A 57671-nucleotide genomic window follows, 5' to 3' on the forward strand; every position below is an offset into this window, starting at 1 on the left:
ACGATCTGTCCGATCTCTTGGGAGCGGATTCCCAATTGATTGACCATCTGAGCGGATTCACTGACCGAGGTGCGGATCAAATCCATCTGGGACACTGCATTTTGGATCGATTTGTTGCCTTCTGCCGCTTCCTTGGAAGCTTCTGCGGACATCGCGGAAACGCTGCTGGAAAATTCGGCGATCCGGTTAATGCCTGTAGCCATTTCCTCCATAGCCCGAACGCTTTCCGTCGTACTTTGATATTGCTGGTCGGCGCCGCCGGCAATTTCTTGAATCGCCTGCACCACTTGGTTGGTCGATTGAGTGGATTGTTCGGAGCTGGCGAGCAATTGCTCCGAGCTGGCGGATAAATTTTGCGCTTCCATGCTGATCTTCACGATAAGAGTTCTCAAACCGGCGATCATCCCGTTAAAATCGTTGGTGAGCAGGCCGATTTCGTCTCGGGACCGATAGGTACCGCTAACCGTTAAATCCCCGTCTTGCGCTTGAGCCATCAATTGTTGAATATGGCGGATCGGGCGCGTGATCATGCTTGCTATGCCATAGCCGATCAACGAGCACAGCAGCACGGCCAATAAAGTAACGACCACGATAACCGTCGTAGCGAATTTGGAGCTTTGAATGCTTTTCTCGTAGAACACTTTGGCGTCTTCTTCGTTGTATTTGACGACATTTTCCAGATTCTTGATCATCTCGGCGCGGATCGGTTTGAAGGAGGTGACGTATTCTTTATACGCCTCTTCTTTATTGTTCGCGACCGCGAGCGCGTCGACTTTTTTCTTTGCTTCGTTATTTTTCGGAATCAAATTGATAAAGGCTTGGTACTGCTCCTGCGCCCGCTCCGATAACGGAAGCTGCTCCAGCTGCTTGCGCACCGCTTGGTTTTTGTCCCGCGTTTGGGTAATTTGCTGCTGGATTTGCTTGATGAACGCTTCGTCTTTGGTGAGCAGCATTTCTAGCTGCAGGGAATCCATCTGCGAGTTGCCGAACAGCAAAGCTTCGACAAGGGTGTTGGGAACCAGCTTCTCCTCGTACATGGCGCGCGCGTTGTTCCCCATCGTCTTCATGACCACGTAACCGGTAATGCCGATGACCAGCAGAAATACGATCGCGAGGCTGAGCAGCCCCAAGATTTTGGTGCGGATTTTTACATTTTGTAGAAACTGCATCTCCCAAGCATCCTCCATTGCGTTAAAGTGCAATAAAAAAACCATCCCGAAAAAAAGGATGGACGGATCCCAACCAAATTTCGGCGGCCCGGCTGCCGTAGATTGAATCTCTCCTTAGGCCCGTGGCTTTGCGTCCTTTTCTTTCGAAAAGTTTGCCATTGTCGTATTTTGTCGCATTATGGATGTATAGCTTTCCGCCAAAGTATAATATAGCCCTACGGAAAAGACAAGACTTTTTAACTAAATCCAAATACTTATATTCGGACGGGGCAGGAATCCGCAGATAGGTTTAATGTCACGTTGAAATGGTAATGTATTCCTGTTTTGGACCGGTTTCATAGACTTTCGACATAGAAAATTTATTTTTCGTCATCGTTTGACAAAAATCGAAGTCTGGTTTATTCTCGGTTGTGTCCGGACAAAACTAATTTTTGGAATGAGGGAAAGCATCTTGAGAAAACTTCTTTCAAAGCTGGCTTTGTCGAGTTTGGCCATCATGATCCTGATATTCTCATCCGGCTTCTCAAGTGCGGAGGCCAGCAACGAGCACGCGAAGAAACAGAAAAAGCTTAAAGTCGCTTTGCTGCTGCCCGGTCCTGCGAACGACGGCGGCTTCATGGAATCCGCTTACCGCGGACTGATGAAAGCGAAGGAAGACTTCCGCCTGAAAGCGACCTATGTGGATAATGTCCCGCACGATACGGCGAAAATTGCCGATGAGCTGCGCAAGCTGGCCAAGAAGAAGCCTGATATGATCATCGCTCATGCCGGGCAAAGCTCGGAAGCCGTAAAGTTGGTCTCCAAGGAATTCCCGAAAATTAAATTTGTAAATACGCAAACGAACCTGACCGGCGATAATTTGTCCAGCTACCAGGTGAAGCAGGAAGAATCCGCATGGCTTGCCGGCGCTGCCGCAGGGCTGCTGACCAAATCCAATGTCGTGTCGCATATTTCCGGCGCGCGGGTCACTCCCGGATTTCATGGGCGTGCCGCATTTGCCGGAGGCTTGAAATACACGAATCCGAATGCAACGTTCCTGACCACCTTCACCGGTAACCAGGACGATGCCGCTTTGGCTAAAAAAGTCGCGCAGGCACAAATCGCTGCCGGCTCGGATATGATCTTCACCATGTTGAACGTCGCCCGTTCGGGCGTGACGGAAGCGGCGCGCGAGAATGGCGTGTTCCAATTCGGCAACGTGCGCGATTACTATGCGGATGCGCCCGACGTCTTCATCGGCTCCGCGATTTCCGATGCCAGCTTCACGGTATACGGCGCAATCAAGGATCTGGCCGAAGGCAAATGGAAGCCGAACACGGTCGTGAAGATCGGACTCGAAAATCCGGATGCGGTCCGTCTGGCGCTTGCTCCAACCGTTCCGCAGGAAGTGAAGGACAAGATCGCCGTATTTACGGAGAAAATCAAATCCGATGAAATTGTAGTTCCTTCGCAATATACGGGGCCTGAATTTGAAGTGAAATAAACGTGTCACATGGAAACAAGCACTGCGGTAGTTTGCTGCCGGGTGCTTGTTTTTTTTGTCATGAAACTTACAATCCGTTCCTAAAACTAACATTTTACTGGGGAGCGGCCGATAAAAGGTAGAGTTCGTTTTTGGCGGGATTTCCGTACGGAGGAAAGCAAAAGGCTGCTGAAGGAATTGGAAGCGGTGCTGCCGAAACATTATTTTATGTAGGAGTGAGAGCATTGGAACACGCACATACCGAAGGAGAACACCGGTTTCCTTCGCCTGAGCAGGATTTCGAAATTTATAAGGCGGCCCGAAGCGAAGGGGATTTCCAGCACGCTTTATACCATCTGGCCTGCGCGTTGTCGACCGATCCGGCTAACGCCGAATGGCTCCAGCCCCTTAACGAGTGGATTGATGCGGGCGAGGACCTGCTGCCTTTTGTGCCGGTCGAGGACAACAATTATTTCGCCGTTCTGGCGGTAAGAGCTTATATTTACGCCCGGGTGAACAGCTTTAACGAAGCTTTCGGCCTCTTGGGACAGGTGATCAAAGTAAAGCCCGAGGTCCCTTATCTGGTGTGGGTATGCGAATGGGAAACGCGAATCGCCGGGGTGGATCATATCGAAGCGGATACGATCATTGGATTCGTCAGCGGAGTGATGAGATCCCTCGATCTATTGGAAGGAAATGTACGGCATAAGGTGCTTGCCGCTTTAGTGTCCGTGCTTCGAAAGATGTGCCAGGCGCATCCCAAAACTTATATGTTGTTCTGGCTGCTATCTTCGATGCACCGGAGACAGGAGGATGTTCTGGCCGCATTTGCGGCAGCCAAAACGGCCTACAAACTGAATAAATGCTGGAATACGGCTATTGGGATGGCGCTCTGCTTCAAAGCACAAGGCAACATCCGCAAGGCTGCCAGCTTCTACAAGAAAGCAGGCAGGCTCGACCCCGGGAAGGAGGCGGGCTATCTGGATCTGGGCGATCTGTATCTGGAAAACGGCTTATACAAAAAAGCACTGAAAGCTTACAACAAGGCTGCGGATATTCAGCCCGATCACGAATGGGCGATCCCGTCCATCCTTTATTGCGAATATATGATCAAAAAAGACGCCGAGCGCTTGGGAAAAATTGAAGCTTATTATAAGGCGAACACTGTGAACGGCAGAGCGAGAGAGCTGCTCAAGCCGTTATTGTCGATCGCCGAGCTGCCTTTTGTCGATTACATCCCGGAGCCGCAGGAAGCCACCATCAACGTGCTGCGTCAAGTGGCGGAGCAAAACCCGGATCTGGAAAGCGGCGGGACGATCAGCCTGACGATTAATCATCTGGAGGCGCCGAGCGCGATTCGTGCGATGGAGCTCTACTTGAACAAATTCGGCAGAAGCGCTAATCCGCCCAAGCTGAATTTGACCATCGACAACGTCTCGGAGCCGGACCCAAGGCAGCCAATCGCCGAGAAAGGTGCTATGTTATGGAGTTACGAAGGGTTCATGGCACAGCCGGCTATGCCCATGCCGTCGGGCCAAGTGGCCGATGCCGTACGCCGATTGGCGATGACTCCGTACCAAATCGAGGATTGGTACCGTACCGCCGGCGAACTTGCCCAAAGTCTCACCCCTGCGCACCTGCCGGACTTATTCGCCGTCCTGACTCATCCGCCGGAGCCGTCTGAATCGGTATCGAGCTGGCGCTGGCTCCAGCGCATTCAGTATGCGGCGGTATTCCTTATGGCGCAGCTTAGCCCGTCCAAGCCATCCGAACCCTTGCTGTCTCTATGCTATGGTCAATCGGACTGGCCGGTCAATGCGGCGGTGGCCGTATTGGCTTATGAGGCGCAAGGCGATCCCGAGCTGGAAAAAGCGGTATCCGAATTGTTTTTCCGGCTCATGGAGCGGATTCCGCAAGAAGGCTACTGCTTCTTTACTTATGCGCTGGTGTGCAGTTGGCTGCAGCTTTCGTTCATTGATGAGAAGCTGAGGGAACAGTTGGAGCAATGGAAGAACGATCTGGAGCAGCGGGAATAGGCACAGGCACGACCGATTCGGGAGGATCGGTCTTTTTTTCATCCGAAAAAACGAACCGAAAGCCCCGGTTATTTGTCTTATTGGCGTAACTCGAAAGGGGGGAGCAAGAGTTGACCGACCGGGAATTATTCGATACTTACCGCAGGGACGTGTACTATTTGTGCCACTATATGCTGCATAATGCCGCCGATGCGGAGGATATCTGCCAGGAGGTATTCCTGAAGGCGTTCCAGACGGATCGGCAAGGCGTCGAACGGATCAAGCCATGGCTATTGCGGATCGCCGTGAACATGTGCAAAAGCCATCTGGACCGCAGGAAGCGGGGCGTGCTGAAGGAGCTAAAACATTTCCTGCTGGAGCGCAGACGCGATACGGAAGCGGCGGACGAAGCGCTGGAGCGGAAGGAAAACGAGCTGGAGACGGAGCGGTGGCTCCGGTCATTGCCGGTCAAGAATCGGACGGTAATGACATTACGGTATATTCACGAGCTGAGCTTGCAGGAAATTGCAGAGACGCTGAATATCCCGCCGGGCACGGTAAAATCCAGATTGAACCGAGGGCTGCGGCAGATGAGAAAAGAGCTGGGAAAGAGCAATCCAAATTTGAAAGGAGCGGAATGTCTTGAATAAGCTGACGGAAGAGCAATTGCTGGAGCTGGCGCGCAAGGAACGTCCCAAGCTTCCGGATTTCGAAGCGATGTGGGAAAGAATTCAAACGAATACGAATCTGCAAAATGCTTCGGCAGCACCGAGAAGCAGAAGCTTGGCCCGCAGCCGGAAACGTCTCGTTCCGTTAGCCATTGCGGTATCCTCGGTCATCGTGGCCGCACCGGTCGTTGCGGGCGTATCGATGGGATGGCCCGTGCTGTTTGACCGGCTGGGCTTTACGACGGCAATGGAGTCCGGCTTGGGCAATCCGCTGGACATCACGGTAAAGTCGGCAGGTGCGACTTTGGCTCTCCATGGCGTTGTTACGGACGATCGCCGGACGGATGTTATGTTTACCTTAGACGTTCCTTCGTTGCCGGACTATCACATCATTGATTTTGAGTACAAGACGATGACGAATTCCCGAGGCGAAACGATGCCGCTGAACGTCCTCGCCCGCAAAGCCGACTCGCCGAACCGGATGGTCGGCCTGCTGGAAACGCAAAATGGACTGGGAAACAAGAAGGATCGGCTTAAGCTGTCGCTGAAAAATCTTGTTTTTTACAAATATAAAGATACGGAGCTTGACGCTGGCCCAATGTCGTTAAAGGATAACGACCGTGCGGATAGCCGGACTCGTTTCGGAACGCTGCAGATCGTTTCGGCTACAAGGGAAAACGACGTACTGACCCTGCGCTATGAAATTCCGATTAACGGACCGGAGGATGGAAAACTGAATCCGGGGCTGTTCCTTAAAGTAGGAGAAAAAAGGGTAGATTCGAGTTATTCCGCTACATTGCCGACGGAGAAATCGGGGATTTTGCTCCAGCAAAACACATGGCGTCTGTCGGATTCCGAGCTGAAGAGCGCCAAGCTGTACTTCACCTATTTGGACACGGTACAAACGCTCGAAGGGACGTGGGAGACGTCATTGGAAGCCGATGGAAGAAAAGCGAGCCAAGCGACGTTCCGCAAACCGCTTGATCCGACGACGGTTGCTAACGATTCGGATATGGATTTGAAGGAGCTTGTCGTGACTCCGCTGGAAGTTCGTCTGATGTACAATAATAAATTCGAGACCAAATCCCCGGATCTGGAGAGAGTAAATTACGATACCATACAGCTTGTGCTGAACGGTAAAACGATTGATGGAGGAAGATGGTCTACGGAGAAGAGCGGCTGGTATCTCCGCTTTCAGCTGCCGGAATGGTCCAAGGATTGGTCCCAAGCGCCGATGAAGCTGCTTTTGTCGGATGCAAGCATCCACAGACGCTCCAAAGCGTGGCTTCCGCTGGAGACTCCGTCCGAAACGAAGCGAACAATCGAAACGAAGCTCGACCAGTTTCCGGTCACGTTTACGTACTACAAGAAGGGAGAGGATCTGATCGTCGAATCGTACTCGACCGATCCGGACTTTATCGCCGTCGCCCAAACTGCCGTGAAGCAGGGCGGAAAGTTTGTTGTCCCTGAGATGAATTCTTCACCCCCGGGCGGCAACGGCACGAGCAAAGAAGTAGAGCGGTACCCCGGACTGCTGTCCAAGCCGGATAAACTGGAATTGAGCCCAGGTTTCTACGTCTTCAAGGACGGCAGCCGCAGGGTGGAATTGACCCTTAATTAAATGAAATGCGGGGAATGGACCCGCCAGATCAGGCTTTTGTAACGGCTGCTCCGAAATTATCGGGGCAGCCGTTGCCGTACTCGTGCTGAAGCAGCCCCATATGAATAATGTCGTGCCATGCGCCTTCTCTGAACAAGCTTTGCCGGGAGATTCCTTCCCGCCGGAAGCCTAGCTTCTCATAGAGCTTGATCGCTTTATCGTTGAAGGAAAATACTCTCAACGAGACCCGGTGCAGGTTCAGCTCCAGGAACGCATAGTCAAGCAGCAGCTTTAACGCCTCGGTTCCGTAGCCTTTCCCCCAATAAGCTTTGTTGCCGATATCGATGATGCATTCGGCATTCCGGTTTTTGGAATCGATGTTGATTAAAGAAGTAATCCCGAACGGCGTTTCCGAGGTTTTGTCAACCAGAATGTAGCTTTTGGAGGAGGGGGAGCCCAGGATGACTTGATGCACGAATTGCCGGGTCTCTTCGAGATCGTAAATATCGAGCCAAGGACTGGTCGAACGCATCACCTCCAGATCGTTTCTCCACGCATGATACAGCTCCGCATCGTCCGCCGTAGCTTTTCTAAAGACGATTCTGTCGGATACGAACAACATAGCAAGCACTCCTTTAGGGTAGGATGGATAGTGACATCTAAATCTGGTCAATCGGGCAGAGCATTTCTTTCAACGAAAAGAGGAAGACGGGCAACTGCTCCTCGACAAGGGTTGTTTCCGCTCCGAGTTGGAACGTATCCAGCATCAAGCCGTCCATAAACGAAACGAAATACAAGGCGATCGCTTCAGGCGACAGGCGGGGCCGGAATTCTCCCCGCTCCGTTCCTTTGACAATGACCGACTCGATAGCTTCCTTGATCCGCAAGTAACGCTGCGCGATGTACGGGAAGCTTTCTTTATTCCGCCTGTATCCGGGGGACAGAAAAAACTCCGCCTTGGCCAGCAGCAGCGTTTGTCCGACTGTCTTCAGGCTGTGCCGTTGACGGTTGACCCAGTCAGTTAGCTGGGGCCATAGCGGTGAGGAATCGGCCAACTCGAAGAAGAGGATGTCCTGCCGATCGTCAAATTGCAGCACTTCGATAAACGCGTGCTCGATATTGTCGAAGTAGGAATACAACGCGCCTCTGGATACTCCGGCTTCGTTCATAATCGATTGCATTGTCGCCTGCGTATAGCCCTCCCGGATAAACACGCGCCTTGCCGCTTGCAGCAGCTCGTGCTTTTTGTCCTTCTTATATTGATCGCTTACTTTAGGAGACAAGGGGCTCAGCTCCTCCTGTTAATAAAAGAGACATTAATGTCGTTTTTATGTGCAAGGCTATTATAAACGACATGACTGTCGTTTTTCAAGTCGCCAATGGTCGAAAGTGGAAATTTTTCATTTACAAACATACAGTATGTATGTTAATATGCAACTAGCATAATTATTCTTAATTCCAAAGAAAAGGGGATCACGGCGATGAAAACAAACAGCTTCTACCCGGTTATTTTGACGGAGCAGGTTGCGGTGAGCGCGGCTTTTTACAAAACACTTTTCGGTTTCGAAACGGTATACGAAGCGGATTGGTACGTGAGCTTGCGGGTGTCCCAGGCCAGCGCTTCCTACGAATTGGCAATCTTGGACGCTGCGCATCATACGATACCTGAGGCCTACCGCAGACCGGTGCAGGGCTTGATTCTTAATTTTGAAGTGGACGATGTCGATGCGGAATACCGGAGGCTCATTATCGGGGAGAAGCTGCCCTTGAAGCTTGAGCTGCGGGACGAAGAGTTCGGACAGCGGCACTTCATAACGTGCGATCCTAACGGCGTCTTAATTGACGTGATCAAAATTATCCCGCCTTCGCAAGCGGAAAGCACGCAATATGCCGAGAAAGTTTGGGCGGATGACGAAGACGGAGGAGAAGCATGAGCGAAACCGCAGCCTTGAAGCATTACTTCGGGGCCGAGCTGGCGCATCGGCTGTCCGGTCTGATCCAGCCTCATGCTTCGGGCTTTCCTGCGCAAGCTTTTGCCGATTCCGTGGCCGAGCAGGTGGGACCGCTGGAGCTGAAAGGCAGAGTCGCGGTCATAGCCGATGAGCTGCGGAAAGCATTGCCTCCGAATTATCCGGAGGCTTTGCGCATTCTGTTAAACATTCTCGGACCGGAAAATGAAACCGAGGAAGGCATGTTTAAGAACGGATATTTTTTAATGCCTGTTGCCTATTTCGTGGAAAAATACGGGCTGCCGCATTTCGGGCTTTCTATGGAGGCGCTCTACGAAATCACCAAACGACATACGTCGGAATACGCGATACGCCCTTATTTGGAGCACCATTTGGAGGATAGCTTGCGCCTGATGAACGGCTGGACTCATGATCCCAGCCTTCATGTGCGCCGCCTTGTCAGCGAGGGAACCCGTCCGCGTCTTCCTTGGGCCAAACGAATCGGAGTCCTCCGGGGAGACCCCGCGTGCAACCTGGCTCTGCTGGAGCCGCTGATAGACGATCCTACCTTATACGTCAGGAAATCGGTCGCCAATCATTTGAACGATTTGACGAAAGACCACCGGGAGATTACGATAAACTGGATTCGGGATCGATTGAACCGCGGAGGGAAGCACGTCGTTTGGATCGCCCGGCACGGGTTGCGTTCACTGGCGAAATCCGGAGACCAAGAAGTATTGGAGCTGCTGAGAAACTTCGACTAACCGGGCAGACGAACCGGAAGGAGGGAGCATTGTTTGTGAAAAAAAATAGAGAAGAAACCGACGAAACGATTCGCAAGCTGATCGCCATTGCCAGAAGGCACTTTACGGAAAAAGGGTATGCGGATTCCGCTCTGGAAGAGATTGTAAGCGAGGCGATGCTGACGCGGGGGGCACTCTACCATCATTTTGGGAATAAAAAAGGATTGTTTCACGTCGTTCTGGAAGCGGTGCAGAAGGAGGTCGCGGAGCAGGTTGAGGCGGAGGCATCCCAAAGCGACGATGTGTGGGAGCAGCTGTTGTTCGGGTGCCGCGCCTTCGTTAAGGCGGCGTTAGAACCCCGGAGCCAACGGATTCTGCTGATCGATGGCCCTGCCGTGTTAGGCTGGGACGTCTGGCGCAAAATGGATCAGCAGCATTCGATGCGGCTGCTGCGCGGGCAGCTTCAAATGATGAAAGAGCAAGGGTGCTTCCGGCCTGCATCCATCGAGGCCATGACGCATTTTGTATCGGGCGCACTGAACGAATCGGCGCTCTGGATTGCGCAGATGCCGGATCAGCGGCAAGCGCTGGAGGAGACCATGACGGTCATTGCCTTATTGGTGGAGGGGCTCAAGCGGTAAGCCAAAAGATCGTTCCGACAAAGGAAACGGTCTTTTGCGATGAACAGGCTACATCAGTTCTTGTTCGCCTTGTTCTCTGCGGTTCTTGTCAGCAGCATGTCCACAAAGAGGTCGATCTGGTCCGTGACGGCAATCGGATCGTACCGATAAAACGTATCGAAGTCATTCATGAACAGCGTATTGTTCTTAACCGCACTCAGACCTTGCCACACGGACGAAGCCTGCAGCTGCTTTAAAGCTTCGCCTTTTTTCTCGGGGTCGTAGGTCGTCAGAAACATGTAGTCGGCCGCATATTTAGGCAGCACCTCCATCGACAGCTGCACGGAACCGGTGTTGCCTTTAATCTCCGAACGGACCAAGTCCGGCATCTTCAGCCCCAGCGCGTTATACACCGTTTGGCCACCCCGTCCGGCGTTGTCTCCGAATACCCACAAGGTGCCTTTATCGGTCAGCTCGTAAAGCCCGACGGTGGCGTTCGGATCGATGACCCCTTTCAGCTTCTCGCGGCCTTGCGCCGCCTTTTGGTCGAATGCCTTGATAAATTGCTCCGCTTTTTGCGGTTCGCCGACAATATCGCCGAACAGTTTCACCGTTTCATAAATATTGGATGTCGTGCCGTAAGGGATATGTAGGGTAGGAGCGATTTTGGACAGCTCCTCATAGTTTTTGTCGTACATAACGACGATTAGGTCAGGAGCAAGCTCCAGCGTTTTCTCCACATTCACCGGCGTGCCTACGTCGACGGCGCCAGTGAGCCGCTTCTTCAGAAACGGATTGTCGAAGGTGGTAGGTTCGACGCCGACTACGTTAGCGCCTACGGACAGCAGCTCGCCGCCGTAAAAATCCGTGACGATCCGTTTAGGTTTTGCCGGGATGTTGATATTGCCTTTGACCGTGGAGAAGCTGCGGGTTGCAGCAGCAGGAGCTTCGGTGGACGACTCCTTGGCAGCCGGCTTGGCCGGGGCGGGATCGCCGGCAGTTGTTGCCGCACCGCCGCAAGCGGTGAGCAGCGTAACGAGAAGCAAATAAATGAGGCCTGCGGCCCAAAACGGTTTATTCTTAACCATGATTTCCCTCCGTGAGACCAATTATTGAAAATGAGAATCATTATCGGTAAAAATCATATCAAAAATGATTCTCAATCGTCAATACAAATCGGAGGGTCTGTCTCGTTGAGCGGGCCGACGTCCTGTAGAGTGGCAGAACAAAATGCAGCCCGCTCCCTGGGGAGAACGGACTGCATTAAGGCTTGCCAGTAAAATCAATGGGTCGGCATATCCCCGCATCCCCTTGTTAAGCGCGGAACGGATCGTCGCTGATGCCGGCTTGAAGTACGATTTTGGCATATTCCTGTGCACTGAATAACGAATGATCCTTATAATTGCCGCATTCCAAGGCGGAGACGGCAGGCACCGTTTCCGTTGCGACGACTTTCTTCAGCACGTTCGTCAACGCGGCGGCAACGTCCGCAGGCTCATGCTCATCCCATAGGATCAAATAAAATCCGGTTCGGCAGCCCATTGGAGAGACGTCGATGACACCCGTCAATTCGTCGCGCAAATAGGTGGCAAGCAAATGCTCCAGCGTATGTACGGCGGCCGTAGGCAGAGCCTCTTGATTCGGCTGCAGGAAACGCAGGTCATATTTCTGAATGGTGCTTCCTTTTTCGTTTTTCTCCGTACCGGCCAGACGGACGTATGGCGCTTTAACAATGGTATGATCCAATTCGAAGCTTTCGACTTTAGCCATGGGGTATTCTTCCTTTCGTGCATTTGTTATTCAAAGTATAACAATCGGAATTATAAGTAAATAGGCTGGGTACAAAAATAAAGACGGTGTCAACCCAGGCCATAGCTTCGGAATTGTCGAGCCTTAATCCAACTCCTCATCCATCGACGTGGTTCCCCTGCACAGCTCCGGGAACGAACGGGCAACTTGCTTGCAATCCTCATAGCCCAGATTGCCGGAATGCGCCGCCAAGATCGGATACTCGTCCTCGTTCATGTCTTCTCTCATATCCAGAATATAATGATTCCCGCAGCCGTCCATCCCGATCGAAACGGAGCCGGCCATATATTCGGAGAATTCGTACGCCAAGTTGTATTCTCTCAACTCGTTCGTAACAGCACATAGTTCCAGCTTGCGCCGTGCCAGAGCCCGGTCAGAAACCACACGGCAAACAGGTTGAACGCCGGATTTCGGCGGTTGCCCCCGAGCGGGATGTAGACGTAATCCCGGAAAAAGCGGCCGACCGAGATGTTCCAGCGCCTCCAGAACTCGCTTGCGCTACGGGAGACGTAAGGGTAGTTGAAATTTTCCTTGAAATGGAAGCCGAACATCCGACCGAGGCCGATCGCCATATCCGAATAGCCGGAGAAGTCGAAATAGATTTGCAGCGCGAACAAGACGATGCCAAGCCATGCCCCCAGCAGCGAAAGCTTGCCGAGATCCCCGTCCAGGAACACGGTGGAAATGTCGGCAAGCGTATTGGCCAGCACGACTTTTTTGCCCAAGCCGACGACGAAGCGCGCGATTCCGGTGCTGAACCCTTCCAGCGTAATTCTGCGACGGCTTAGCTGCTCTTGAACGTCCGCGTAGCGGATAATCGGACCGGCGACCAGCTGGGGAAACAGTGAAATATACAGCAGCAGCTTCGAATAGGAGCGCAGCGCCGGGGCATCTCCCCGATACACATCGACCAGGTAGGAGATGAGGTGAAAGGTGAAGAAGGAGATGCCGATAGGAAGACCGGGATCGCGGAACGGTACGGGAAAAGGAAGGACAGGCTGAAGCGTCTGTACAAGCAAACCGGTATATTTGAAATAAACGAGCACGCCGACTTGAAAAATAAGCGCTGCGATCAGCGCGGTCTTCGCCATACGGCGGCCCCGTTCGATGAGAAGTCCCCCCGCCCAACCGACAGCCACATTCAGAAGCAGAACCCCAATCCAGAGCGGCTCCCCCCAAGCGTAAAACAGCAAAGAAAACGCGAGAAGCACGGCATTTTTGGCCTTGTCCGGGGAGCAGAAATAGAGCAGAAGCACCAGGGGAAGAAAGGCAAAAAGAAAGACGAAGCTGGAAAAGACCACGGAAGGACATCCTCCTCGGATATGGTTGCGATAATAGTATTTTCCTATATTGCTCCGAAATCCCATTCGCCATGCACCGGAAGAACCGGTTACGCACGGGAGAACGCCCGGTCCGGAGACGTTATTCTTTGTCTATGGGCTGGCGTATCCGGTCATCGTACCGGTCGATATACAACTGCCCGTTTGTGCTTCTTACGGCATAGCAGATGTCCTCGATGGCGAGGCCCCTCGCTTTGGCTTGCGAAACAAGCCATTCTTCGCTGATATGGTTTTGATGCAGGTTGTTGGAAATAATCTGCCCGTCCATCATAAGCTCAACCGGAAACGACTGCTTGTTCATCTGCAGATTCATATCTCTGCGCGTCACGGGAAGGTATTCCGGTTTGCGCAGCACGGTGATCTTCCCGTTCAGCTCTAGCACGGCATATTGCACTTCTTCGATATTAAAAATATTTTTTTCCCTGAGCTCCTGATTTAAGGTATCCATCGTCATTTTCAGCTTGCGCATATTGCTTTTCAGAATTTTTCCGTCTTCCATCAGGACGGTCGGCTGACCGGAGACCCATTTGCGAATCGTCCGGCTCTTAAGCGCCAGAGCCATCACCAAATAGGCAATGCCGCTGAACGTGACGATGCCGATCAGCACCTGCCATCCGTTCATGGATGTATTAAGAGATAAATTCGCGGTCATAGCGCCCAAGGTAATCGTTGCGACAAAATCATGATACGTCATCCGGGAAATCGTCGATTTTCCAAGAATGCGGGTAATGATCATCATGACGATGAATGCCGCGGTAGACCTCATTAACGTATCGACAATATGGGCCATGCCCGACCTCCTTATCCTCAAGCTACGGATTCTCGACTGCTCCATAGTATCGCCATCGGCTGGCGGGTTAATTCCAGAATAGGGAAGACAAATCCAAATCAACCGGACGAATCAACCGTTCGGTTGATTTGCTTTTTAACCGCTCCTTCTAAGATAGAAGTAAGGAGTGAGGAATATGCAGGAAACAACGAAACCGATTCTCGAAGTCAGCGGTCTAACCAAGCGCTTCAAGGCGCATCAAGCGTTAAAAGGGATATCATTTGCCGTGTACCCGGGGGAAATTCTTTGCTTTCTCGGTCCGAACGGCGCAGGCAAAAGCACGACGATCCATATTCTTTCGACGGCGTTGCAAGCGGACGCGGGCGAAATCCGTTTTCGCGGAACGCCGGTAGCGCAGGAGACGAACGGCTTGAAGCGCAGTATCGGAATCGTGCCGCAGGATCTGGCGATTTACGAAGAAATCTCGGCCGAGCAGAACGTGCGCTTCTTCGCTTCGCTGTATGGGCTGAGGGGAAAGGAGCTGCAGGAGCGGACGGAAGAAGCGCTTGCTTTCGTCGGCTTGTCCGACCGCAAAGACGACAAGCCGAAGACATTCTCAGGCGGGATGAAGCGCCGGCTGAACATCGCCTGTGCGATCGCTCATCAACCGGAAGTGATTGTCATGGATGAGCCGACGGTCGGCATCGATCCGCAATCGCGCAACCATATTCTGGATTCGATCCGTCAGCTGCGCGAGCAAGGCGCGACGATCTTATACACGACGCATTATATGGAAGAGGTTGAGGAAATCTCCACCCGCATTATGATTATCGATCATGGCGAAATCATCGCATCCGGAACCAAGGAAGAGCTGAAGGACCGGTTGGCCAGCGAGAAGCTGTACGAAATTGTCGTCGACAGGACCGACGGCTTGAATCCGGACGATCTCTACGGAATCAGCGGGGTGAAGCAGGTAAGAACAGTTGACAACTTGCTGCGCATCATGACCGTAAGCGGAATCGACAATCTGGATCAGATCATCGTCCATCTGATGCAAAGCGGCATCAAAATCCAACACTTGACGAGTTCTGCGGCGAGCCTGGAGTCCGTGTTCCTGCAAATGACCGGACGCAAGCTGCGGGATTAGGAGGGGGTTGGGAGATGTATTCGTTTTATGTTATTTGGAAGCGGGACTTCATCAATCTGGCGCTCAATCCGGTTCTTCTGTTGATCAATACGGTATTTCCGCTGGTGCTTGTGCTTGTCCTCGGTTATTTGAGCAGCGGCGCATACAGCGGCGAAGCCATGAACGGCTACGATTATTACGGCGTGACGATCATGGTGTACACGGCCGTGAACGTATCGATGACGGCCGCGAACAGCTTTATGGAACGGACCCTCAAGTCGAGCAATCTGCGCATTTTGTACTCGCCGATCCCGCGTGCCTTCGTCTACCTCTCGAAAATGACGGCGACGCTCCTGTTTTGCGGCCTATCTATGCTCATCACGTTGGCCGTACTGAACTGGGGAATGGGCGTTCATCTGGGCGGTGCGGACATCGGGTATGTGGCCGTACTGTTGCTTTTGCTGATGCTCATGTCGGCTGCGCTCGGCGTTTGGCTGTGCTGTTTGTTTAAAAGCGAAGAGGCATCAAACAAATTATTAAGTATGGTCAACAATGTGCTTGCTCTTCTCGGCGGCTTGTTTTTCCAGTTGGACGGACTCGGCGAAACGGTAGCGAAGGCGTCCTGCTTCTCCCCGGTGAAATGGGTATCGGAAGCGATATTCCGTATCATCTACGATCATGATCCCGCATTGTTTGCGACGGCCGCCGCGGTGATGCTGGGTGTAACCGCGCTGCTGCTGCTTGGCTGCAAACTGACCTTCAAGACGGAGGATTACGTATGAGAACGCTCATCGATCTTTATATGAACAATTTTCGTCGGATGTGGAGCCGCAAAGGCGTGCTGCTGCTCGTTCTGGCGTTTTCGCTGCTGGCCTTGTCGCTGGCCGTCTACTTTACCGCGAAATTCGAGGTGCGGGGGCATTTGGGTTGGATCGGGAACGGGGCGTCGGAAGCCGTTCGGCCGCAAGGTTTCCAGGTGACCGAGCTGAAGGAGGTTCCCCGCAAGTCGGCTTTGGTACGCGGGCAGTATGACGCCATCGTCTTCGATGAGGGAAACGGGCAGTACCGGATCGAAACGTTCAAAAGCGAGGAATTTCGGCAGCTTGTGCTGCAAGCTATCCAGCATCCCAAGCAAGTGCCGCCGGACCCGTCGAAGCGGGGCGTCGGAACGAATGTCGCCGGCTTCCTCCTGATGTTTCTGATGCTGGAAGGGCTGATGTTTATGAATTTGTTCACGGAGGACAAGGAAAGCGGCACGTTCAAGCGGGTGATCGTATCGTCCGTCGGAATCGGGCGGTATATGGCCGCGCAAGCCCTCTTTACTTTTTCGTTTGTGTATGTGCCGACCTATGCGACGATTGCCGTGATCAAGCTGGCGTTCGGGTTGGACATCGGGTTCTCGCTAGCCGCGTACGCCGGACTCTTGGCCGTCCCTGTAGCTCTCGGAACTGCCTTTGCCTGGTTTCTTCTGACCTGTGTCGAAAAGCTGGATAACGCCATGCCGCTGGCGTCGACGATCATTTTGCTCACCTCGCTGTTATCGGGGAGCTTCGGCAGCAGAACGGGGGGATATGGGACCATGTATTGGATCACCGGCCTGCTTCCGCAAAAACGCTTCCTTGAACTGGTCAGCGGTCTTGAGCGGAACGAGGGGATATCCGCTTATGCGGTTCAGCTCGGGTACGTGCTCGCCTTGACGCTTATTCTGCTTCTGGCCGGACTCGCGGTCGTCCGGCGCCGTGTTCGCGAAGGCTGCTACTAAATATCAGGTCATTTATGTTATGATAATTTCGCGGAGCGGTGCGATGCTCCGACATGAAAGCCAGTTAGAACAGGTGGTGCGCCATGATCTCTAACCAAAGGCTGCTGACCGCCCGTTTGCGGCCTCCCTCGCCCCGGAGAAACTTCGTGCCGCGCACAGCGCTGGACGCCAAACTGGAGCGTTTGACGGAGGCGAAAGTAACTTTAATTCAAGGAGCGGCCGGGAGCGGTAAAACGTCGCTCCTTTCCGCGTTTCTAAATAAAAAGCCGGAGCTTCCAGCCCGTTGGATCTCGCTGAACGCCGATAACAACGAGGTAGAAATGTTCTGGTATTACGTTCTGGAGGCGCTCAAGCCGGACCTGGGAGAGGCCGGCGAATCGCTGTTAACGCTGTTCGTCTCGAAGCCTCACGGTCAAGATATCGAAAGCTTCCTCGTGCTGCTTGTGAATCAGTTGGAGAGCCATGGAGGAACGCTGGTGCTTGTCCTGGACGATTTTGAGGTGATCGACAGCACCGGAGTTCTCGCTTCGGTACAATTTTTTCTCCGCTACGCGCCGCAGAGCTTCCACCTCGTTCTCCTGAGCCGGAGCGCGCCCTGGATGTACTTGGGCGATCTGCGGATGGCCGGAGAATGCCTCGATATCGGAGAAGAGGAGCTGCGGTTCTCGCCGGAGGAAACGAAGCGATTTTTGCAGATGACCCTGCAAATGTCCGTAGCCGAGGGGGATGCGGAGCGTCTGCATCGCGTAACGGAAGGATGGATCGGCGGCCTGCAGCTGACGGCGCTGGCGTTGGAAGCGAACCGGCAGGTGGCCGTCGGTCAGGTGCGCGCGGTGAACAAGTATGTAGTGGATTACTTGTCCAACGAAATCGTCAGCGGCCTGAAAGAACAGGAAAAGCGGTTCCTTCTTCAGACCTCGAACCTCCGCTATTTCAATGCTGACATCTGTGACCGGCTGCTGGGAACGGGAGACTCCAAGGCTATGCTGCGGCAGCTTGCCGACCGGCACTTGTTTCTCGTCCCCATTGACGAGGAGGAGGGAATTTACCGGTACCATCATATGTTCGGGGAGTTTCTGCAGCGGCTTTGGCAGGAGGAGGAAGCCTCGAACAGCGCAGCCTGGCATGCCCGGGCATCCGCCGTATACGAAGATATCGGCGATGTCGAAGAGGCGATTCGCCACGCTTTGCTTGCCGGCCGAACGGACGAAGCGATTCGCATGATCGGTTTATTGGAAACGTCCGTGCAGGTGTGGGGGCATTTGCGCGAGCTTCCGATCGATGCGCTGCTGGAGCATCGGGACTTGCTGTTCCAGAGGCTCTTTTACCATCTGTGCAATCTGGAGATGGACCGCTGCCGCGACATGATGAATCACATCGGGCGCATTTCCCGGGAGGATCGCCTCTGGTCGATCTTATCGATGGCCCGATTGTTCATAGAGGATGACAGCAAGATGTCGAGATCGGACCCGCTGGATTGGATCGCGGAAATTGACGGGATGCATGTCAGCGACATCACCAAGGCTATTGCGTACATGACGGCCAGCATGATGTGCTCCTTCCGCGACAGGCATAAGGAAGCGTTAACCTGTCTCGACCAGGCAATTAAGCTTGAACGGAAGGCGCACAATCCGTACATTCACTTTTTTACGATTACGCTCAAATGCCAATTACTAGAAAAATGTGGAGAGTTGATCTTTGCGGAGCAGCTTTACCATGAAGTATTCCAGATGTTGGAAAAACATACGATCGTAGCGCCGCTAAAAGTGAATGCGCTCATCGGCATCGCCGGGATCTACTTGAAAACGATGCGGCTGAACGAAGCGGAGCAATCGCTGAGACAGGCGGAAGCCGAGCTGAAAATCGATTATTTGTCATTGGATATGGCCATCGTCTATAACCGGATGGAGCTTGAGCTGCTGCGCGGTAACCGGGAGGCGGCCCTGCAGCTTCTCCTCAGGCTTGAAGCGATGGGCATTTACGAAAGCGCCCACTATGTGCCGGCTATCCTGAAATACACGATCAAGCTCGACCAGATTCGGACGCATGCGCTGGAAACGTTCGAGAAGGAAGCGGAACGCGGGGGGCAGGCCGGAACGCTGCGCACGGAGGAGCAGCTTGTCTATGCGAAAGCTTTGGCTCACCGCGGCTTGCGGGAGAAGGCGCTGGTGCAGATCGACGACGTTTTGGCCGGAGCGAGAAAGCAGGCGGACTACTGGACGATTGTCGAAGCGGCGCTGCTGAAGCTTGAAATCATGGGCGTGGCAGGACGTGCCGATAAGCGGCAGCAGCTTCAACTGGCGCGGGAGGCGATTCACTACGCCTCGTCATACGGGATTAAGTCGCTTTTTGTGTTGGAGGAGCCTGCCATGCGGCCATATGCCGAGTTGCTGCGTCAAGATCAGGCGTCCGAGCTGTCTCTTACCGAGAAGCGCTTCTTACAGGAATTGTTCATGCTATGGGGGCCCGAGGCCCCCGACGGCCAATGCTTAACCGACAGGGAGCGGGAAGTGCTCGAAGTGCTGGCAACGGGAGCGTCGAACAAAGAGATTGGCGAACGGCTGTGTATTTCGCTGGCAACCGTCAAAACGCACATCATCAACATTTACTCGAAGCTGGGGATATCCGGACGGATTGAGGCGGCGGAGAAAGCGCGGCAGTTGGGGCTTCATTAGCGGTAAAAGTCAAAGACTCATACCGGCGCATGCCGGATATGAGTCTTTTGCTTGCAGGCCGTTGTACGGCTGAGCGGGCGAACCGTTTCTATTCTTCGTGGTTGAACTGCCACTGGATACCGAATTTATCGGTTAATTGACCGTAGCACTTGCTCCAGAACGTTTCTTGCAGCTCCATGCCTACCTTGCCGCCTTCTTTGAGCTTATTGAAATACGTTTTAATTTCATCGATGTTTTTGCTCATGACGGAAAGGCTGATGTTGTTTCCGGCGGTAAAAGGCATACCCGGGAAAACGTCGGAAAACATCATGTCGCTCCCGTTAACGGTAATGCGGGCATGCATGACCAAGTGCTTGGCTTCCTCCGGCAGCGTGTGCCCCGGATTAGGCGGCGCATCGCCGAAAGTCATAATTTGCGGTTTTTCCGTTCCGAAAGCTTCCGCGTAAAATTCGACCGCTTCACGACAATTTCCGTTGAAGTTCAGATACACATTGATAGCCATTAATTTCGCTCCTTCGTTCGAATGGGATGGTCTGCAAGCACCGGCTATGTTCACGCTTTCGTCGTATAGCCTTGCCTCTACCAGTATACCTCGAACCGGAGCCATTTTAAACAGCGTCATTCATGCTGTCAATCGGCACATGGAAAATTTCAGGGGGCCCCGAACATGACATTCAAGCAGGATATTCACGACATCCTTGAAGATCTTCGCCAAAAACGCATACTCGACAGCGAGATAAAAGCTGCGCATCGGATGAAAGGAACGACCGATGGACGGGTCTACACGCTTGCCATCAACGACGAACTGAAATATGTGTTGAAGCTCGATAGCCCGCAAAACATTTGTCTGGTTGAACGATGTGTTCAAGCTTATCCGGAAAGCCGTCTTTTGCCCATCGGGGATTATGATAAAGTTCAATCGTTGATTGAACGCATTTCGAAAGTGGAAACCAAATATTTATTACACGGGGATACCGGTGTCCATAATTTCGTATTTCATCATTTTGAGCTGATAGGCGTCATCGATCCGTCTCCCATGGCCGGCCCGGTTACCTATGACTTTACATACGCCTTTTGTTCCTCCCCGGATGATTTGAACCTGGATACCTTGTTTGCCGCCTTCGAGCTACTTCGTCATAAACCAATTGATCAATCAAGGCTGGTCGAAGAAACGATCTTTCAATTGTACTGCCGGATCGGCATCTGTGCGAAAGTCCATCCGAAAGATTTGGCGGGTTATTTAAAGGCGTGGGAGTACTGGAGAACTCTTCTTCCTTGATAGCAGTTCGGCATGTCCTTGTGGACTATGGTTTTCAGGAATTATAATAAAACAATCAAAATATTTCAGGTTGTATTTAAAAGAACAGGGGTAGTAGCTTTCATGGAAGCCAATGTGGTTCGTTATTACCGTTTCGGCGAGCCTGGCGAGGTGCTGCAGATCGAAACGAAGGCGCCGGTTGTGCCAGGACCGGGGGAAATCTCCGTCAAAATGCGGGCACGGACCATCAATCCGTCGGATGTGATCCCGATTCGGGGGGCGTATCCTCACCGGATTACGCTGCCCGCAGTCCCGGGTTACGAGGGGGTAGGGGTTGTAGAAGCCGTAGGGCCGGGAGTTCCGAAGCAAATGTTAGGAAAGCGCGTACTGCCTTTGCAAGGCGACGGTACGTGGCAGGACTATGTGACTATCTCTGCCAAGTACGCTGTTCCCGTCCCGGAAGACATTGACGACGATACGGCTTGTCAGCTTTACATTAACCCGGTGACCGCTTGGTTGATTTGCCGCGAGGCTCTCCGGTTAACGCACGGGGATGTGTTGGTTGTCAATGCGGCGGGCTCCGCCATCGGGAGAATTTTTGCCCAATTGTCATCTATTTTCGGATACCGGATGATTGCGCTGACGCGCAGCGACCGCCATACCTCCGAGCTGCTGCGTCTTGGGGCAGCCTATGTGTTTAATGGGGCGGAAGACTCCGTCCGGGAGCGAATTCTAGAAGCTACGGCAGGCCAAGGCGCCACGGCGGCCATCGACAGTATCGGGGGACCCGAAGGCGAAAAGCTGGTGCGCTGTGTGAAAACAGACGGAACGATCTTGAGCATCGGGCTGCTTTCAGGTATTCCGGCCCTGTGGCATGAAGCGGCTCGGGGAACGCAGGTCCGTGTCAAGCCGTTCTATCTCCGGCAATGGGTGCGGAATTCATCGCAGGAGGAATGGGCGGCGGTTTTTGAACACGTGCTGCGTCTCGTGCAGGAGAAAAAGCTGGCGATGATGCAGATCGGCGCCAAATTTGAATTGACGGACGTCAAAAGGGCGATCCTTGCCGCGGAATCGGGGATCCAAGGAAAAGTTCTATTATTGAGCTAATAAAACCTTCTGCACCGGATGCGGCAGGAGATGAACGCGGAATGGAGAAAATGGTAAGAAAGAAGTTGATTCGCTAGGAGGCAAGGCAATGAACTCGATAGGGGATAAAACGAGAGAAATCGTGCGGGGCGTCTGCTCATTGGATTGTCCCGATCAGTGCGGCTTGCTGCTGCACAAAGAAGCGGGACGAATCGTGAAGGTGGAGGGAGATCCGTCGCATCCGATGACGCAGGGCGCCATATGCAATAAAGTGCGCCATATGGCCGAGCGGCTGTATGACCCGGCCCGTCTTCGCTATCCAATGAAACGAACGGGAAAGAAGGGAGATGGCGCATTCGAGCGTATCTCGTGGGAGGAAGCGATCGAGACGATCGTATCCAAGTGGAAGACGCTTAGCGCGACGGAAGGGGCGGAAAGCATCCTGCCGTACAGCTTTTACGGGAATATGGGGAGAATCGGAGCGGAAGGCATGGACCGGCGCTTCTTTCACCGGATGGGAGCCAGCCGGCTTGAGCAGACGATATGCGAAGCCGCGGGAACGGAAGGATACCGCTATACGATGGGCGGCAGCTACGGAACGTCCCCGGAGGATACGGTTCACGCCAAGCTGATTGTGATGTGGGGCATCAATGCGGTAAGCACCAACCTGCACCAAATCGTGCTTGCGGAGAAGGCGCGCAAGAACGGGGCCCGTATCGTGGCGATCGACGTTCACCGCAACCGGACGGCCAAATGGGCGGACTGGTTCATTCCGGTTCGCCCGGGAACGGATGCCGCTCTTGCGCTTGGCCTGATGCATATTTTGTTCGAAGAGGGCTTGACGGACGAAACGTTCTTACAAACGTATACGGTCGGACACGAAAAGCTCCGTCAGCATGTGAAGTCGTATGACCCGGAATTCGTATCCTCCGTTACGGGCGTGTCTGTGGAAGACATTTATGAGCTTGCCCGGTTATACGGTCGTACGACTCCGTCCTTCATTCGGATCGGCAACGGGATTCAGCACCATGACAACGGAGGGATGTGCGTTCGCACGATCGCCTGTCTTCCGGCGCTGACAGGCCAATGGATGCATCGCGGCGGCGGGGCGATCAAAGGTAACGGCAGCTATTTGGAATTCAATAAAGCGGCCCTGCAGCGTCCGCAATTGCGCAAGCAGCCGGTCCGCTCCGTCAATATGAATCTGCTGGGGAATGCGCTGCTGGAGCTTGATCCGCCGATCCGTTCACTGTACGTGTACAATTCGAATCCGGCGGTCGTTGCTCCGCATGCCGGCAAAGTACGGCAAGGGCTGATGCGCGAAGATTTGTTCACGGTGGTACACGACTTGTTTCTTACGGAGACGGCGCGGTACGCCGATCTGGTGCTTCCGGCGACGTCTTCCTTTGAGAACCATGATATTTACCGTTCCTACTGGCATCATTACGTCCAGATTCAACAGCCGGCCATTGAGCCTTACGGCGAAAGCAAGTCCAATCCGGACGTCTTCCGGCTGCTGGCCCAAGGCATGGGCTTCGAGGAAGAAGCTTTGCGCGATTCGGACGAGGACATGATCCGGCAGGCGCTGAACAATCCGGTCAATCCGAATCTGGAAGGCATTACGTATGAGCGCCTTTTGGAGGAACAGTACGTGAGAGCCAACGTCCGGCCGCTATTTCCGGGCAAGCTGCCTACGCCGAGCGGAAAGATCGAGCTCTATTCCAGGGCGATGGAGCTGAAAGGCCTTCCGCCCCTGCCTACGTACACGCCGCTACCGACGGACGAGGATGAAGAGTTACCGTTCCAATTTATCCCGGCGCCCAATCATAATTACTTAAACTCGACGTTCTCGCATAATGCAAAGCATGTCCGGCTGGAAGGCGGCGAGCCGAAGCTCTACATGCATGCGGAAGACGCCGAGAGCTTGGGAATCCGGAGCGGCGAACGTGTCCGGGTATGGAACTCGCGCGGCTCGTGCGAACTGACCGCGTCGGTGGGCGACGACGTCGTTCCCGGCACCGTCGTCAGCCAGGGCTTATGGGCGGATGCGGAAGGAAGCAGCCGTCTGGTGAATGCTCTGACCCCGGACCGGCTGGCGGATATGGGCGGCGGGGCCGTCTTTTTCTCGGGACGGGTACAGGTGGAGAAGCTGGAGAGCGCCAGCTAATCGAGAAACTCAGATATCCCTGGAAGAAGCCATAGTGCTTCCTCCGGGGATATTTTTTTAATCTCAATAGACAATGATAATCATTATCAATTAAAATAAAGGCAGCTGCGTTTGTTATCCGGTTGCAGTTGATAGTTTGGTAAAGTGCGGAGGGGAGAAATAGAAGATGTCAGAGCCTGGATTGACAAGTCAGGACGAGATGGATTCCTTCGTAATTGAGAGGTCCTCGATTCGCGAAGGATTTAAGCGCATAGAAGAATCCGGGAAATGCGAATATGTGCTTTCCGAAGGGACAGGCCAAGGCTACGCCAGATTAATCTCTTCCGTGAACAGGGTGCATATCACGGATTTCGAAATGACGTTCCACCGGAAGATGGAGATCGAATCGGTATCCAACGCCGCCTTTGTCGATCTGTTTTTTTGTTTGGGCGAGGGCGCCGAGTGGAATGTGCAGGGGAGGATAGAGCGGTTTGATTTCGAAACGGACGAGAGCTTTTTGCTGAGCAATGCCAAAGGCAAGGAACGATGCGAGATTGAACCCGGAAAAAAATACCGGTTCATGGGGGTCAAGCTTCATCCAATGACGTTTCAGACCATCCTGAAAAACATTTTTAAAGAAGAGGATTATGCCCCGAAGGGAAACCTCCGTGAGATTTTCGGGAAATATCCGATGACTCCGGCGGTCAAGGTCATTCTCCAGCAGATCCGGAACTGCCCGTACGAGAAATCACTGAGAAACGTCTATATGGAAGGGAAGATTCTTGAGCTTATGGCTACCTATGTTGGGGAGGCTGTCTTGCAAAACGGGATAACGCATGGCTCTGTGAATCTTTCCAAGCAGGATATGATCAGCATCGGCAAAGCGAAGGAAATATTGGATCACAATATTGCCGCTTCCGTATCGTTGAACGAGCTGTCGAAGCTGGTGTGTTTGAACGAATACAAGCTGAAGAAGGGCTTTAAAGAAATGTTCGGACAATCGGTTCATGCGTACGTGATCGATCAACGGTTGGAGAAAGCCCGCCTCCTGTTTGAAGAAAAAGGGATGTCGGTTAGCGATGCCGCATTTCAGGTCGGCTATGGAAATTTGAGCTTTTTTACGTTATCGTTCCGCAAGAAATTCGGGGTGAATCCGGGAGACTATTTGCGTCATGTCGTTAAGTACAGCATGAACTGAATAGGGTGAGTGTGACTGTCGGCAAATGCCGGCAGTTTTTTTTAATTCTGGCTGTTAGAACGTTGTTTAGTTTTTGAACGATAACCCATTTTCCTGCAAAGCCGTTCTAAGTTTAGGTAAAGATGCCGGTCCCATCCCGTGAAATTGCAAAATCTCTTTTTCGCTATATTGTGAGAGCTGCTGCAACGAAGTAATTCCATGGTGTTCCAATGCTCGTCTCGCCGGTGCCGAGAGTAGCGAAAGAAATCCGTTGTCGGGTTTGCGTTCTTGATCACAGATCGGGCAGGAAGGACAATCGCTGCTTTTATAGTATTGGTGGCCATTGCTGCAAGTTCTTAAAGTTTTTTTCGAAGCTGCCATTTTGCATCTCTCCCTATTCCTAAGGATTATTCCCTCTAATTATAGAACGAATGTTCGTGAATATCAAATATAAAAAATCCGGTTTCTGTTGATTTTGCTCCGAAAAGTGTTAGCCGTGCCCGCAAGATTTCTGCATACTTTGCTAAGAGAGAATGATTCTCAATTAGCTTATCGTACAATCGGGAGGAGACTACAAAGTATGCAAGAGTCAACTGTTCAAAAACGAGGTGCGGCGGAGTATCGTTGGAGCATTAAGGACGTCGTCACCTGCGTGATTTTTAACATCGTCATTATGATCGTCATGACGGCTGTGTCCATGAGCGCTTCGATGTTTTTCACACCGGCGTTTGCCCATCTCGCAGGCCCGGGCATCATGGCTCTGCTATGCGGCCCTCTTTATATGGTGATGGCAGGGAAAATCTCCAAACGCGGGGTGCTCATAGGGACTTCGGTCATTTCCGTCCTGCTGTTTCTGGCGATGGGGCTTATCAATATGCTTTTTTTGCTCGGTTTCGGGATCATCGCCGAACTTGTCATGGCCGGCAGGAACAGCTATCGCGATTGGAAGCGCAATGCCGCCGGGTACAGCATCTTTTTTGCAGGCTTTGCGTTGTGCGCCGTGATTCCCCTGTTCTTGTTCAAGCAGAAAATGATCGAGATTTATTCGGCGAGCTATTCGCAGGAAGCGATGGATACGATGTTTTATTACTACGAAACTCCCAGCATGATAGCTGTGATGGTCACGCTCGCCATAGCAGGTTCGGTGCTTGGCTGCTATTTCGGGAATAAATTCCTGAACCGGCATGTCAAGAAAGCGAAGCTGGTCTAGCGGCAGGAGGGTCGAACTTGAGCATCAAGGTAAGGCTGGACCCGCGTACGCATTTGCTTATTTTGCCGTTAATGAGCATATTGACCCTGGTTGCGGGCTCTTCCGCTCAAACCATGGCGATCATTGTGCTCGGTATGCTCTATTTGCTGGCTCTCGGGCTGCCGAAAAAGGCTTTGCAATACGGGCTCCTGTTTGTTTGCTGCAAAGTTGCCATCTTTGCTCTAAGCGGCATCGTGTTCGGAACTTTCGTTATTGTTTTTTATACGTTAAGTCGGATGATCCCTTTGATGATGATCGCTTCCGCGCTTCTGGCCTCATCGCCAAGCGCTATCATGTGCGCCTTTGAACGGATGCGCATGCCGAAAAACCTGATTATTACCATTTGCATTCTCACCCGTTTTTTTCCGGTCATTATGCAGGAGATGGCCGCGATTCGCAGCGGTATGCGCGCCAGGGGCATTTTCAAGCGCTGGTACAGCGTGCTGCAAAAGCCTGCACTGGCTTACGAATGCTTTTTGATGCCACTGGTTGTGCGCTGCCTGAAGCTGTCCTCCGAGCTGGCCGCGTCGGCCGTGCTTCGCGGCATCGAGTGTACCGTGGTCCGAAGCAGCGTGCATCCGATAGGACTTCGGGCGGCAGACGGGATCGCGATGCTGTTGTTTGTCGTACTGGCAACTGGAATCTATGTGATGGTGCAGTAGGAGGACAGGATGATTGAGCTGACAGCTGCTGGCTTTACCTATGAAAGCGAGTTTGAGGACCACGATGAGACGGAGGGCGTATCCGACCTACATCTGTCGGTTGGAGCCGGGGAATGCGTCGTGCTTTGCGGCCGCTCCGGCTGCGGAAAAAGCACCGTTTTGCGCATGATCAACGGTCTTGCTCCCCAATTTTATCCGGGGAAGCTGACGGGCACGGTGCAGGTGTCAGGCAAGCCCGTCGCCTCCTTTCTCCCGGAGGAAAAAACAAGGCTTACCGGCTCGGTATTTCAGGACCCGCGCAGCCAGTTCTTTATGTCGCTTGTGGGCGACGAGCTCGCTTTCTCGGGAGAAAATTTGGGGCTTGCGCCTGCCGAAATCCGCCATGGCGTCCAAGCTGCAGCGGATCGCATGGGAATAGCGCATTTGCTGGATCGTCCCTTGGATCAGCTCTCAAGCGGGCAAAAGCAGAAGGTCGCCATTGCCGCGGCTACGATGCTGTCTCCGAATCTGCTGATCCTGGATGAGCCGAGCGCCAATCTGGATGAGAAAGCGACTTCCGAGCTGGTGGAGACCCTATTGCAGCTGAAGCGCTCCGGAACGACGCTGATTTTGAGCGAGCATCGGCTGCACGCTTTCTTGGAGGTGGCGGACCGTTACGTGCTGATGGATCAAGGAACCGTTGCTCGAACGTGGAAGAAGGACGAATTTGCGGCACTTCGTTACGAGGACGTGAAGCCGTACGGGCTGCGCCATCCGGATATGGAGATGGCCGGGATCAACCTGCCTTCGGACGGGTTACCCGCCGCCGCTTCTACACAGGGCTGGGAGGGACGGTCGTTGACTTATGTTCATCGTTCGTCGTCACATGGCCTTAAAGGGATCGATATTGATCTGAAGCCGGGCAGCGTGACCGCGCTGACGGGGGAGAACGGCGTTGGAAAGACGACGCTGTGTAAAGTGCTCTGCGGCCTCCTGCGGCAGCAGGGCGGAGAGGTGTATTACGCCGGGAAAAAACGTTCGGCAGCCGGGAGACGCAGCTTGAGCTACTTAGTGATGCAGGATGCGGACTACCAGCTCTATGCGGACAGCGTGGGCAATGAACTGGTGTTGGGCAGGCGTCTGGACGATGCGCTCCGCTTAAGGGCTTATGAAGCGATGGACGCATTCGGCCTGAGGGCGCTTCGGGACCGGCATCCCGCGTCCCTGTCCGGCGGAGAGAAGCAGCGGGTCACCATCGCCGCGGCTTACTGCTCGGACACGGAGCTGATCGTGCTGGATGAGCCGACCAGCGGGCTCGACGGCGACGGTGTCCTGAATGTGGCCGCATGGTCCAGGAAGCTTGCGCAGGCAGGCAAAACCGTTGTCATCATCACGCATGATCGCATTCTGACGAAGCTGGCCTGCGATCATGTGCTGGAATTGAAAAACGAACCCGAAGGAATGAGAAGGATTGAACCGTAAACCGAAAAAAGGCATTCCAAGGCTGTTGGAGCTTGCGGGCGAGAAAAAGTCGCTGCTCCTATGGTCGGGGATCATGTCTACCGCAAGCGTATTTTTCATGCTGGTTCCGTACGTCTCGGTCTATTTCGTGACGGCCGAGCTTCTAAGACATGCTTCGGACTTATCGTCTGTAGATGCCGCCTATCTCACACGATGGGCCGTCTGGGGCGCAGCGGGGATGGCGCTCGGTTATGTCTTTATGTATATCGGCGGGATGTGCTCGCACGTTGCCGCATTCCGCATCCTGTACGGCATCCGGGTCAAGCTGTCGGATCATATCGGGGCGCTGCCTCTCGGCTACTTTAATAAACACGCAACGGGGAAAATCAAGAAAGTGGTCGAGCACGATGTGGAAAAAATCGAGCGTTTTATCGCGCATCAATTGCCCGATCTCATTAATACCGCCGTCATGATCGCGGCCATCATGGTCACGATGTTTTCGCTCAATGTCTGGTATGCCTTGGCTTGCGTCATTCCGATCCTGATCGGCTTTGCCTGCCAATACTCCATGATGGCGGGCCAAAAAGCGCAAGCGGGGCTGAAGGAATATTTCGACGCGCTGGAAAATATTAATGCTTCCTCCATCCAGTATGTGCGGGGCATGCCTTCCATCAAAATTTTCGGACAGACGGTCCGCTCGTTCCGGAAGTTTTATGACGACATGCTCCGTTACCGCGATTTCAGCGTCAAATATACCGACAGCTTTCAAAATGGCTATGTCTCCTTTAAAGTCATGATGTTATCGCTGGCCACGTTTGTCCTGCCTGTCGGACTGTTCTTCATTGGCGGAGATCCCGATCATATGGCCTTTGCCGTCACGCTAATGTTTTTTCTCGTGCTCGCGCCGGGCATTTCTACGCCGATGTTCAAGCTCGGCAGCTTTGCGTCGACTTTGACCGTCATCGTCGAAGGGGTCAGCCGCATCGACCAAATCTTCCAGGAAAAGGCCGTCGAGGACCCGGAATCCGGGCAAAAGCCTTCCTCGTATGACATCGGGTTCCGCGAGGTGTCTTTTTCTTACGGCGTCGAGGGCGGCACAGAGGTGCTGAAAAGCATTTCGTTTACCGCACCGCAAGGAAAAATCACGGCGCTGGTCGGTCCCTCCGGCTCCGGCAAATCGACCATTGCCCAATTAATCCCCCGGTTTTGGGATGTGCAGAAGGGCCGCGTTACCATCGGCGGTATGGATATTCGGGATATGAGATCGACCGAGCTGATGGAGTGCCTGTCCTTTGTGTTCCAGGATACGTTCCTGTTTTCGGACACCCTTTACAATAATATTTTGGCGGGCAGACCGACGGCGACCAAAGAGGAAGTGTACGCAGCGGCAAGAGCTGCCCAGTGTCACGAGTTTATCGAACGGTTGCCCAAGGGCTACGACACGCTGATCGGTGAGGGCGGGGTATACCTTTCGGGCGGCGAAGAACAGCGGGTATCCGTCGCAAGAGCGATATTGAAAAATTCGCCTATCCTGATACTGGATGAGGCTACGGCTTACGCCGATCCGGAAAACGAATATCACATGCAGCTGGCGCTGCGCGAGCTCGTCAAGGGCAAAACGGTGCTGATCATTGCCCATCGTCTGACAACGATCTGCGAGGCGGACCAGATCATTGTGCTGAAGGAAGGACAAATCGACGATACGGGCACCCATGACGAGCTTCTTGCCCGCGGCGGCTTATACAAAAGAATGTGGGACGCCCATACCGCTTCCGCCTATTGGGAAATGGATCTTCGACAGGAAGAGGAGGTGCTGGAGCGATGATGAACGACCTTCGCCATATTACGGCAGGCCACCCCGGGAAAATGCTGAAGCCGATCCTTTGGACGGTGTTCGCCAATCTGGTCAATCTGTTTCCGTTCGGGTGCGTGGCCGCGGCGGTGAGCATGATTTACGCCTATTATTCCAAGGAGCAGCCTGCTTTGGATGTCCAGAGCTTGTGGTTTGCCTGGGGAGGTATGGTTCTGTTCCTTGTCGTGTTGTTTGTCGGCGAGCTGATGGCATACCGGTCCACTTACCGCGGGGCGTACGAGTCGTCTGCCGAAGGCAGGGCCCAGGTGGCCGAGCATTTGCGCAAGCTCCCGCTCGGTTTCCTCTTAAGCAAAGATTCCGGCGAGCTGGGGCATACGATAATGAACGATTTTGCCCAGACGGAAAATGCCGCGACGCACAGCTTGCCCCAAGTTGTCAGCGGCGCCATAATTCCCGTTCTGGCGTTTGCGGGGCTGCTCTTTGTGGACTGGCGGCTGGCTGCGGCCATGCTTGCGGGATTTCCGGTATCGATGTTGATTCTGTGGGGAGTTTCCCGTCTGGAACGCAAGCTCGGCAAGAGCCATTCGCAAGCGAGAATCGATCAGGCCAATCGTTTGCAGGAATACCTGCTCGGCATGAAAATCATCAAGGCCTACAACCTGCGCGGCAAAAACTTCCAAAGACTGGAGCAGGCTTTTTCCCGGTATCGGAAAGAAAGCATCAAGCTGGAAGGGGGGCTCGGTCCCTTTTTCCTGGTCGCGATTGCGTTTATGGAAGCAGGCTTGTCCTTGATGACGATGGCAGGCGTTTATCTTATCTTGGGCGGCGCAATCACGGTGCCTTTGTTCGCGACGTTTTTGCTGGTGGGCACCCGCGTGTTCGATCCGTTGTCGGCTGCGATTATGCGCCTGCCTGCATTTAAATACGATGTCATGGCAGGGGAGCGTATCGTGAATTTGCTGGAGCAGCCTGTTATGTCGGGGGAGAAGGAGCCGCCGGAGGATCATGATATCCGGTTGGAGAACGTATCCTTCGGTTATGGCGAAAGGTTGGTTCTGGATAACGTTTCCATGGAAATGAGGAAAGGGACGCTTACGGCCATCGTCGGCCCTTCGGGAAGCGGGAAGAGCACGCTGCTGCGCCTTATTGCACGGTTTTACGACCCGCAGCAAGGGAAAGTACTGTTCGGCGGCAGCGACGAACGCGAGATGGACCCGGAAAAGCTCATGAAAAAAATGTCCATGGTGTTTCAGGACGTGTACTTGTTCCAGGACACGATCCGCAACAATATCCGCTACGGACGGGAGGCCGCCACCCAGGAGGAGATTGAGGTGGCGGCCAAGGAGGCCTGTTGCGAGTTCATCATGAAGCTGCCGCTCGGGTATGACACGATGGTCGGCGAGGGCGGATCCACCTTGTCGGGAGGCGAGAAGCAGCGCATTTCCATTGCGCGCGCAATGCTCAAGAATGCCCCGGTTATTTTGCTGGACGAGGCCACTTCCTCGCTCGACCCGGAAAATGAGCTGGACATGCAGAAGGCGATCGGCCGCCTGATTAAGGGGCGTACGGTCATCCTCATCGCCCACCGGCTGAAAACTGTTGTTAAAGCAGACCGCATCATTGTGCTGGACAAAGGCAGAGTCGTGGAACAGGGGCGACATGAGGAACTGCTGGAAAACGGCGGTCTATACGCCAAGCTGTGGGAGTTGCAGAACAAAACAAGCGGCTGGAGGATTACAGCATAAGCATTGCGATATCTAAAGTCTGTCCCAAGATAGGGGCAGGCTTCTTTTGTATGCAGCGGGTTGCCTTTACAAATTCCTTAGAAATATTTAGGCGAAAATGGTTGACATCGATTGGGAAATCAAATATATTCTGGGGGCTAGGATCTTCGGCTTTGAAGTTTATAGCGTTTTTATTTTGGATGAAAATATAAACGCTTTAATTTTCAAAGAGGGGATGACTTCGAATGAAAGCGCATAATATCGAGGGAGGAGGACAGAGAACGGCAGTCCATAGCCGGATGAAGACCGAAGAGGACATGCAAGGCCATGCAGTAAGCTGTATTCCAACTTCATGTAAGAAAGGATGCCTTCACAATGAACAACCATGCAAGAAGAATCGGAAACCGCATGCTTTCGCTCTTATTGACTCTTGTCCTGTTAACGCTCCAATTTGCGGGTGCTGTATCCGCTGACGATTCGCCGGTTTCAACTACCTTGGCGGAATGGAAATATAGCGCGAATCCTGCCGATCAGAGCGTGTTCGCTGCAACTTACGGCGTCTACAAGGGCAGCTCCGCCCTTCAGGCCGTTCCTGCCAGGGCAACGGACACCTTCGGTTGGGACGATAGCCTCCGAGCGATCCGCTATCAAGGCTGGCACGAAGAGACGGGGAAGGAAAAATATTGGCTCGCAACCGTCTCGACGAAGGACTTCCAGCAGATCACGCTATCTTCCGAGCAGCAAGGCAGGGGCTCGACCGGCCCGCGCGATTTTCGGGTGCAATTCAGCACGGACGGGCAGCAGTGGACCAATCTGACGGGTGACGGCACAGGCTTGCCCGATCTCGTCATGAATAAGGACACGGCCACGCGGTTAACCGATGTGCCTCTGCCGGGTGTCGCGAACGATCGGGAGCGCCTGTACATACGCTGGCTTGTCGTTTCGAATGTGAGCACAAGCGGGACGGCCATCGGGGAATCCGGCTCCAGCCAGCTCATCAGCGTCGCGGTCAAAGGGGTTCGCAAGGGCTCGACCTCCGACGTGACGGCACCGACTGTGCCGGCAGGACTTAACGGGCAAGCGATCTCCGATACGTCGATCCGGCTGACATGGACGGCCTCTACAGACAATGTCGGAGTCGCAGGCTACAACATTTACCGCGAAGGCGTAAAAGTCGGCACGGCGGTAGCCGCATCCTACGAAGACACCGGTCTTGCGGCGGCGAAGACGTATACGTACCATGTGACGGCTTACGATTGGGCAGGCAATGAATCGGGCATGAGCAACCAGATCGCAGCAGCGACTCTTCCGGTGGCTTCCCGTCAAAAGGTCGCGGAATGGACCTTCGCGGGCGCCGGATCCGACGGCGTGTGGCCGGCCACGGACGGCGCCTACAAGTCGGCGTCGACGTTTCGCAATATCGGCGGCGTATTCGAGGCCTACGACAGCGACAAACAAGCGATCAGCTATCAAGGCTGGGACAACGGCAGCGGCAGCAAATATTGGCTGGCGACCGTCTCGACAAAAGGATTCGAGCAGATTACGCTGTCCTCGCAGCAAAACTCCTCGGGCTCGGGACCGCGCGATTTCAAGGTGCAGATCAGCACGGATAAGCGAAACTGGACGGACGTGCCGAATACGGACCTGACGATGGTCACCTCCAGCTTCAATTGCGCGAACCAGTCGTGCAAGCTGATCGATACGCCTCTTTCGGCGGAAGCGGACAATCGGGATATTCTGTATATCCGCTGGATTGTCCGTTCGGATACGAATACGAAAGGCTCCTCGGGCATCGGCGGCTCCGGCTCCAGCCGGATCAAGGATATCCGGGTATCGGGCAAACGGATCGACGGCGCGCCGATTGTCATCCCGACGATCGATACGGCGGAGCTGCCCAAGGATGGCGTCGTTCAAGTGGCAGCGGCTGCCCCGGTGTCGGTGACCTTCAATAAGCCGATCGCGCTGAATCCCGGATATGAAGCGGCGATTGTCGACAATCACAACCGGACGCTTGCTCCGGTAACGCTTGAGATTGTGAATCAAGCCACGCTGAACATTCAGCATCCGAGTTTTGCTTACGGCAAGACGTACACGGTGAAGCTTCCGAAGGAGCTCATTCGTGGCAAGGACGACCAAGTCCCGCTCGCCCGGGATATCGTCTGGAGCTTTACGGTGCAGGATTCGCCTTACATGCCGAAGCTGATCAATATGACGTTTAACGGCGACCCCGGAACAAGTCAAGCGTTTGCCTGGTACACCGATGTGAAGACGGGAACGGTCATTCAGGTGGCCGAGGCCGACAAAGTGAAGGACGGCGTATTTCCGGAAGCCGTAGCCGTTGCTTATACAGGCAGCGCGGAGGAAATCGAGACTTTCATGAAGAAAAGCGACCGGGAAACCGGCCGGAAGACGAAATTTACGAGCCATAAAGCGGTCGCAGACGGGTTGAAGCCGGGAACCGCCTACAAGTTCCGCGTAGGCAACGGCGAGCCGGACGGCTGGAGCGCCGTCGGGTCGTTCAAGACGGATGCGGGCAAACAGGCGGGCTACCGTTTTATTGCCGGATCGGACTCGCAATCGTCCAGCAAATCGGGGTTCGAACCGTGGGGCGATACGTTCAGAAAAGCGATCGATCATATCGGCGATCCCAAATTTCTGATTAACGCCGGGGACCTGGTGGATAACGGAGATTTGGAGGAGCAATGGCAGTGGATGCTGGGAGCGGCGCAGAACGAGCTGCTGAATGTGCCTTTCGTCCCCGTGCTTGGCGGGCACGAGGTTCAGGACTGGGACGGAGACGAGACGACGCCGAACAACAACTTCTACAATCACTTCAACCTGCCGAAGCAGGAGGTGGAAGGTACTCACGAAGGGTCGGTCTACTCGTTCGAATACGGCGATGCGCTGTATCTGGTATTCAACTCCCAGTTTGTCGGCGGACTGGCGGAGAACGGAGTCGACGTGGAATGGGCCGATAAACAGTTTTGGGATCAAGTCGCGTGGATGAAGAACACGGTGGCGAAGAGCGACAAGAAATGGAAATTCGTCGCCTTCCACAAAGGCCCTTATTCGGCGGGTGACAACGCGGGCGAGTGGGAGGACGAACGGGTTCAATTTTACCGAAAGTATCTGATTCCCGCCTTCGACGAGATGGGCATCGACATGGTGTTCGAAGCGCACGATCACATGTATATGAGATCGTTCCAGATGTACAACGATAAAATCATTCCCGCAAACGAGCTGACGTTTGACCAGGAAGGCAATGCCGTGAATCCGAAAGGCACGGTTTACCTGATGTCCAATGCGTTCGGCAATAAATTTTACGAAAAGTATGTCGATAAGAACGGCGTTCCTTATGACGATTTTTTTGCAGCGGTCGACACCCAGCCGTTCAAAAAAATGTTTACTGACGTCTCCGTCTCGGATGAGGTGCTCAAGTTTACGGCCTACACGGCGGCGGTCGAAGACGAGAAGCCGGGGGATAACGGGGTGCAAGCCTACGACCGGTATGGCATTCGGAGAACGGACGGCAAGCCTGCGAAGGTGGAGGACGCCAAAGTTCAAGTCACCGGCAATCAAGCCGTCCTCACGTGGAAGGCTCCTGCCGCCAGCGCCGAGCCGGTTAGAGGCTTCCGGATCTATGAGAAGAACGACAAGGTCAACACGCATTGGAGCGTCTTTGTTCCGGCGGATGGAGCACAAGCGGAATACACCTATGCGGTTGCCGACATCAACCCCGCGAAAAAGTACGATTTCGTCGTGAAAGCGGTCGGTGCGAGAATCAATTCGGATGCGGTTGAAGTCAGCACGCAGGATGGACCGGTCGATTCCGATCCGCCTTCGGCGCCGACGAGCTTGACCGGGAACGCGGTTTCCGCTTTTCAAATTCAATTGAACTGGAAGGCGTCCGCCGGAAAAACGGATGCGGCAGGCTACAACATCTACCGTAACGGCGTCAAAGTCGGAACGACGACAGCAACCTCCTACAGCGATACGGGGTTAAAGCCCGCTACGAGCTACAGCTACGAAGTGAAGGCGTATAATGCGGAAACGATTGAGTCGTTGCCAAGCAACCGGATCGAAGTTGCAACCAAGCCTGCATCCTCCGGAGACGGACCGTTCAAGGCGTATCCGCAGCATACCGTGTATGCGGGCGATTCGATCAAGCCGAACCATGTGACGCAAGCTGAAATGGACGCAACGGTTAGCCGGCTTTACAAGGAATGGAAGGCAAAATATTTGAAGAAGAATCCTTACGATCCGACACAGTACTACGTATGGTATGCGGATGGGGATTGGTTTAAAGACAGGGAAATTACCGTCTCGGAGGCCCACGGGTACGGCATGCTGATCACCGCGCTGATGGCGGGACACGATCCGGAGGCAAAGACTTATTTTGACGGCATGTACCGGTATTTCCGGGCGCATCCGAGCGCGATTAACCCGCAGCTGATGGCATGGCAGCAGGCCGACAACGGCAGCGCCATCGTCGATATCAACGGCGCGGATTCCGCTACGGACGGGGATATGGATATCGCGTACGCGCTGCTGCTGGCGGACCGGCAGTGGGGAAGCGCGGGCGAAATCAACTATTTGGAGCAGGCCCGCAAGGTGATCGATGCGATCATGGAAAGCGAAGTCAACCGTACGGAGTGGACCTTGAAGCTCGCCGACTGGGCGAAGGACGAGGACCCGATGTACGGCAAAGCTTCCCGTCCTTCTGATTTCATGCTCCAGCATCTGAAGGATTTCCGGATCGTATCCGGAGATAGCCGTTGGGACAAAGTGATCGACCAGACGTACCGCATGATCCGGAGCGTGCATGAGAAGTACAGTCCGAATTCCGGACTGCTGCCTGATTTCGTCTTCAAGGATACGGACGGCCAATTCAAGCCGGTAAGCGAGAAGAAATGGGACACCGAGAGCGGCTATTTCCTGGAAGACGAGCATGACGGAGACTACAATTACAACGCTTCCCGGGTACCGTGGCGTCTTGGCACCGATTTCCTCTTGACCGGGGAGCGGCGGGCGAAAGAACAGCTTGGCCGGTTGAACAGCTGGATTCGCGCGAAAACCGGCGGCAAACCGGAGGGCATCAAGGCCGGCTATAAGCTGGACGGATCGACGGCGTTAGGCGATGATGCGGATCTTTCGTTCTCCGCTCCGTTTATGGTCAGCGCCATGACCGATTCGTCCAACCAGCAGTGGCTGAACGATTTATGGGATTACAATGCGGCCATACCGACGGAAGACGCGCTTTATTTCGGCAACAACCTCCGGCTGCTGAGCATGCTGGTCGTTTCCGGCAACTGGTGGACGCCGGCCATCATTGACACCGAAGCGCCGACGGAACCGACCATCGAGCGGGCCGAAGCGATATCCGGCTCGGCGATCGATCTGAAGTGGACGGGCGTGACGGATAACTTCGGGATTGCGGGCTACAAAATTTACCGCAACAATACGGAAATCCAGACGACGACGAAGACCGAATACCGGGACACCGGACTTTCGCCGAATACGACTTACCGTTACTTTGTGATGGCTTTCGATGCGGCGGGCAATTATTCGAAAATAAGCAATGTGCGAGTGGTGTCCACCTTAAGCGACGCCGGCTCCGATTCGGATTCGAGCGGGTCCGGCGGTTCAGGCGGAGGAAGCGGCGGCGGCTCAACGGCTGCTACTGACGGGAAGCTGTCGATCCCGGCAGGCGGCTCGGGCACCACAAGTTTGGGGAACGCGATAACCGTCACCGTACCGGCAGGAGCGGCCGATCAGGCGCTGACGCTGACCGTGGAAAAAGTGGCGGACCCGTCGAAGCTCCTTACCCAGCAAGAGACAAAGCTCAGTCCGGTGTTTGAACTGACGAAAAACATTACCGTCCCGTTCAAAAAGCCGGTCACGCTGACGATCGCCTTCGATCCGTCGCTGCTGCGGAGCAACCAGACCGCTGCCGTGTTCGCTTACGACGGTAAGAAGAAGCAGTGGACGAATATCGGGGGCACGGTCGACGGTTCCACGATCAAGGTGAACGTGGACGATGCGGGCATCTACGCGGTGTTCGCCGTCGATAAGAAAACCGTGGAAACGCCGGAGGAGCCGAAACCGGTATCGTTCACCGATACGACAGGGCATTGGGCGGAAGGCATTATCCGGCAAGCGGTGACAAGCGGTATCGTTACGGGATACCCGGACGGTTCCTTTAAACCGGATCATGTCGTCACCCGGGCCGAATTTGCCGTCATGCTGACTGGGACGATGAAGCTTGCGAAGGAGGGCGCCGCCCTTACGTTCGCCGACCGTTCCGAGATCGACGCCAGGGCGGAGAAAGCCGTAGCGCAGGCTGTCCAAGCGGGGATTGTTCAAGGCTACGAGGACGGCACGTTCCGTCCGAATGCGCAGATCACACGGGTTGAGATGGCCGTCATGATCGCTAATGCGCAGGGAGCTGCACGTCAAGCGGCCGGTTCGACCGGTTTTTCGGACGACGCCGACATCCCGGGATGGGCGAAAGCCGCCGTCGGGGCGATTCAAAAGCTTGGCTTGGTCGAAGGCCGGGAAGCTAACCGCTTCGCCCCGGACGCCAGCGCAACAAGAGCCGAAGCGGTCAAGGTGCTGCTGAAGCTGAAGCAATCCGGGAAGTAATTTTCAATAATCTCTAGGCTGTCGGGATTTTTCTCGGCAGCCTTTTTAATCTTCCTCTTGCTGACAGCAGAGGGGGAAGCGGTCATGGGGAGCCGCAGCAACGGGGATATCGAAGGATACCGACGTTCCAAATCCGCGCTTACTTTTGATCGCAATGCCGTATTGTTCCCCATAGCTTAATTTCAGCCGAATGTTGGTATTAAATAGACCGATGTGCCCGGGCGATTCGCTTCCTTCGCTAAGCTGCCTCCGGATCTCCGCGAGACGGTCTTTTTCGATCCCCATGCCGTTGTCGGTCACGGAAATTTTTAAACGGTTCCCTCGCAGCATGATTTTGATTCGGATGACAGCTCTCGTTGTCGTTTCCTTGATTCCATGATAAATGCTGTTTTCTACGAGAGGCTGCAGGAGCAGTTTAACGATTTTAAAGTGTTGAATCTCCTCGTGATTCCCTTTCCATATGACCTTAAATTTGTCCTTGTGCCGGAACTTCTGAATTCGGATATAGCTTTGCGTATGGTCGATTTCCTCTTGCAGCGTGACGGTCTGTGCCGGGCTGCTTAACGAATAATCCAATATATGGGACAGATTCTCGATCATCTCGGTTCCTTGGTTCGGTTTGGCCGTGAGCTTGAATACTTCCCAATAAATCGCATTTAACGTATTGTACAGAAAGTGCGGATTGATTTGCGATTGAAGGGCAAGCAATTTCGCAGCCTGGAGCCGGTATTTTTGCTCCGAAAGCTGCACCTTCAAATAATTTTGCTCGATAAATGTCGTCAAAATATTATGAAGGATATAGCCGTACTCGTCCTTAATGGTGACCGGGAGCGGGGGCAGCGGCTTGCCTCGGACGGCCGAGTCGATAATCGACATCATGCTTGACAGGCGATTATAATTCAGCGAGGTAAAGTAATAAGCCAGCAGCATGCTGACGACGAGGGAGACCAGAAGAAGAAGAAGGGTTGCGGCGCTTAATTGGGTAGGCACGCGGAACAGCGATTTTTTCGGCACGATGGAAAAGTACTCCCAGCCGTAACGGTTGGAATTGACTTGGTTAACGATAAACGAATCGCTATGCGACTGGAGAGCAAGCAGACTTTCTTTTGCATGGTCCGCCTGCGCCTGCACGATTGGCATCTGCTTCAAGTCGTCCGGCATGCTGCTGCTAAAAGAAGCTGCCCGTTTTCGTTGAATATAAGCACGCATTGTTCGGAGGAAACCGCAAGCGAACGAAGGATGTCTTCGATGTAGTCCCTTGATAAATTCAGCGCGATCATACCGTCTCTGGTGTGCAGCCTCCGGTAAACCGTGACAATCCGCTTCGCGTTCTTTTCAAAGCTGTACTGCTTTATATTTCGCGGCTCCGTCCAGATTTCCGCCTTCCCGTCATGATTCCTGTAGCCGTCGTACCAGCCGGTATCCCAATAGCTGTTCAGATTCGCCACTCCGACATTGGACGATACGAACAAGCCATGATCATTCCGATAGTAGGCATAAATGGAGTGGATATACGGCCTGGCATTGGCGGGAGCGTTCAGGAACGCTTGAAGCATTTCGCCGGGAACAAGATCCTCGTATTTCGGCAATTGATTTTCCAACAGGTTGCCTAAGACATTGTTGATTTTCGAATGGTTGTCGAGCGTCAAGATGAGGGAGTCCATCTCGTTTAACATGAGCTCCAAATGTTCTTTGGTCTGATTCAATTGGCGGATATGGCTGCTGCTGATTTCATTTTTGATGTATCTTTGCAGCACGGCGATGGATAGCGAGCCGAGCAAGATCATCGGCACCATGATCGGAAGGAGGAAAACGGCAAGGTTTTTGAGAAAAAAACGTTTTTTCATCGCCGGTTCCATTTACGGCTTCCGATTCCGGTAAAGTTTCGGTGTCGTTCCGAAATATTTCTTAAACGTCCGGGCAAAGTTGCGGGAGTTGCTGTAGCCTACCAGCGAGCTGACTTCGTAGGTGCGGTAGCGGACATCCTGCAGAAGTTCCTTGGCTTTCTGCATTTTTACCGTAAGAAGATAATCGGAAAAGCTGCAACCCGTATTTTTTTTGAAAAACTGGCTCAAGTAATTGGCATTCATATGGACAAGCCTGGCTGCTTCTTCAAGAGAAGCATGCGGGAAGTTGTCTTCGACAAAGCGTTTGACGATGGAAATAATTTTGTCGTTATAGCTTTGTTCCGGCTCTTCATCAAGCTGGTCGGACGGAGCTGCTGCCGTACGCCAGGCTTGTTCGTCCAATTCTGCTTTGAGTGACGAGAAAGCGCTTACCAAATCCTTGTACTTGGGAGGCTTCACGATGTATTCTTTCACCCCCAGCGACAGCGCTTGCTTCGCATATTCAAACTCCCGGTAGCCGCTGAAAAAGACGATCATAACGGGATGCTTCCGGTCCCTAATCTCCCTTGCAAAGTCAATGCCGGACAGCACGGGCATATGGATGTCGCACAGTACGACGTCCGCCTTGCGCTCGCTAAGAAAGTCCAGCGCTTGTCTGCCGTTCTCCAACTGTCCGACGATCTCAAATCCGATGTCCTCCCAAGGAAAATAGTTGCTTATGGAGTTTCTTGTTTCGCTTTCATCGTCCACAATGAGCAATTTGTACATCGGCTTCCCCTGCCTTTGAAATTGGATTACATTTAAATATAATCTAATCCTTGTAAAATAGAAATAGCGAATGGAAGCTGCGATATGGATCTGCAAAACGGACTGTAAATCTGAATAAATGACTGTTTTTACTCGTTCCTGTTGAAATACTGCCGAATGGAAGAGACTTTTTCTCATCTACGGTGTCTTTTGGACCGATTGCGGGGGATGCTACAATTGGATTTGTAAGTGCTTACAAAACGAAACGGTGAAGAGAGGGGGGGGGATCTGTTGAACAACAGGATGATTGCCAAAGCAAGCGTCGTCTGCACGATGGTCGTTCTTGCTGCGTTCGCCGCCGGATGCGGCGCTGTCGGTATGCCTGATGCCGGTGGTTCATCGACTCCGGCTTCCGCAAGCGGCGCCGACGCTTCGGCGTCAAAACCGGTAACGTTAAGATTCATGTGGTGGGGCTCCGAGATCAGACACAAGGCGACGCTGGCGGCGATCGATCTGTACCGGCAAAAACATCCGAATGTCACGATCGAGGCGGAATACCAAGGCTACGAGGGATATCTCGATAAGGTCAAAACGCAAATTGCCGCCAAGCAGGCCCCGGATATTATGCAGCTGGATCAGACATGGCTGGAAGAGCTTACGAGCAAGTCCGAGCCTTTGGCCGATATCAGCCGGTTGACTGAGATCGATACGTCTTCTTTTGACGAAAAGCTTCTTCAGGACTTCTCCTTGTCTTCAAGCAAAAAAACGGTAGGGCTGCCTATGGGAACGAACGGCTATGTGCTTATTTACAACAAGACGATAACCGATAAGCTGGGAATCGACACCAGCGGATCCTGGGATTGGGACCGCGTGCTCGCTGCGGCCCAAAAAATCCGCGGTAGCAATCCGAAAGGCACCTTTACCTACTGCGTCGACAAAAGCTACCCGCCCATGCTGTTCGATATCGTGCATACGGAGCGCACCGGCGCAAGGCTGAAAAGCGGCGACTTGACCATGCCCTGGACGAAGGAGGAGCTGGTTGAAACCTATGCCTTGATGAAAAAGCTGGCGGATAACCATGTGCTGCCTTCCGCCGAAGAATGCTATGCTCCGAGCCAGGACCCGAACCCGAAATGGGTGAGCGGGGATGCGCCTTTCATCATTGAATTTACGAGCCAGATTGCGAAATTGAAAGGACAAATCCCCAATTCGACCATAGGCATCGCGGCTTTGCCCCAGTTGAACAACGGCAAAGATCCCGGCACTTTATTAAAGCCTTCCATGGTGCTGTCGATCAATACAAACTCCAAGAGCACCGGCGAAGCTGCTAAATTCGTGAACTGGTTCTTGAACGACAAAGAAGCCGCCGCCATTCTCGGCGATGTCAGATCGGTTCCCGCCTCAGTAGCAGCCAAGGATTATGCGATACAGGCCGGAAAAATCGATAAGGACGTAGGCGTAGCGGTGGACATCGTGCTCAAACATCAATCGAAGGCAATTACGGGGCTTCTGAACAATTCGCAAATCGGAGCCGTACAGGATGATGTGCTCCAGAAATTGCTGTTCAACAAATCGACGCCCGAGCAAGCGGCCGATGATTATTTGAAGCGGGTCGGCGACAAGCTGAACGAATTGAAGGCGCAGAAGAAATGATAAACAAGTGCGGGTGAAAGCATGGCATCGATAACGAAGAACGTAGGGAAAAGGAAGGGGAGCTATACCGGATTCCTCTATATTTTGCCTTGGCTAGCCGGCTTTATTGTTTTCCAGCTGTATCCTTTTCTTTATTCGTTCATCCTGTCCTTTACGGACGCGGGGCCCATCGGAGCTTATCGTTGGATAGGGTTGAACAATTACAGCCAGCTTTTTCGGGATGCGGATTTTTATAAATCGTTCTCGGTCACCTTCGCTTATGTGTTGATTGCCGTCCCCGTCAAACTCATTTTTGCGCTGCTGGTGGCGATGATGCTGAGTGCGAAGCTCAGATTCATCCATGTTTATCGTACCGTATACTATCTACCGTCGATCTTGGGCGGCAGCGTGGCGGTTTCCGTTTTGTGGCGGGTGTTGTTTTTGCGGGACGGCATGATCAATGCGTTCTTGGAGAAGCTGCATGTGCCGCCGGTCGATTGGCTTGGAAGTCCGGACGTCGCGCTATATACCGTAAGTATGCTGGCCGTGTGGCAGTTCGGATCGTCCATGGTCATTTTTCTCGCCGGTATCAAGCAAATTCCACAGGACTTGTACGAGGCGGCTACGGTCGACGGTGCTTCGAAGGTCAGGAGATTTGTGACGATTACGATACCGATGCTGACGCCGCTCATCTTTTTTAATCTGGTCATGCAGACGGTCGGGGCGTTTCAGGATTTTACCGGGGCGTTCGTCATTACCGGCGGCGGACCGTTGAAGTCCACCTATTTGTACGCGCTGAAGCTTTACGAGGAGGCGTTTCGATTCTATAACATCGGGTATGCAAGCGCGCTGTCCTGGGTATTGTTTGTGGTGCTCATGATCTGGACCGTGCTGATCTTCCAATCGTCGAGAAGCTGGATCCATTACGAGGACGGAGGCGATAAGTAATGGCGGCGCCTGCGCATAAAATGACATGGCTGAAGCTGTTTTATTACGTCTTCCTGACGGGCTTGGGCCTCGTGATGGTGTATCCGCTCATTTGGCTGCTGTTCGCCTCGTTTAAATCCAATTCGGAAATCTTCGGCAGTATTCATTTGCTGCCTAAAGAATATGTCTGGGATTCGTTCCGCAAGGGCTGGGAAGGGAGCGGGCAGTATACGTTCGGCACTTTTTTTCTCAACACGTTCATCCTGGTCATACCGACCGTCGTATTTACCGTCGGCTCCAGTCTGCTCGTGGCCTACGGATTTGCCAGATTCACGTTTCCGCTCAAAAAATTGTTTTTCGCTTTGATGATCTCGACGCTCTTCCTGCCAGCAGCGGTCACCATGATTCCGAGATTCATACTCTTCGGCCAGCTTGGCTGGTTGAACAGCTATTACCCGTTTATCGTGCCGGCTCTGTGCGGCGGCGGTCCGTTTTTTATTTTTCTGCTGATCCAGTTCCTGAGAGGGCTGCCGAAGGAGCTCGACGAGTCGGCGAAAATGGACGGCGGCCATTCGTTCACCATTCTGATCCGAATTTTACTCCCGCTCTCCAAGGCGGCGCTTTTCTCGGTGGGCATTTTCCAGTTTATATGGACATGGAACGATTTTTTCGGCCAGCTCATTTATATCAACAGCGTAAAAAAATTCACCATCTCGCTGGCCTTGAGAATGTCTCTCGATGTTGCGGCTTCCGTGGAATGGAACCGGATTCTGGCCATGTCTTTGGCGGCGATGATTCCCAGTGTGCTGCTGTATTTCTTCGCGCAAAAATATTTTGTCGAAGGCATTGCGACGACCGGATTGAAGGGATAGTTAACGGGGAGGTAACGTATGAAAAACAAAGGAATGGTTAGCCTTGTTCTGATATTAGCGTTACTAACAACGATGATGCCGGCCGCCATGGTGTTTGGGGAAAGCACGCCGGATATCGCAGGAGCACGCGCGGATACGGAAGCGCCCACAGCGCCGACGAGCCTCAGAGCCGGAGAGATTACCGATACGGCCGCTGTCCTGAACTGGAACGCATCCAAAGATAACGAAGGCGTGATGCAGTATGAGATCAGCTATGGGACGAAGGCATTACTGACCGAGAACACGAATGTGACGATTCCGGGTTTGCTGCAGGATACCTCTTATGCGTTTCAGGTCAAAGCCAGAGATGCGGCCGGTAACCAGTCGGCGGCGGCTTCGCTAAACCTGGCGACCAAGCGCAGCCAGAACGATCATGCCATGTCGGATTGGCAGGAATTGCAGGGTCTCGCTCCCTCCCGCATGACGGGCGTTTATACCAAATTGCCCGGCGGTTTTAAAGGGTATGCGGACGGTCCGCTGCTGGGAAATGGCGATGTCGGCACCGTGTCGGGCGGTACGGCCGATTCGCAGACGATTTATATCGATAAAAACGATTTTTGGATGAAAAGCAGCAAATTGACGGTCGGCGGAGTGACGATAACCAATAAAGCGCACGGCGCGAGTTCCGCCCCGTCCTATCGTTATGAGCAGGATATGTTGAATGCGGAAGTAAGAGCGGACGTGACCTTGAAAAATGTGCAGCTCAAAATGAAAACGTGGGTCGATGCGAACAGCAATTTGGTAATAACCGAACTTCGAACGCAAGCTGCGGCACCCGTTCCGTTAACGGTTGACGTATGGGTTCCGGAAGCGGCCGACAAGCCGTTTAAGTCGGGAACGGATGCCGCCCGCGGCGTGTTATGGGCGGCTCGCGAAAGCTCCGCGAACCAAGCGGCGAAGGAGTGGATGTCCAGAGCGGTATTGGCCACGCGACTGCTCGGAGCGCCGCTTACGGACTTCCGTTCGTCCGGCGGCAGGGCGCAAGCCGATTTTATTTTGCAGCCGAATACGACCGTAACGCTTGTGACGCAAGTTAGCGGCGGGGGCGGAGAAAATCCGGACGTTCCCCCAGTGGCGAGCTACTTGAAATTAGCTCAAGCCAGGGTCATGGGAACGACGCCGGCAACGATTGCCGCGCAGCATGAAGCGCACCTGGCATGGTGGAAAAACTTCTGGCTCAAGTCGTATGCGAGTACGAACGACGAGTGGTTCGACAAATATTATTTTGGAGCTTTGTATGCGCTGGCCGCGAGCAACCGGACGGGCAAAGCAGCCCCGGGCATTTTTGGCAGCTGGGTGACGAACGATTCGCCGGGGTGGGGGGCGCGGTACTTTTTGAACTATAACTTCGAGAACCCGTACTGGGGCGTGTTTTCCAGCAACCGGCCCGAGCTGGCGGACGCCTATTTCGATCAGGTGCTGGGCTATATGCCATATGGGATCAACCGCACGCATGAAGCGGGATACCGCGGCTTCTCGACAACCCGGTCGTTAGCGCGGCCCTACGGCCCGGCGACGGTCGGATGGGACCCGGCCCGCATTCCGGCAAGTCCGGTCGCTCCCGAGAAAACCAGATCCAAGCTGAACGACCAATTGATGCTGGGAGCGTATTTGGCTACAAACTTCATCAACCATTATACGTACACGAAAGATAAGGAGTTTTTGCGAAACAAGGCTTATCCGTACCTCCTCTCGCTTGCCGATTTCTGGGAAGATTACTTGGTGATGGAGAACGGCAAATATGTCATCAAGGACAGCGCGCCGCGTGAGGCGAACGAGCACGACGACAACTCCATTCTGGACATCGCCATGGTCAAATTTTTGATGAAGGGACTCATTTCGGCAAGCCGGGATTTGGATGTCGATGCCGCCCGGCGCGCCAAATGGCAGGATATCATTGACAAATTAGCCGAGTATCCGACGTTCGTATACCCCGTAACCGGAAAAGAAGTGTTCAAAGAGTCCGATTCCTATATCGACAGCAAGACTGGCAAACGGATTGTCAATCCGGGACGGCCGTTTATCGGAGGGACGAATGTGAAGGGGCCTTGGCATGCCGTGATGACGGGCTTGTTCTGGCCGAGCGATGAGATTAATTTGAGCACGACTTCGCGTTTGAAGCAGATCGCGCTGAATACGCTTGAGGCGTACGGTTCCTGGGAACAGACGAACTCGTTCGCCATGCAATTTCCGGCGGCGGTGCGGATCGGCTACGATGTGGACGAAGTGTTAACCAATTTCAAAAAAATCATCAGCTCCAGCAAAAGCGGCTCCTTGCTGATGCGCAACAACCTGACGGTGTACCAAAAAGGCGGCGGCATCGAGACATCCGGCAGCGTAGAAACGATTAACGCCCTCATGCTGCAAAGCTATTTCGACGAGAGCAGAGGAAAAGACGTGATCCATCTGTTCCCCATGCTCCCGAAACATAAGTATCCGGAAGCGCATTTCAGACAGCTGCGGGCCAGAGGCGCGTTCGTGGTGTCGAGCGGTCTGCATGGAGGGGCGATCGTCGATGTGAGACTGACCAGCGAAAAAGGAGGTCCCGTTCATATTGTGAATCCATTCGGCGCCGGTCAAGTACAGGTGGTGAAAATAGACGGGGAGAGCGAGGCGCCCGTTAGGGTTGACCAGGCTCAGGGACTGATCACGTTCCAAACCGAGGCAGGTGCGACTTACAAGCTGCGTGCGAATTAAAGGAATGAGCGAGCCCCCTTCGAGGGGGTTTGCGAGTGTTAAGAAAGTGGTCAATTGAGATAATAGAGGTTACGAGGGGGTGGGGTATCCATTTCCGACCACTGTTGTCATCGGGAAATTTTGATTGGAAGCCGCTTGTTAGCGGAAATTTCCCGAAGACAAAGGCGGCCGCTATCGCTTCTCCAATGGATACCCCACCTCCGTATGTATCTCTATTTTTGTGAACGGCCACTTTCTCAACAAGCTTAAGCCCCCTTCGTGGGGCTTTTTTAGTAAGTAAAGTTTTTTCTATACAAAGTAATGGGGTTATTGTATATTTAGGATAATAATGGATCAAATTCCATTGAAACCATTCCTTTATGGAGGTGTATGAGCACAACAAACTCAATTTTTGACGTGAAGTACAGGGCTCTGACGATCGGTATTATTTTGGTCCTTACGACCGTAGCCTTCGAAGGGCTGGCTATTACGACGATTGCCCCTAATCTGGCACAAAGCTTACAGGGCATCCATCTCTACGGCTGGATCTTCAGCGCCTTTTTGTTATCGCAAATTGTAGGCACCACCGTCATGGGACAGCAGATTGACAAGCGCGGCGTTTTCAAATCCATTCTTGCGTCTTTCGGTATTTTTGTTCTCGGCATCGTTATTGCGGCGGTGTCATTCAATATGCACATGCTTATCGTTGGAAGAGCCTTTCAAGGCTTTGGGGCAGGCGCTCTCATCACATGTGTCTACACCAGCGTTACACTTAGCTATCCCGATGCCCTTCGAACGAAAATTTTAGCTGCATTCTCCATGGCCTTTGTTCTGCCCTCATTAATCGGTCCCTATGTGGCAGGACTTATAGCTGCATATATTTCTTGGAGATTTGTTTTCTGGATTGTTCTGCCTTTGATTGTGCTGGCGTTAAGCTTAACGTTTCGTTCCTTTCGAAATCTGCAAAACCTGCAAGCTCAACTGACATCGGCCCCAAAAGACAGTTCTAAAGAAATGCACGCCATCGTACTGGCCATTGGAACAGGATTGCTGTTAACCGGGCTGGGAACGATTTCCGATTGGAAGGGTGTTGTACTTTCTATTGTTGGCGGGTTCGTCATGATTCCCTCCTTGCGAAAGCTGCTGCCCCAAGGCACCTTTTCGGTAAAAAGAGGCTTGCCTGCGACGATGGCTTCCAGAGGGCTGTATGTGGCCTGCTACTTTGCTACGGAGAGCTTCGTTATTTTGGCTCTAACCGAAGTGAAAGGCTTCTCGGAAGAGCTTGCGGGTCTGATTGTGGCCGCAGGAGCCTTAAGCTGGTCCGCCGCAGCGTGGCTGCAATCCAAGCTCGATGAACGAGATCGCGGTCATGGCAGAAAAAGCCGGGTTATTCTCGGTATAGGGATTATGATCGTCGGCGTAACGCTTGTGATAACAGCCATCGTCTATTCAGGCGGTGGGGTTAGCCTCGTTCTGCTTTCGCAAATCATTACGGGGTTCGGCGTAGGATTGGCGAATCCGACCACCGGAGCGATTGCATTACAGCAGGCCCAGGCCGGGAAGGAAGGAGAGATATCCGCAACGCTTCAATTCGTTGATTCGTTCAGTATCGGATTGAGCATCGGAGTAAGCGGCGCCCTGATCGCCCTGAGCGAGACGTTACAATGGGGGATATTTACCGGCGTTATGATGGCGTTGGCTCTCCAGTTAGGTTTCGTGCTTTTAAGTTTAGTTATATCCTTTAGGATTACAACCCGGGTTCAAGAAAGCCCTCACCCGCTTAACGAGACGGAGACAAAGCTTCCAATGTAATAACGGCTTCATTGCAGTATGCGAGGAGACTCATACGATTTGGAGGTATAGAAAATGGCTCGTGTGTTGGTTGTCATCACTCCGGCGGAAGGTCACGTGAATCCGTCGCTGGGATTGGTCAAGCAGTTGACGGACAACGGCGAGGAAGTTGTCTATGTTTGCACGGAGGAGTATCGCGCCAGAATTGAACAAACCGGAGCGCAGTTGCGGACGTATCCTTTTCTCGAAGACGCTTTTTCCCATGATCCGGTATTAAAGCCCGCGGAGTACAAGCATCCTTACCAGTTCGTCTACATGATGGTCGGCGGGATTATTCGGAAGATCGTTCCGGAAGTTCTGCGGGTTACGGCAAATGAAACGTTCGATTATTTGATTTTCGACTCCTTGATGGGCTGGGGAGGCACGATCATTGCAGAAAAGCTGGGCATCCCTGCGGTATGCTCGATCGCTTCCTTTGCTTTCGTAGAGCCTTTGGGGGCTGACCAAGGCTTGGATGAGAACCGTAAGAACGTCAAGGAACTGTATGAGGCCACGATGAAGCTGACGCGGCAACTGGCCGATGAATTTCAAGTGCGTACCCCGGCTATGGACGAGATTGCCAGACATGCGGGGCGTTTAAAGCTCGTTTATACAAGCCGCTATTTTCAACCGCAAGCGGAAAAGCTGGACGATAGCTTTATTTTTGCCGGTCCTTCGATCGTACCGCGTCAGGATGCTCCGTCTTTCCCGTTCGAACAGCTGCGCGCCCGACATCGACAGACGGTTTACATCGCGATGGGCACCATCTTGAATAAAGATTTGGATTTTTACAAGCTTTGCTTCGACGCATTTCAGGATTTACCGGTGACGTTCGTTTTATCTTCAGGCAAAACTACGGATATGACACCGTTGAAGGATCAGATTCCCGCCAATTTTATTGTAAAGCCCTACGTTCCACAGCTGGAAATGCTGCAGCATGCAGACGCGTTTATTACCCATGCGGGCATGAACAGCACAAGTGAAGCCTTGTATTACGATGTGCCTCTGGTGATGATTCCGCTAACCTCGGATCAGCCTCTTGTCGCGAAGCGGGTGGAGGAGCTGGGAGCGGGCATTGCTTTGGATAAAAATAACCTTACCCCCGCTGCTTTAAGAGCTGCTTTGGCAGAAGTGCTGAGCAATCCCGCGTATAAGCAGCAGGCTCATGTCATCGGCGAATCTTTACGCGAGGCCGGCGGCTATGAGCGGGCAGCCGATGCCATAACGAACTATTTTGCCACTATCAATAGATAAAGTAAGGTCCGCTGGTCCGCTTCACGGGCGGACAGCGGACAAAGTCTGCGGCTTGCCAATAAGGAATAAAGCAAGAAGAGGCTTTTCACCCGTATCGTTTCCTGTATAATGGAATGAAAGCAGTTACAATTGTTGTGGGAGACATGCGGGGGGCGGGCCAATTGTATCGATTAGGAATTCGGTTTAACAAACATAGCGTGATCGTCACGTGGCTCATTTCCTACATTTCGGTGCTGCTTGTTCCGATTATGATCAGCGCCATTCTATATGCCGCCACTTGGCATGTGGTGGAATCGGAAATCAACCGCGCCAACGAATCGATGCTCCGGCAGATGGAGCAGGCGATTGACGGCAATCTGGCAGGGATCGAACGGTTAAGCCTCGAAATTGCGTTGAACCGGCGGGTAGCCGGATTTATCAATGCGCAGCAGCCGCTTACGGACAGCGACTACTACGATTTGGTCAATATCGCGGGCGATCTGCGGGTGTATCAGGTGGCCAACGATTTTGTCGAGCAGATTTACATTTATTACAAAAACAGCGATACGGTGTTGTCGGCCCGGGAACATATCGACAGCCAGGCGCTGTACGGGAGATTGCGCGAGAACGGCGGGACGAGCTACGAGGAATGGAAGGCGTTCTTCGACAAGCGGTACATTCAGGAATACGTCCCCGTTACGCTGCGCGGGGATGGCGATCCGGTCAAAGCCGTCATGTACGCCAAATCGGTCACGCTCGACCATACGGATCAGCCGGGAGCGGTGATAATGTTCGTTATCAAGGATTCGAAGCTATTGGACAATATCGCACCCGCCAATCAAGCTTCGATCGCCGTCGTGGATAAGCAGAACCGCTTGGTCGCTTCAATGGGCTTCGACCATAATCCGGCTGCACTGGATTACGACCGTCTCGCGAACAAGCATGGCCTGTTGTATGAGACGATCTCCGGCAAAGAGGTCGCCGTGTCCTACACGACGTCGGACAGCACGGGCTGGAAATACGTTTCGATGATTCCCGCCGAGCTGTTCGACGACAAGATGAAGACGATGAAGCTGCTCATCTATTTGAGCATCGGGCTAAGCCTCGTTATCGGCGGAATCGTGACGTTCTTGTTTTTGCGAAAAAACTACAATCCGATCAGCGTGCTGATCCGCAGCCTTTCCGTAAAGTCGGGCATCTCTTTCGACGAAGGGTCGAACGAGTACGGGTACCTGGAGGAGGCGCTCAATACGACGTTTGCCGAGAAGGAGAAGATCGATCAGCGGCTTCGCCGGCATCGCGACGCGATTCGTTCCCATTTATTCCAAAGTCTGCTGAAGGGTCGCCTGGAGCAGAACGTTCCGGTACACGAGTCGCTCGCCGCCCACGATGTCCGGCTGGCTTCGCCATATTTTGCCGTCCTTCTGTTTCACATCGATCATTACGGCAAGCTGGATTCATCCGGGTATCCCGATCCCCGGATGGGCAGGCTGCTGCATTTTATCATCATGAACGTGGTGGAGGAAGTGGCCGGCAGCCGCCATCATGCTTTCACGACGGAAATGGACGATATGCTGGCGTGCATCGTCAATTTCGGGACGGAGCCCGATGAGGAAGAGCTGCGGCGAATCGCGGCACAGGTCAAGACGTTTCTGCTCGACCATTTCCATATCCGCCTGACGGCAGCGATCAGCGGTATTCATCAAGAGCTGTACGGGATTTCGTGCGCGTATCAGGAAACGCTGGAGGCGCTGGAATACCGCCTCGTGATGGGGAGCGGGGAAATTATCCGTTACGGCGATCTGCCCGGTTCGGATACGGCGCGTCCGTCCGGCAGCTACTACTACCCTTTGCATGTGGAGCAGCAATTGATTAATTTCGTCAAGACGGGCGACCACGAGAAATCAAGTGCAATGCTCGACGAAATTATCGGCATGAACGTCTCCGGCGCGTCCCTGTCCGTACCGCTGGCTAAATGTCTCATGTTTGATATGATCAGCACACTTCTGAAAACGATGGACGAAATCGGCGCGGGAGGCAAGCGGGATTTCCTCGAGCGGGTCAATCCGGTGGATCGGTTGACCGGCTGTGAAACGATCATGGAGATGCAGGTACAGCTCCGCGAGGTGCTGGGCGAGGTATGCCGCTTGATCCAAGACGAGCGCAGTCAGGAGCAAAGCAATCTGCTGAGTCAACAGATCCTCTCTTACATAAAGGATCACTACAACGATGAAAACCTCAACATCTCGATGCTCGGCGAAGCGTTCGGGTTGACCCCGTCTTATTTGTCGAAGCAGTTTAAGACTCAGACGGGCAAGGCGCTGCTCGATGTGATCAGCATGACCCGGCTGGAGGAAGCGAAGCGGCTGCTTCCGGATGCCAAGCTGTCGGTTGCGGAAATTGCCAGGAAGGTCGGATATGCCGACATCAACACGTTCAACCGGATTTTCAAAAAATTCGAAGGCATTACGCCGGGAAAATACCGAGAGCTCTAAGGTTACCGGCCTCGTCCGAAAAAGCCGTTCAAGCATGCTTGCGCGGCTTTTTTCGTTTTTTGTATAGGGATTGCGGAAAAGCATGGCGCCATACTGCCGGTTTTAACGGTGGAGTTTCGATTTTGCATATAGCCTTCAAGGTGCGCTTCGTAGCATAATGGCCCTAAGGTGCAGCAACCCGGAATGCACACTTTCTCAACTCATAGGGGGATTCGCATGAAACAAAGCTCTGCCGGTAAATCGTTTCGCGCTGCGACATGCGTCGTCTTGGCTTCCAGCCTAATCGTCGCATGCACCAAACAAAATAGCGGGGATGGCCAGAATACGCCGAAAACACCGGCACCGTCATCGGAAGCTGGACAGTACCCTATCCAAACGAAGGAAACGTTGACCTCGTGGGAGATGATCAATCCGAACCTGATCACCTTTGTGCCCAACCTGGCCGACGCGCCGTTCGGCAAACAGCTGGAGAAGGAAACGGGCGTGAAAGTCAAGTATGCGCATCCAGCCGACGGGCAGGCGAAGGAGCAGTTCAATCTGCTGATCGCGTCGAACAAATTGCCGGACGTCATCGAATACGACTGGAACAGCTCCTATCCCGGAGGAGCGGAGAAGGCGATCGCCGACAAGGTCATCCTGCCGCTCAACGATTATATTGACAAGTATGCGCCCAATCTGAAAAAGCGGCTGGAGCAGGACAAAGAGCTTGACAAGATGGTGAAGACGGACAGCGGCAAATATTATGTATTTCCGATGATCCGCCCCGACAACGGGCTTGTATTCCGCGGGCCGATGATCCGCAAAGACTGGCTGGACGAATTGAAGCTGCAGGTGCCGACGACGATCGACGAATGGTATACCGTTTTGAAAGCGTTTAAAGAACAGAAGGGAGCGTCGGCTCCGTTCACCTCGCTGTACAGCAACGAGTTTAAGTACAGCAGCGAGTTTAATATTCAAGACGCGTTCATCGGAGCCTACCGTACGGCGAACCGGTTCTATATCGACGATCAAGGCAAGGTAAAGTACGGACCGATCGATCCGCAATTTAAGGAAGCGCTCACTCTTCTCCGGAAATGGTATGCGGAAGGGCTGATCGATAAGGATTTTGCCTTGAACACGGATTCGAAGACACTGGACAGCAAAATAATAGGCGAAAATTCGGGGGCCACCGTCTCTCAGGTCAGCGGCGGCATGGGCCGTTGGATGGAAACCGGGAAGAAGAAAAATCCGAAATTCCAGCTCGTCGCCGCGCCGTATCCGACCTTGAAAAAAGGGGAACGGGCCTTCATCGGGCAGCGTGATTTCAAATACAATCCATCCGCCAGCAAAGCGGTAACCGTCGACACGAAGCATCCCGAGCTGGCCGTCCAATGGCTGGACTACGCTTTCAGCGAGAAGGGCAGCCTGCTGTTCAACTTCGGGATTGAGGGCGAGAGCTATTCGATGAAGGACGGTGCACCGCAATTCACCGACAAGATAACGAAAAACGAGAAATATAATCTCCAGCAAATGGTGACTCAATATACAAAGCCGAATGGACCGTTTCCGGGAGACAGCCGGAAAAACTTCAACACGTTTCCGGAGCAGAATGAAGCGATAAAAATATGGTCTGAAACCGATGCCGCCAAGCATGTGATGCCGTCGTTCATTACGCCGACGGTCGAGGAGAGCAAGGAAGTAGCCAAGCTGAATACGGCGATTGCGAGCTACAAGGAAGAAATGTTCGTGAAATTTATTATGGGCAAGGAACCGATTGACAAATTCGACGATTACGTGAAGCAGATTCAATCGATGGGAATCGATAAGGTAACGAAAATTTATCAAGAAGCGCTGGATCGGTACAATAAGCGATAATTCGGGCTTGGAAGGGAGAGAGAACATGAGCGCCATGAACCCGGAAACGACGATCGCCGTGATTCCGAAGAAGCGCGCGCGCATCGGCCTGCTGATCGATATCCGGAAAAATAAGCTGCTGTACGTCATGCTGCTTCCGGTGCTGCTCTTTTACGTGATATTCCACTACGCTCCGATGTATGGGGCTGTCATCGCGTTTAAAGATTTTTCGCCCCGGCTGGGCATAGGGGATAGTCCATGGATCGGCTTCGAGCATTTCAAGACGTTTTTCACAGGGGCTTATTTCTGGAGAACGATCAAAAATACGCTGCTGATCAGCTTCTACGAGCTGCTGTTCGGCTTTCCGGCGCCGATCGTGCTTGCCCTGCTGCTTAACGAAGTGAGACATACGCTATTCAAGCGTACGGTGCAGACGGTCACCTATTTGCCGCACTTCATCTCGCTCGTCGTCATTTGCGGCATTGTGAAGGACTTTACATCCGCCGACGGTGTCATTAACGATATCCTCGTCTACATGGGGGGAGAACGTCTTTCGCTGCTCCTTGAGCCGGATATGTTCCGCTCAATTTATGTCTCTTCCGGGATATGGCAGCATATCGGCTGGGGAACGATCATCTTTTTGGCCGCCTTGACCGGCATCGATCCCGAGCAGTACGAAGCCGCCAGAATGGACGGCGCCGGACGGTGGAAGCAGATGCTGCATGTCACGATTCCGGGCTTGATGCCGACGATCGTCATCCTGCTTATTTTGAGCATCGGACGGCTGATGAATGTCGGATTCGAAAAGATCATCCTGCTGTACAATCCGGGCACGTACGAGACAGCCGACGTCATCTCGTCGTATGTGTACCGGGTCGGCTTGCAGGATTTCAATTACAGCTTCAGTTCGGCGGTCGGGTTATTTAACTCCGCCATCAATTTTATGCTCGTGATCTTTTCCAACTGGTTGAGCCGCAAGCTGAACAATACGAGCTTATGGTAGAAAGGAGGAACAGCGAATGCTGAACCGGCCCACCGTTTTGGAAAGATGCTTTGATGCCGGCAACGTCGTCTTTTTGACTTTGCTGATGGTGCTTACCGTTTACCCCATCGTGTACGTGGCCTTCGCTTCCGTCAGCGACGCCGCAAGCTTGATGGCGCACAAAGGAATGCTGTGGAAGCCGCTCGGATTTTCACTCGAGGCTTACGCAAGCGTATTTAACAACCCGATGATTTTGAAGGGCTATGGGAATACGCTGTTCGTCGTCATCGTCGGTCTTGCGTTCAATCTGTCGCTTACGGCCTTCGGGGCGTATGCCTTGTCCCGCAAAAGCTTGCGCTACCGCAAGCCGCTCATGCTGTTCATCGTCTTTACGATGTTCTTCAGCGGAGGACTGATTCCGTTTTACTTTACGGTCAAAGGAATCGGGCTTGCCGACTCGCTGTGGGCGCTTATTATTCCGCATGCGATCAACACGTTCAATTTGATCATCATGAAAACGTCGTTCGAGGCGATCCCCGATAGTCTGGAGGAATCGGCGAAGATCGACGGGGCGAACGATTTCGTCATCCTGTTCCGTATCATGCTGCCACTGTCCATGCCCGTCATCGCGGTCATGATGCTGTATTATGGCGTCAGTCACTGGAACTCCTGGTTCCATGCGATGATCTTCCTGCAGGACCGGTCACTGTACCCGCTGCAGCTCATACTCCGCGAAATTTTGCTGCAGGGCGAAGCGAGCTCGATGGCCGTAGGCGCGACGGAGAGCGACGTGGCGATGCTGTCGGTTACGCTGAAATACGCGACGATTATCGTCGCGACGGTGCCGATTCTTCTCGTGTATCCGTTCCTGCAAAAGTACTTCGTGAAGGGCGCGCTAGTCGGCGCAATCAAAGGATAAGGAGCGGAACCCGCCGCAATGAATGGAAACGAAACGGAAAATGTTCGCCTGGAGCTCAATTGGGAGCGGTTTATGGCCGATAATGATATGGAATGGGTCGTCAAGCCCGTCAGCTGGGACGAAGGGGCTTTTATCGGCAACGGGCTGATCGGCGCGATGATCTATGGGGAGGAGAATGCGAAGAAGCGGAACGTGCTGCGGTTCGTAGCGGGTCGGACGGACGTGACGGCGACCCGGACGGACGATCCGGGCTTCCGCCCGCGCGTACCGGTTGGCGAGCTCGATCTGGAGCTGGAAGGGATGATTTATCATCCGACTTCGATGCGGCTGGATTTGTGGAATGCCGAGCTGCGGGCCGTACTGACGACGACCCGCGGAGAGGTTCGGGTTAGGGCATTCGTCCACAGCGAAGCGGAAGTTATGGCCGTCGAGCTCGAAACGACGGAAGGGGAAGCCGGCGCGCGCTTGGCATGGTATGCGAATTCCGAGGTGGACCCGGTGCTCAAGCATGCCGACGGCATCAATATGAACCAGTACATTCCGGCGGAAGAGGTGGACAAAACGACGGGGAACGACGGGATATCCTTCTCCATCCAGCGGTTTGCTCCGGGCGAAGGCTGTGTCACGGCATGGAAGGAGGCGCGGGCCGCCGAAGGCCGCCGCAGCATCTGGTATGTCAGCGTCGTCAACGGCCATGACGAGAAGGCGAAGGAACAAGCTGCGGCTGCGGTGAGG

Annotated in this window: 44 protein-coding genes, 1 pseudogene and 1 riboswitch (2 of these 46 cut by a window edge); of the genes and pseudogenes, 32 read left to right on the forward strand and 13 right to left on the reverse strand. The window is 53.3% G+C overall.

Translation table 11 applies throughout. The annotated features are described in order from the left end of the window. Nucleotides 1-1169, reverse strand: the 5' portion of a protein-coding gene (locus KQX66_RS14975) for a methyl-accepting chemotaxis protein (RefSeq protein WP_216793647.1). It extends 544 nt beyond the left edge of the window; the window shows 1169 of its 1713 coding nt (coding positions 1-1169); it begins with the start codon at nucleotides 1167-1169; its stop codon lies beyond the left edge, outside the window. Nucleotides 1170-1248: 79 nt separating this feature from the next. Beyond that, nucleotides 1249-1336, reverse strand: a riboswitch (cyclic di-GMP riboswitch). A 284-nt stretch (nucleotides 1337-1620) separates the two neighbouring features. On the opposite strand from KQX66_RS14975, the gene KQX66_RS14980 reads away from it, so the two are divergent. The 4 genes from KQX66_RS14980 to KQX66_RS14995 all read left to right on the forward strand — a co-directional run bounded on the left by KQX66_RS14980 (nucleotide 1621) and on the right by KQX66_RS14995 (nucleotide 6935). After that, nucleotides 1621-2652: a BMP family protein gene (locus KQX66_RS14980; RefSeq protein ID WP_216793648.1), complete on the forward strand. Its 1032-nt coding sequence runs from the start codon at nucleotides 1621-1623 to the stop codon at nucleotides 2650-2652. Between the two features lie 863 nt (nucleotides 2653-3515). Then, on the forward strand, nucleotides 3516-4667 hold the full coding sequence (locus tag KQX66_RS38720; RefSeq protein WP_438804197.1) for a tetratricopeptide repeat protein: 1152 nt from the start codon (nucleotides 3516-3518) through the stop codon (nucleotides 4665-4667). A 110-nt stretch (nucleotides 4668-4777) separates the two neighbouring features. Then, on the forward strand, nucleotides 4778-5296 hold the full coding sequence (locus KQX66_RS14990; RefSeq protein ID WP_216793650.1) for an RNA polymerase sigma factor: 519 nt from the start codon (nucleotides 4778-4780) through the stop codon (nucleotides 5294-5296). After that, on the forward strand, nucleotides 5289-6935 hold the full coding sequence (locus KQX66_RS14995) for a DUF4179 domain-containing protein (protein WP_216793651.1): 1647 nt from the start codon (nucleotides 5289-5291) through the stop codon (nucleotides 6933-6935). Before KQX66_RS14990 ends, KQX66_RS14995 begins: the two co-directional genes overlap by 8 nt. A 28-nt stretch (nucleotides 6936-6963) precedes the next feature. Here KQX66_RS14995 and KQX66_RS15000 read toward each other — a convergent pair whose 3' ends face one another. Both KQX66_RS15000 and KQX66_RS15005 read right to left on the reverse strand, forming a co-directional pair. Next, nucleotides 6964-7536, reverse strand: coding sequence for a GNAT family N-acetyltransferase (locus tag KQX66_RS15000; RefSeq protein WP_216793652.1), 573 nt, complete (start codon nucleotides 7534-7536; stop codon nucleotides 6964-6966). A gap of 37 nt (nucleotides 7537-7573) precedes the next feature. Further along, nucleotides 7574-8197, reverse strand: a complete 624-nt coding sequence (locus KQX66_RS15005; RefSeq protein ID WP_216793653.1) for a TetR/AcrR family transcriptional regulator — start codon at nucleotides 8195-8197, stop codon at nucleotides 7574-7576. 198 nt (nucleotides 8198-8395) lie between these two features. Here KQX66_RS15005 and KQX66_RS15010 point away from each other — a divergent pair, with 198 nt between their 5' ends. The 3 genes from KQX66_RS15010 to KQX66_RS15020 are packed head-to-tail and all read left to right on the forward strand — an operon-like array spanning nucleotide 8396 to nucleotide 10247. Then, nucleotides 8396-8848 (forward strand): VOC family protein, encoded by a 453-nt coding sequence (locus KQX66_RS15010; RefSeq protein WP_216793654.1) that lies wholly within the window; start codon nucleotides 8396-8398, stop codon nucleotides 8846-8848. Further along, nucleotides 8845-9627 (forward strand): DNA alkylation repair protein, encoded by a 783-nt coding sequence (locus KQX66_RS15015; protein WP_216793655.1) that lies wholly within the window; start codon nucleotides 8845-8847, stop codon nucleotides 9625-9627. Before KQX66_RS15010 ends, KQX66_RS15015 begins: the two co-directional genes overlap by 4 nt. Nucleotides 9628-9662: 35 nt before the next feature. Continuing rightward, nucleotides 9663-10247 (forward strand): TetR/AcrR family transcriptional regulator, encoded by a 585-nt coding sequence (locus tag KQX66_RS15020; RefSeq protein WP_216793656.1) that lies wholly within the window; start codon nucleotides 9663-9665, stop codon nucleotides 10245-10247. A gap of 53 nt (nucleotides 10248-10300) precedes the next feature. Here the strand turns inward: KQX66_RS15020 and KQX66_RS15025 are convergent, their stop codons facing one another. From KQX66_RS15025 to KQX66_RS15045, 5 genes and pseudogenes are all read right to left on the reverse strand, one after another. Further along, nucleotides 10301-11314, reverse strand: a complete 1014-nt coding sequence (locus tag KQX66_RS15025; protein WP_216793657.1) for an iron-hydroxamate ABC transporter substrate-binding protein — start codon at nucleotides 11312-11314, stop codon at nucleotides 10301-10303. A 226-nt stretch (nucleotides 11315-11540) separates the two neighbouring features. Continuing rightward, nucleotides 11541-11996 carry an S-ribosylhomocysteine lyase gene (locus tag KQX66_RS15030; protein ID WP_216793658.1) on the reverse strand — a complete coding sequence of 152 codons (456 nt, stop codon included), beginning with the start codon at nucleotides 11994-11996 and terminating at the stop codon, nucleotides 11541-11543. Nucleotides 11997-12119: 123 nt separating this feature from the next. Beyond that, nucleotides 12120-12368: pseudogene (locus tag KQX66_RS15035) on the reverse strand (SMI1/KNR4 family protein); the annotation flags it as partial. Further along, nucleotides 12356-13402, reverse strand: a complete 1047-nt coding sequence (locus KQX66_RS15040) for an MBOAT family O-acyltransferase (RefSeq protein WP_306665878.1) — start codon at nucleotides 13400-13402, stop codon at nucleotides 12356-12358. The pseudogene KQX66_RS15035 and the gene KQX66_RS15040, both read right to left, overlap by 13 nt. Before the next feature lie 55 nt (nucleotides 13403-13457). Next, entirely contained in the window at nucleotides 13458-14165 is a 708-nt protein-coding gene (locus KQX66_RS15045) for a DUF421 domain-containing protein (RefSeq protein ID WP_216793659.1), read from the reverse strand. A gap of 175 nt (nucleotides 14166-14340) precedes the next feature. Here KQX66_RS15045 and KQX66_RS15050 point away from each other — a divergent pair, with 175 nt between their 5' ends. The 4 genes from KQX66_RS15050 to KQX66_RS15065 all read left to right on the forward strand — a co-directional run bounded on the left by KQX66_RS15050 (nucleotide 14341) and on the right by KQX66_RS15065 (nucleotide 19707). Next, nucleotides 14341-15291 carry an ABC transporter ATP-binding protein gene (locus KQX66_RS15050; RefSeq protein ID WP_216793660.1) on the forward strand — a complete coding sequence of 317 codons (951 nt, stop codon included), beginning with the start codon at nucleotides 14341-14343 and terminating at the stop codon, nucleotides 15289-15291. 14 nt (nucleotides 15292-15305) lie between these two features. Next, nucleotides 15306-16052, forward strand: a complete 747-nt coding sequence (locus tag KQX66_RS15055) for an ABC transporter permease (protein WP_216793661.1) — start codon at nucleotides 15306-15308, stop codon at nucleotides 16050-16052. Then, nucleotides 16049-17032 (forward strand): ABC transporter permease, encoded by a 984-nt coding sequence (locus KQX66_RS15060; RefSeq protein ID WP_216793662.1) that lies wholly within the window; start codon nucleotides 16049-16051, stop codon nucleotides 17030-17032. Before KQX66_RS15055 ends, KQX66_RS15060 begins: the two co-directional genes overlap by 4 nt. A gap of 83 nt (nucleotides 17033-17115) precedes the next feature. Beyond that, complete coding sequence (locus KQX66_RS15065; RefSeq protein WP_216793663.1) at nucleotides 17116-19707, forward strand: winged helix-turn-helix domain-containing protein; 2592 nt, start codon at nucleotides 17116-17118, stop codon at nucleotides 19705-19707. An 88-nt stretch (nucleotides 19708-19795) separates the two neighbouring features. Here the strand turns inward: KQX66_RS15065 and KQX66_RS15070 are convergent, their stop codons facing one another. Then, complete coding sequence (locus KQX66_RS15070) at nucleotides 19796-20209, reverse strand: VOC family protein (protein WP_216793664.1); 414 nt, start codon at nucleotides 20207-20209, stop codon at nucleotides 19796-19798. 165 nt (nucleotides 20210-20374) lie between these two features. On the opposite strand from KQX66_RS15070, the gene KQX66_RS15075 reads away from it, so the two are divergent. The 4 genes from KQX66_RS15075 (at nucleotide 20375) to KQX66_RS37415 (ending at nucleotide 25395) form a co-directional block, all read left to right on the forward strand. Continuing rightward, the gene (locus KQX66_RS15075) at nucleotides 20375-20986 is read left to right on the forward strand and encodes a phosphotransferase (RefSeq protein WP_216793665.1); all 612 of its coding nucleotides are present in this window, start codon (nucleotides 20375-20377) and stop codon (nucleotides 20984-20986) included. 102 nt (nucleotides 20987-21088) lie between these two features. After that, the gene (locus KQX66_RS15080; RefSeq protein WP_253957168.1) at nucleotides 21089-22072 is read left to right on the forward strand and encodes a zinc-dependent alcohol dehydrogenase family protein; all 984 of its coding nucleotides are present in this window, start codon (nucleotides 21089-21091) and stop codon (nucleotides 22070-22072) included. 88 nt (nucleotides 22073-22160) lie between these two features. Beyond that, a complete protein-coding gene (locus KQX66_RS15085; RefSeq protein ID WP_216793666.1) occupies nucleotides 22161-24218 on the forward strand; it encodes a molybdopterin-containing oxidoreductase family protein in 2058 nt (685 codons plus the stop codon). A gap of 166 nt (nucleotides 24219-24384) precedes the next feature. Next, nucleotides 24385-25395 carry a helix-turn-helix domain-containing protein gene (locus tag KQX66_RS37415; RefSeq protein WP_253957169.1) on the forward strand — a complete coding sequence of 337 codons (1011 nt, stop codon included), beginning with the start codon at nucleotides 24385-24387 and terminating at the stop codon, nucleotides 25393-25395. Nucleotides 25396-25461: 66 nt separating this feature from the next. Here KQX66_RS37415 and KQX66_RS15095 read toward each other — a convergent pair whose 3' ends face one another. Continuing rightward, entirely contained in the window at nucleotides 25462-25755 is a 294-nt protein-coding gene (locus KQX66_RS15095) for an RNA polymerase alpha subunit C-terminal domain-containing protein (RefSeq protein WP_216793667.1), read from the reverse strand. A 199-nt stretch (nucleotides 25756-25954) separates the two neighbouring features. On the opposite strand from KQX66_RS15095, the gene KQX66_RS15100 reads away from it, so the two are divergent. From KQX66_RS15100 to KQX66_RS15125, 6 genes are all read left to right on the forward strand, one after another. Then, nucleotides 25955-26584, forward strand: a complete 630-nt coding sequence (locus KQX66_RS15100; RefSeq protein WP_216793668.1) for an MptD family putative ECF transporter S component — start codon at nucleotides 25955-25957, stop codon at nucleotides 26582-26584. A gap of 17 nt (nucleotides 26585-26601) precedes the next feature. After that, entirely contained in the window at nucleotides 26602-27285 is a 684-nt protein-coding gene (locus KQX66_RS15105) for an energy-coupling factor transporter transmembrane component T family protein (RefSeq protein ID WP_216793669.1), read from the forward strand. A 9-nt stretch (nucleotides 27286-27294) separates the two neighbouring features. After that, nucleotides 27295-28746, forward strand: a complete 1452-nt coding sequence (locus tag KQX66_RS15110; RefSeq protein WP_216793670.1) for an ABC transporter ATP-binding protein — start codon at nucleotides 27295-27297, stop codon at nucleotides 28744-28746. Continuing rightward, on the forward strand, nucleotides 28736-30550 hold the full coding sequence (locus KQX66_RS15115) for an ABC transporter ATP-binding protein (protein ID WP_216793671.1): 1815 nt from the start codon (nucleotides 28736-28738) through the stop codon (nucleotides 30548-30550). The genes KQX66_RS15110 and KQX66_RS15115 overlap by 11 nt, the downstream gene beginning before the upstream one ends. Next, nucleotides 30550-32283: an ABC transporter ATP-binding protein gene (locus KQX66_RS15120; protein ID WP_216793762.1), complete on the forward strand. Its 1734-nt coding sequence runs from the start codon at nucleotides 30550-30552 to the stop codon at nucleotides 32281-32283. The genes KQX66_RS15115 and KQX66_RS15120 overlap by 1 nt, the downstream gene beginning before the upstream one ends. Nucleotides 32284-32637: 354 nt before the next feature. After that, a complete protein-coding gene (locus tag KQX66_RS15125) occupies nucleotides 32638-38904 on the forward strand; it encodes a glycosyl hydrolase family 8 (protein WP_216793672.1) in 6267 nt (2088 codons plus the stop codon). Nucleotides 38905-38949: 45 nt separating this feature from the next. Here KQX66_RS15125 and KQX66_RS15130 read toward each other — a convergent pair whose 3' ends face one another. Genes KQX66_RS15130 through KQX66_RS15140 form a run of 3 tightly spaced genes read right to left on the reverse strand, consistent with a single transcriptional unit; the run spans nucleotide 38950 to nucleotide 41519 of the window. Further along, nucleotides 38950-40044 carry a sensor histidine kinase gene (locus KQX66_RS15130; protein WP_253957185.1) on the reverse strand — a complete coding sequence of 365 codons (1095 nt, stop codon included), beginning with the start codon at nucleotides 40042-40044 and terminating at the stop codon, nucleotides 38950-38952. Between the two features lie 5 nt (nucleotides 40045-40049). Then, nucleotides 40050-40751 (reverse strand): cache domain-containing protein, encoded by a 702-nt coding sequence (locus KQX66_RS15135; protein WP_216793674.1) that lies wholly within the window; start codon nucleotides 40749-40751, stop codon nucleotides 40050-40052. 12 nt (nucleotides 40752-40763) lie between these two features. Next, nucleotides 40764-41519 carry a response regulator transcription factor gene (locus KQX66_RS15140; RefSeq protein WP_216793675.1) on the reverse strand — a complete coding sequence of 252 codons (756 nt, stop codon included), beginning with the start codon at nucleotides 41517-41519 and terminating at the stop codon, nucleotides 40764-40766. A gap of 270 nt (nucleotides 41520-41789) precedes the next feature. Here KQX66_RS15140 and KQX66_RS15145 point away from each other — a divergent pair, with 270 nt between their 5' ends. The 11 genes from KQX66_RS15145 to KQX66_RS15195 form a co-directional block, all read left to right on the forward strand. Then, the gene (locus KQX66_RS15145; protein ID WP_216793676.1) at nucleotides 41790-43151 is read left to right on the forward strand and encodes an ABC transporter substrate-binding protein; all 1362 of its coding nucleotides are present in this window, start codon (nucleotides 41790-41792) and stop codon (nucleotides 43149-43151) included. Nucleotides 43152-43172: 21 nt separating this feature from the next. Then, the gene (locus KQX66_RS15150; protein WP_216793677.1) at nucleotides 43173-44078 is read left to right on the forward strand and encodes a carbohydrate ABC transporter permease; all 906 of its coding nucleotides are present in this window, start codon (nucleotides 43173-43175) and stop codon (nucleotides 44076-44078) included. Next, nucleotides 44078-44929 carry a carbohydrate ABC transporter permease gene (locus KQX66_RS15155; protein WP_253957170.1) on the forward strand — a complete coding sequence of 284 codons (852 nt, stop codon included), beginning with the start codon at nucleotides 44078-44080 and terminating at the stop codon, nucleotides 44927-44929. The genes KQX66_RS15150 and KQX66_RS15155 overlap by 1 nt, the downstream gene beginning before the upstream one ends. 18 nt (nucleotides 44930-44947) lie before the next feature. Further along, the gene (locus KQX66_RS15160) at nucleotides 44948-47665 is read left to right on the forward strand and encodes a fibronectin type III domain-containing protein (protein WP_216793678.1); all 2718 of its coding nucleotides are present in this window, start codon (nucleotides 44948-44950) and stop codon (nucleotides 47663-47665) included. 369 nt (nucleotides 47666-48034) lie between these two features. Continuing rightward, entirely contained in the window at nucleotides 48035-49456 is a 1422-nt protein-coding gene (locus KQX66_RS15165) for an MFS transporter (RefSeq protein WP_216793679.1), read from the forward strand. Between the two features lie 54 nt (nucleotides 49457-49510). Next, nucleotides 49511-50728, forward strand: a complete 1218-nt coding sequence (locus tag KQX66_RS15170) for a macrolide family glycosyltransferase (RefSeq protein WP_216793680.1) — start codon at nucleotides 49511-49513, stop codon at nucleotides 50726-50728. A gap of 161 nt (nucleotides 50729-50889) precedes the next feature. Next, entirely contained in the window at nucleotides 50890-53202 is a 2313-nt protein-coding gene (locus KQX66_RS15175) for a helix-turn-helix domain-containing protein (protein WP_216793681.1), read from the forward strand. 216 nt (nucleotides 53203-53418) lie between these two features. Further along, nucleotides 53419-55056, forward strand: coding sequence for an extracellular solute-binding protein (locus tag KQX66_RS15180; protein WP_216793682.1), 1638 nt, complete (start codon nucleotides 53419-53421; stop codon nucleotides 55054-55056). Between the two features lie 25 nt (nucleotides 55057-55081). Further along, the gene (locus KQX66_RS15185) at nucleotides 55082-56038 is read left to right on the forward strand and encodes an ABC transporter permease (RefSeq protein WP_216793683.1); all 957 of its coding nucleotides are present in this window, start codon (nucleotides 55082-55084) and stop codon (nucleotides 56036-56038) included. A gap of 16 nt (nucleotides 56039-56054) precedes the next feature. Continuing rightward, nucleotides 56055-56936 carry a carbohydrate ABC transporter permease gene (locus KQX66_RS15190; RefSeq protein ID WP_216793684.1) on the forward strand — a complete coding sequence of 294 codons (882 nt, stop codon included), beginning with the start codon at nucleotides 56055-56057 and terminating at the stop codon, nucleotides 56934-56936. 18 nt (nucleotides 56937-56954) lie between these two features. After that, nucleotides 56955-57671, forward strand: partial view of a glycosyl hydrolase family 95 catalytic domain-containing protein gene (locus KQX66_RS15195; protein WP_216793685.1) — the 5' portion only. It continues 1521 nt past the right edge of the window; 717 of the gene's 2238 nt are visible here — the first part of the coding sequence; the start codon lies at nucleotides 56955-56957; its stop codon lies off the right edge, out of view.

It is taken from the genome of Paenibacillus oleatilyticus (genome assembly GCF_018998565.1).
In the GTDB taxonomy this organism is placed as follows: Bacteria; Bacillota; Bacilli; order Paenibacillales; family NBRC-103111; genus Paenibacillus_G; species Paenibacillus_G oleatilyticus.

Coding starts and splice junctions, on each gene's coding strand:
- KQX66_RS15095 (WP_216793667.1), bottom strand. CDS start 25,755: ATGGCAGCTTCGAAAAAAACTTTAAGAACTTGCAGCAATGGCCACCAA.
- KQX66_RS15060 (WP_216793662.1), top strand. CDS start 16,049: ATGAGAACGCTCATCGATCTTTATATGAACAATTTTCGTCGGATGTGG.
- KQX66_RS15135 (WP_216793674.1), bottom strand. CDS start 40,751: ATGAAAAAACGTTTTTTTCTCAAAAACCTTGCCGTTTTCCTCCTTCCG.
- KQX66_RS15190 (WP_216793684.1), top strand. CDS start 56,055: ATGCTGAACCGGCCCACCGTTTTGGAAAGATGCTTTGATGCCGGCAAC.
- KQX66_RS15015 (WP_216793655.1), top strand. CDS start 8,845: ATGAGCGAAACCGCAGCCTTGAAGCATTACTTCGGGGCCGAGCTGGCG.
- KQX66_RS15065 (WP_216793663.1), top strand. CDS start 17,116: ATGATCTCTAACCAAAGGCTGCTGACCGCCCGTTTGCGGCCTCCCTCG.
- KQX66_RS15180 (WP_216793682.1), top strand. CDS start 53,419: ATGAAACAAAGCTCTGCCGGTAAATCGTTTCGCGCTGCGACATGCGTC.
- KQX66_RS15170 (WP_216793680.1), top strand. CDS start 49,511: ATGGCTCGTGTGTTGGTTGTCATCACTCCGGCGGAAGGTCACGTGAAT.
- KQX66_RS15155 (WP_253957170.1), top strand. CDS start 44,078: ATGGCGGCGCCTGCGCATAAAATGACATGGCTGAAGCTGTTTTATTAC.
- KQX66_RS15140 (WP_216793675.1), bottom strand. CDS start 41,519: ATGTACAAATTGCTCATTGTGGACGATGAAAGCGAAACAAGAAACTCC.
- KQX66_RS15025 (WP_216793657.1), bottom strand. CDS start 11,314: ATGGTTAAGAATAAACCGTTTTGGGCCGCAGGCCTCATTTATTTGCTT.
- KQX66_RS15085 (WP_216793666.1), top strand. CDS start 22,161: ATGAACTCGATAGGGGATAAAACGAGAGAAATCGTGCGGGGCGTCTGC.
- KQX66_RS15010 (WP_216793654.1), top strand. CDS start 8,396: ATGAAAACAAACAGCTTCTACCCGGTTATTTTGACGGAGCAGGTTGCG.
- KQX66_RS15185 (WP_216793683.1), top strand. CDS start 55,082: ATGAGCGCCATGAACCCGGAAACGACGATCGCCGTGATTCCGAAGAAG.
- KQX66_RS15100 (WP_216793668.1), top strand. CDS start 25,955: ATGCAAGAGTCAACTGTTCAAAAACGAGGTGCGGCGGAGTATCGTTGG.
- KQX66_RS15130 (WP_253957185.1), bottom strand. CDS start 40,044: ATGCCAATCGTGCAGGCGCAGGCGGACCATGCAAAAGAAAGTCTGCTT.
- KQX66_RS15110 (WP_216793670.1), top strand. CDS start 27,295: ATGATTGAGCTGACAGCTGCTGGCTTTACCTATGAAAGCGAGTTTGAG.
- KQX66_RS15030 (WP_216793658.1), bottom strand. CDS start 11,996: ATGGCTAAAGTCGAAAGCTTCGAATTGGATCATACCATTGTTAAAGCG.
- KQX66_RS15070 (WP_216793664.1), bottom strand. CDS start 20,209: ATGGCTATCAATGTGTATCTGAACTTCAACGGAAATTGTCGTGAAGCG.
- KQX66_RS15045 (WP_216793659.1), bottom strand. CDS start 14,165: ATGGCCCATATTGTCGATACGTTAATGAGGTCTACCGCGGCATTCATC.
- KQX66_RS15000 (WP_216793652.1), bottom strand. CDS start 7,536: ATGTTGTTCGTATCCGACAGAATCGTCTTTAGAAAAGCTACGGCGGAC.
- KQX66_RS37415 (WP_253957169.1), top strand. CDS start 24,385: ATGTCAGAGCCTGGATTGACAAGTCAGGACGAGATGGATTCCTTCGTA.
- KQX66_RS15055 (WP_216793661.1), top strand. CDS start 15,306: ATGTATTCGTTTTATGTTATTTGGAAGCGGGACTTCATCAATCTGGCG.
- KQX66_RS15050 (WP_216793660.1), top strand. CDS start 14,341: ATGCAGGAAACAACGAAACCGATTCTCGAAGTCAGCGGTCTAACCAAG.
- KQX66_RS15040 (WP_306665878.1), bottom strand. CDS start 13,402: ATGGGATTTCGGAGCAATATAGGAAAATACTATTATCGCAACCATATC.
- KQX66_RS15125 (WP_216793672.1), top strand. CDS start 32,638: ATGAACAACCATGCAAGAAGAATCGGAAACCGCATGCTTTCGCTCTTA.
- KQX66_RS15160 (WP_216793678.1), top strand. CDS start 44,948: ATGAAAAACAAAGGAATGGTTAGCCTTGTTCTGATATTAGCGTTACTA.
- KQX66_RS15120 (WP_216793762.1), top strand. CDS start 30,550: ATGAACGACCTTCGCCATATTACGGCAGGCCACCCCGGGAAAATGCTG.
- KQX66_RS15150 (WP_216793677.1), top strand. CDS start 43,173: ATGGCATCGATAACGAAGAACGTAGGGAAAAGGAAGGGGAGCTATACC.
- KQX66_RS15080 (WP_253957168.1), top strand. CDS start 21,089: ATGGAAGCCAATGTGGTTCGTTATTACCGTTTCGGCGAGCCTGGCGAG.
- KQX66_RS15165 (WP_216793679.1), top strand. CDS start 48,035: ATGAGCACAACAAACTCAATTTTTGACGTGAAGTACAGGGCTCTGACG.
- KQX66_RS15075 (WP_216793665.1), top strand. CDS start 20,375: ATGACATTCAAGCAGGATATTCACGACATCCTTGAAGATCTTCGCCAA.
- KQX66_RS38720 (WP_438804197.1), top strand. CDS start 3,516: ATGGCGCTCTGCTTCAAAGCACAAGGCAACATCCGCAAGGCTGCCAGC.